This window comes from Flavobacterium bizetiae, assembly GCF_024271895.1.
In the GTDB taxonomy this organism is placed as follows: Bacteria; Bacteroidota; Bacteroidia; order Flavobacteriales; family Flavobacteriaceae; genus Flavobacterium; species Flavobacterium bizetiae.
Map to the genome: position 1 here is coordinate 1,964,284 of NZ_CP091861.1, position 57,671 is coordinate 2,021,954.

Annotated in this window: 56 protein-coding genes (2 of these 56 only partly in view); 31 read left to right on the forward strand and 25 right to left on the reverse strand. The window is 33.6% G+C overall.

All coding sequences use genetic code 11. The features are described from left to right. From L0669_RS08625 to L0669_RS08635, 3 genes are all read left to right on the forward strand, one after another. Positions 1 to 656, forward strand: the 3' portion of a protein-coding gene (locus tag L0669_RS08625; RefSeq protein ID WP_263762786.1) for an SCO family protein. It extends 34 nt beyond the left edge of the window; 656 of the gene's 690 nt are visible here — the last part of the coding sequence; its start codon lies off the left edge, out of view; it ends in the stop codon at positions 654 to 656. A gap of 2 nt (positions 657 to 658) precedes the next feature. After that, positions 659 to 1,201 (forward strand): DUF420 domain-containing protein, encoded by a 543-nt coding sequence (locus L0669_RS08630; RefSeq protein WP_263762788.1) that lies wholly within the window; start codon positions 659 to 661, stop codon positions 1,199 to 1,201. A 76-nt stretch (positions 1,202 to 1,277) separates the two neighbouring features. Further along, a complete protein-coding gene (locus tag L0669_RS08635; protein ID WP_341849981.1) occupies positions 1,278 to 1,454 on the forward strand; it encodes a hypothetical protein in 177 nt (58 codons plus the stop codon). 24 nt (positions 1,455 to 1,478) lie between these two features. Here L0669_RS08635 and L0669_RS08640 read toward each other — a convergent pair whose 3' ends face one another. Continuing rightward, complete coding sequence (locus L0669_RS08640) at positions 1,479 to 2,885, reverse strand: DUF4403 family protein (RefSeq protein ID WP_263762792.1); 1,407 nt, start codon at positions 2,883 to 2,885, stop codon at positions 1,479 to 1,481. A gap of 176 nt (positions 2,886 to 3,061) precedes the next feature. On the opposite strand from L0669_RS08640, the gene L0669_RS08645 reads away from it, so the two are divergent. The 7 genes from L0669_RS08645 to tsaB all read left to right on the forward strand — a co-directional run bounded on the left by L0669_RS08645 (position 3,062) and on the right by tsaB (position 11,005). Then, a complete protein-coding gene (locus tag L0669_RS08645; protein ID WP_078008681.1) occupies positions 3,062 to 3,763 on the forward strand; it encodes an ABC transporter ATP-binding protein in 702 nt (233 codons plus the stop codon). Continuing rightward, positions 3,756 to 5,000, forward strand: a complete 1,245-nt coding sequence (locus L0669_RS08650; RefSeq protein WP_173971029.1) for an ABC transporter permease — start codon at positions 3,756 to 3,758, stop codon at positions 4,998 to 5,000. Before L0669_RS08645 ends, L0669_RS08650 begins: the two co-directional genes overlap by 8 nt. Positions 5,001 to 5,002: 2 nt before the next feature. Further along, positions 5,003 to 6,271: an ABC transporter permease gene (locus tag L0669_RS08655; protein ID WP_173971028.1), complete on the forward strand. Its 1,269-nt coding sequence runs from the start codon at positions 5,003 to 5,005 to the stop codon at positions 6,269 to 6,271. Between the two features lie 40 nt (positions 6,272 to 6,311). Further along, a complete protein-coding gene (locus tag L0669_RS08660) occupies positions 6,312 to 7,427 on the forward strand; it encodes an efflux RND transporter periplasmic adaptor subunit (RefSeq protein ID WP_173971027.1) in 1,116 nt (371 codons plus the stop codon). Between the two features lie 82 nt (positions 7,428 to 7,509). Beyond that, entirely contained in the window at positions 7,510 to 8,895 is a 1,386-nt protein-coding gene (locus L0669_RS08665) for a TolC family protein (RefSeq protein WP_263762794.1), read from the forward strand. A gap of 6 nt (positions 8,896 to 8,901) precedes the next feature. Further along, entirely contained in the window at positions 8,902 to 10,194 is a 1,293-nt protein-coding gene (locus L0669_RS08670; RefSeq protein ID WP_263762796.1) for an efflux RND transporter periplasmic adaptor subunit, read from the forward strand. A gap of 136 nt (positions 10,195 to 10,330) precedes the next feature. Next, positions 10,331 to 11,005, forward strand: coding sequence for a tRNA (adenosine(37)-N6)-threonylcarbamoyltransferase complex dimerization subunit type 1 TsaB (tsaB, locus tag L0669_RS08675; protein ID WP_263762798.1), 675 nt, complete (start codon positions 10,331 to 10,333; stop codon positions 11,003 to 11,005). A gap of 2 nt (positions 11,006 to 11,007) precedes the next feature. Here the strand turns inward: tsaB and L0669_RS08680 are convergent, their stop codons facing one another. The 3 genes from L0669_RS08680 to L0669_RS08690 all read right to left on the reverse strand — a co-directional run bounded on the left by L0669_RS08680 (position 11,008) and on the right by L0669_RS08690 (position 13,362). Further along, the gene (locus L0669_RS08680; RefSeq protein WP_173971023.1) at positions 11,008 to 11,820 is read right to left on the reverse strand and encodes a mechanosensitive ion channel family protein; all 813 of its coding nucleotides are present in this window, start codon (positions 11,818 to 11,820) and stop codon (positions 11,008 to 11,010) included. 90 nt (positions 11,821 to 11,910) lie between these two features. Next, positions 11,911 to 12,318, reverse strand: coding sequence for a YtxH domain-containing protein (locus tag L0669_RS08685; RefSeq protein WP_263762800.1), 408 nt, complete (start codon positions 12,316 to 12,318; stop codon positions 11,911 to 11,913). Between the two features lie 144 nt (positions 12,319 to 12,462). Further along, on the reverse strand, positions 12,463 to 13,362 hold the full coding sequence (locus tag L0669_RS08690; protein ID WP_173971021.1) for a NifU family protein: 900 nt from the start codon (positions 13,360 to 13,362) through the stop codon (positions 12,463 to 12,465). 143 nt (positions 13,363 to 13,505) lie between these two features. Here L0669_RS08690 and L0669_RS08695 point away from each other — a divergent pair, with 143 nt between their 5' ends. Together L0669_RS08695 and L0669_RS08700 are read left to right on the forward strand one after the other, a co-directional pair. Further along, positions 13,506 to 14,498 carry a PorP/SprF family type IX secretion system membrane protein gene (locus L0669_RS08695; protein WP_263762802.1) on the forward strand — a complete coding sequence of 331 codons (993 nt, stop codon included), beginning with the start codon at positions 13,506 to 13,508 and terminating at the stop codon, positions 14,496 to 14,498. A 9-nt stretch (positions 14,499 to 14,507) separates the two neighbouring features. Next, on the forward strand, positions 14,508 to 15,026 hold the full coding sequence (locus L0669_RS08700; protein WP_263762804.1) for a gamma carbonic anhydrase family protein: 519 nt from the start codon (positions 14,508 to 14,510) through the stop codon (positions 15,024 to 15,026). 92 nt (positions 15,027 to 15,118) lie between these two features. Here the strand turns inward: L0669_RS08700 and L0669_RS08705 are convergent, their stop codons facing one another. The 6 genes from L0669_RS08705 to L0669_RS08730 all read right to left on the reverse strand — a co-directional run bounded on the left by L0669_RS08705 (position 15,119) and on the right by L0669_RS08730 (position 19,922). Next, a complete protein-coding gene (locus L0669_RS08705) occupies positions 15,119 to 15,835 on the reverse strand; it encodes a LytR/AlgR family response regulator transcription factor (protein WP_263762807.1) in 717 nt (238 codons plus the stop codon). A gap of 101 nt (positions 15,836 to 15,936) precedes the next feature. Next, entirely contained in the window at positions 15,937 to 16,647 is a 711-nt protein-coding gene (locus L0669_RS08710) for a dioxygenase family protein (protein ID WP_263762809.1), read from the reverse strand. 12 nt (positions 16,648 to 16,659) lie between these two features. Then, positions 16,660 to 17,784 (reverse strand): sensor histidine kinase, encoded by a 1,125-nt coding sequence (locus L0669_RS08715; protein ID WP_263762811.1) that lies wholly within the window; start codon positions 17,782 to 17,784, stop codon positions 16,660 to 16,662. Then, on the reverse strand, positions 17,785 to 18,123 hold the full coding sequence (locus tag L0669_RS08720; protein ID WP_263762813.1) for a DUF4907 domain-containing protein: 339 nt from the start codon (positions 18,121 to 18,123) through the stop codon (positions 17,785 to 17,787). Next, positions 18,107 to 19,114, reverse strand: a complete 1,008-nt coding sequence (locus L0669_RS08725) for a Kelch repeat-containing protein (protein WP_263762814.1) — start codon at positions 19,112 to 19,114, stop codon at positions 18,107 to 18,109. Before L0669_RS08725 ends, L0669_RS08720 begins: the two co-directional genes overlap by 17 nt. A 16-nt stretch (positions 19,115 to 19,130) precedes the next feature. Continuing rightward, positions 19,131 to 19,922, reverse strand: coding sequence for a DUF6268 family outer membrane beta-barrel protein (locus tag L0669_RS08730; protein ID WP_263762817.1), 792 nt, complete (start codon positions 19,920 to 19,922; stop codon positions 19,131 to 19,133). 281 nt (positions 19,923 to 20,203) lie between these two features. On the opposite strand from L0669_RS08730, the gene L0669_RS08735 reads away from it, so the two are divergent. Beyond that, a complete protein-coding gene (locus tag L0669_RS08735) occupies positions 20,204 to 21,532 on the forward strand; it encodes a DUF4270 domain-containing protein (protein WP_263762819.1) in 1,329 nt (442 codons plus the stop codon). Continuing rightward, the gene (bamG, locus tag L0669_RS08740; protein WP_263762822.1) at positions 21,533 to 22,768 is read left to right on the forward strand and encodes a BamG family beta-barrel-assembly machinery protein; all 1,236 of its coding nucleotides are present in this window, start codon (positions 21,533 to 21,535) and stop codon (positions 22,766 to 22,768) included. It abuts the gene before it with no gap. Positions 22,769 to 22,770: 2 nt separating this feature from the next. Here the strand turns inward: bamG and murI are convergent, their stop codons facing one another. From murI to L0669_RS08780, 8 genes are all read right to left on the reverse strand, one after another. Beyond that, positions 22,771 to 23,547 carry a glutamate racemase gene (gene murI / locus L0669_RS08745; protein WP_263762824.1) on the reverse strand — a complete coding sequence of 259 codons (777 nt, stop codon included), beginning with the start codon at positions 23,545 to 23,547 and terminating at the stop codon, positions 22,771 to 22,773. A 155-nt stretch (positions 23,548 to 23,702) separates the two neighbouring features. Further along, positions 23,703 to 24,206, reverse strand: coding sequence for an OmpH/Skp family outer membrane protein (locus L0669_RS08750; protein WP_173972208.1), 504 nt, complete (start codon positions 24,204 to 24,206; stop codon positions 23,703 to 23,705). 15 nt (positions 24,207 to 24,221) lie between these two features. Continuing rightward, positions 24,222 to 25,235, reverse strand: a complete 1,014-nt coding sequence (locus L0669_RS08755; protein WP_263762827.1) for an OmpH/Skp family outer membrane protein — start codon at positions 25,233 to 25,235, stop codon at positions 24,222 to 24,224. 47 nt (positions 25,236 to 25,282) lie between these two features. Then, entirely contained in the window at positions 25,283 to 28,030 is a 2,748-nt protein-coding gene (locus L0669_RS08760; RefSeq protein ID WP_263762829.1) for a BamA/OMP85 family outer membrane protein, read from the reverse strand. Then, the gene (locus tag L0669_RS08765) at positions 27,963 to 28,703 is read right to left on the reverse strand and encodes an isoprenyl transferase (RefSeq protein ID WP_173972226.1); all 741 of its coding nucleotides are present in this window, start codon (positions 28,701 to 28,703) and stop codon (positions 27,963 to 27,965) included. Before L0669_RS08765 ends, L0669_RS08760 begins: the two co-directional genes overlap by 68 nt. A gap of 4 nt (positions 28,704 to 28,707) precedes the next feature. Then, complete coding sequence (gene porG, locus L0669_RS08770; protein ID WP_263762831.1) at positions 28,708 to 29,397, reverse strand: type IX secretion system protein PorG; 690 nt, start codon at positions 29,395 to 29,397, stop codon at positions 28,708 to 28,710. Positions 29,398 to 29,570: 173 nt separating this feature from the next. Continuing rightward, on the reverse strand, positions 29,571 to 30,458 hold the full coding sequence (locus L0669_RS08775) for an NAD kinase (RefSeq protein ID WP_173972212.1): 888 nt from the start codon (positions 30,456 to 30,458) through the stop codon (positions 29,571 to 29,573). Between the two features lie 91 nt (positions 30,459 to 30,549). Continuing rightward, positions 30,550 to 31,209 (reverse strand): CBS domain-containing protein, encoded by a 660-nt coding sequence (locus L0669_RS08780; RefSeq protein WP_263762833.1) that lies wholly within the window; start codon positions 31,207 to 31,209, stop codon positions 30,550 to 30,552. 116 nt (positions 31,210 to 31,325) lie between these two features. On the opposite strand from L0669_RS08780, the gene L0669_RS08785 reads away from it, so the two are divergent. The 3 genes from L0669_RS08785 to L0669_RS08795 all read left to right on the forward strand — a co-directional run bounded on the left by L0669_RS08785 (position 31,326) and on the right by L0669_RS08795 (position 35,404). Further along, entirely contained in the window at positions 31,326 to 32,039 is a 714-nt protein-coding gene (locus L0669_RS08785) for a pyridoxine 5'-phosphate synthase (protein WP_263762835.1), read from the forward strand. A gap of 231 nt (positions 32,040 to 32,270) precedes the next feature. Further along, positions 32,271 to 34,547 (forward strand): TonB-dependent receptor, encoded by a 2,277-nt coding sequence (locus L0669_RS08790; protein ID WP_263762837.1) that lies wholly within the window; start codon positions 32,271 to 32,273, stop codon positions 34,545 to 34,547. A 5-nt stretch (positions 34,548 to 34,552) separates the two neighbouring features. Continuing rightward, positions 34,553 to 35,404, forward strand: coding sequence for a DUF4249 domain-containing protein (locus tag L0669_RS08795; RefSeq protein ID WP_173972216.1), 852 nt, complete (start codon positions 34,553 to 34,555; stop codon positions 35,402 to 35,404). A gap of 51 nt (positions 35,405 to 35,455) precedes the next feature. Here L0669_RS08795 and L0669_RS08800 read toward each other — a convergent pair whose 3' ends face one another. Further along, a complete protein-coding gene (locus L0669_RS08800) occupies positions 35,456 to 36,850 on the reverse strand; it encodes a hypothetical protein (RefSeq protein WP_263762839.1) in 1,395 nt (464 codons plus the stop codon). A gap of 219 nt (positions 36,851 to 37,069) precedes the next feature. Here L0669_RS08800 and L0669_RS08805 point away from each other — a divergent pair, with 219 nt between their 5' ends. The 6 genes from L0669_RS08805 (at position 37,070) to L0669_RS08830 (ending at position 43,109) form a co-directional block, all read left to right on the forward strand. Then, complete coding sequence (locus tag L0669_RS08805) at positions 37,070 to 37,834, forward strand: alpha/beta fold hydrolase (RefSeq protein ID WP_173972218.1); 765 nt, start codon at positions 37,070 to 37,072, stop codon at positions 37,832 to 37,834. A 223-nt stretch (positions 37,835 to 38,057) separates the two neighbouring features. Next, complete coding sequence (locus L0669_RS08810) at positions 38,058 to 38,402, forward strand: phage holin family protein (protein WP_173972219.1); 345 nt, start codon at positions 38,058 to 38,060, stop codon at positions 38,400 to 38,402. 118 nt (positions 38,403 to 38,520) lie between these two features. Further along, complete coding sequence (locus L0669_RS08815; RefSeq protein ID WP_173972220.1) at positions 38,521 to 39,843, forward strand: trigger factor; 1,323 nt, start codon at positions 38,521 to 38,523, stop codon at positions 39,841 to 39,843. Positions 39,844 to 40,217: 374 nt separating this feature from the next. Continuing rightward, positions 40,218 to 40,892, forward strand: coding sequence for an ATP-dependent Clp endopeptidase proteolytic subunit ClpP (gene clpP / locus L0669_RS08820; RefSeq protein ID WP_055095106.1), 675 nt, complete (start codon positions 40,218 to 40,220; stop codon positions 40,890 to 40,892). Between the two features lie 185 nt (positions 40,893 to 41,077). Next, positions 41,078 to 42,310, forward strand: a complete 1,233-nt coding sequence (gene clpX / locus L0669_RS08825; RefSeq protein WP_056245443.1) for an ATP-dependent Clp protease ATP-binding subunit ClpX — start codon at positions 41,078 to 41,080, stop codon at positions 42,308 to 42,310. 130 nt (positions 42,311 to 42,440) lie between these two features. Beyond that, entirely contained in the window at positions 42,441 to 43,109 is a 669-nt protein-coding gene (locus L0669_RS08830; RefSeq protein ID WP_263762841.1) for a murein L,D-transpeptidase catalytic domain family protein, read from the forward strand. 165 nt (positions 43,110 to 43,274) lie between these two features. Here the strand turns inward: L0669_RS08830 and L0669_RS08835 are convergent, their stop codons facing one another. Next, positions 43,275 to 44,240 carry a GlxA family transcriptional regulator gene (locus tag L0669_RS08835; protein ID WP_263762843.1) on the reverse strand — a complete coding sequence of 322 codons (966 nt, stop codon included), beginning with the start codon at positions 44,238 to 44,240 and terminating at the stop codon, positions 43,275 to 43,277. A 169-nt stretch (positions 44,241 to 44,409) separates the two neighbouring features. Between L0669_RS08835 and L0669_RS08840 the strand changes: the two genes are divergently transcribed. The 6 genes from L0669_RS08840 to serB all read left to right on the forward strand — a co-directional run bounded on the left by L0669_RS08840 (position 44,410) and on the right by serB (position 48,202). Further along, complete coding sequence (locus tag L0669_RS08840; protein ID WP_263762845.1) at positions 44,410 to 44,814, forward strand: SRPBCC domain-containing protein; 405 nt, start codon at positions 44,410 to 44,412, stop codon at positions 44,812 to 44,814. 23 nt (positions 44,815 to 44,837) lie between these two features. Continuing rightward, complete coding sequence (locus tag L0669_RS08845; protein WP_263762847.1) at positions 44,838 to 45,242, forward strand: SRPBCC family protein; 405 nt, start codon at positions 44,838 to 44,840, stop codon at positions 45,240 to 45,242. 152 nt (positions 45,243 to 45,394) lie between these two features. Next, entirely contained in the window at positions 45,395 to 45,802 is a 408-nt protein-coding gene (locus L0669_RS08850) for a VOC family protein (protein ID WP_263763923.1), read from the forward strand. Between the two features lie 2 nt (positions 45,803 to 45,804). Further along, a complete protein-coding gene (locus tag L0669_RS08855; protein WP_263762849.1) occupies positions 45,805 to 46,248 on the forward strand; it encodes an SRPBCC family protein in 444 nt (147 codons plus the stop codon). Positions 46,249 to 46,311: 63 nt separating this feature from the next. Next, a complete protein-coding gene (locus L0669_RS08860; RefSeq protein ID WP_263762851.1) occupies positions 46,312 to 46,752 on the forward strand; it encodes a VOC family protein in 441 nt (146 codons plus the stop codon). A 220-nt stretch (positions 46,753 to 46,972) separates the two neighbouring features. Continuing rightward, positions 46,973 to 48,202, forward strand: a complete 1,230-nt coding sequence (gene serB, locus L0669_RS08865; protein ID WP_173970756.1) for a phosphoserine phosphatase SerB — start codon at positions 46,973 to 46,975, stop codon at positions 48,200 to 48,202. A gap of 164 nt (positions 48,203 to 48,366) precedes the next feature. Here serB and L0669_RS08870 read toward each other — a convergent pair whose 3' ends face one another. Together L0669_RS08870 and L0669_RS08875 are read right to left on the reverse strand one after the other, a co-directional pair. Then, the gene (locus tag L0669_RS08870; RefSeq protein WP_263762853.1) at positions 48,367 to 48,756 is read right to left on the reverse strand and encodes a hypothetical protein; all 390 of its coding nucleotides are present in this window, start codon (positions 48,754 to 48,756) and stop codon (positions 48,367 to 48,369) included. A 45-nt stretch (positions 48,757 to 48,801) separates the two neighbouring features. After that, positions 48,802 to 50,310 carry a GH3 auxin-responsive promoter family protein gene (locus L0669_RS08875; protein ID WP_173970754.1) on the reverse strand — a complete coding sequence of 503 codons (1,509 nt, stop codon included), beginning with the start codon at positions 50,308 to 50,310 and terminating at the stop codon, positions 48,802 to 48,804. Between the two features lie 248 nt (positions 50,311 to 50,558). Between L0669_RS08875 and L0669_RS08880 the strand changes: the two genes are divergently transcribed. Further along, the gene (locus tag L0669_RS08880; RefSeq protein ID WP_173970753.1) at positions 50,559 to 51,353 is read left to right on the forward strand and encodes a DUF2797 domain-containing protein; all 795 of its coding nucleotides are present in this window, start codon (positions 50,559 to 50,561) and stop codon (positions 51,351 to 51,353) included. Between the two features lie 300 nt (positions 51,354 to 51,653). Then, on the forward strand, positions 51,654 to 52,691 hold the full coding sequence (locus tag L0669_RS08885) for a glycosyltransferase family 9 protein (protein ID WP_263762855.1): 1,038 nt from the start codon (positions 51,654 to 51,656) through the stop codon (positions 52,689 to 52,691). A gap of 67 nt (positions 52,692 to 52,758) precedes the next feature. On the opposite strand, the gene L0669_RS08890 is transcribed toward L0669_RS08885, so the two are convergent. The 3 genes from L0669_RS08890 to sppA all read right to left on the reverse strand — a co-directional run. Further along, positions 52,759 to 55,383, reverse strand: coding sequence for an AsmA family protein (locus L0669_RS08890; RefSeq protein WP_263762857.1), 2,625 nt, complete (start codon positions 55,381 to 55,383; stop codon positions 52,759 to 52,761). 176 nt (positions 55,384 to 55,559) lie between these two features. Then, positions 55,560 to 56,507: an alpha/beta hydrolase gene (locus tag L0669_RS08895; protein WP_263762860.1), complete on the reverse strand. Its 948-nt coding sequence runs from the start codon at positions 56,505 to 56,507 to the stop codon at positions 55,560 to 55,562. Between the two features lie 12 nt (positions 56,508 to 56,519). Further along, positions 56,520 to 57,671: the 3' portion of a signal peptide peptidase SppA gene (sppA, locus tag L0669_RS08900; RefSeq protein WP_173970749.1), read on the reverse strand. The gene runs 606 nt beyond the window's last position; 1,152 of the gene's 1,758 nt are visible here — the last part of the coding sequence; its start codon lies beyond the right edge, outside the window — the gene reads right to left on this strand; the stop codon is at positions 56,520 to 56,522.

Genomic DNA, 57,671 nt, shown 5'->3' on the forward strand with positions numbered 1-57,671 from the left:
TTATTATTTTAATTTTCGGGATTTATGCTGTGCCTAAAATTGTTGACAGAGTAACAAATGGCGAAGTTGTAAAAGGCAATCGTTTGGATAATGTAGGATCGAAAGATTCTAAATCTGATGCAAAATTGATAAAAATTGGACCAGCACCTAAATTTGAATTAACAAATCAGGATAATGTTAAAGTGTCTAACGAAACCTATAAAGGCAAAGTATACGTTTTGGAGTTTTTCTTTACCACTTGTCCGTCAATTTGTCCAAAGATGAATTTAAGCATGTTAGAGATCGAGAAAACTTTTTTTGGAAATCCTAACTTCGGAATCGTTTCGATTACGATAGATCCTAATCATGATACGCCACAAGTTCTAAAAGAGCACGCAAAATTATTAGGTGTAAAATCTTCTAACTGGAATTTTCTAACGGGTGATAAAGCTACTATCATGGATTTATCGAATAAAGGTTTTAATCTTTATGCCGGAGAAAATGAAAAAGTAAGCGGTGGTTTCGAACATTCAGGTTTATTTGCATTGATTGATAAAGATGGAAATATTCGTTGCAGAAAAGATGAATTTGGTAATCCGAACATTTATTACGACGGACTGGATAAAAAAGGAGTTAGAGACATTCAGGAAGATATTAAAATATTATTAGCAGAATAAAAATGGAAGATCATTCATTAGAAAAAAAGTATAGCAAACTTATTGTTGCAGTTTCAATTATTATCCCGGTAGTAGTAGCCATTTTATTTGGAGTTAAATTGAAAGATTTTGGTGTTAATGTAGAGCCGCTTTCGTTTTTGCCTCCAATTTATGCAACAACAAATGGTATTACGGCTATTGTTTTAGTTTGGGCTGTAATTGCTATTAAAAACGGAAAACAAAAACTTCACGAACGTTTAATGACTTTTGCCATTGCATTATCAGTAGCGTTCCTGGTAATGTATGTAGCGTATCATATGACTGCTGATTCTACTAAATTTGGAGGAGAAGGTGCAATACGATATATCTATTTCTTTATTTTAGTAACACATATATTGCTGTCTATTGCTATTATACCATTGGTATTAATAACATATGTAAGAGCTCTTGCAAAGCGTTTTGACAGGCACAGAAAAATAGCTAAAATAACATTTCCACTTTGGCTGTACGTTGCAGTTACAGGCGTAGTGGTTTACTTAATGATTTCTCCTTATTATGCAAGTTAAAAATAAAATCCAAAGTTCAAATTCCAAAATCCAAAAGGTAATTTTTGGAATTTTATTTTTCTTTATTGGAATTTCAATGAATGCCCAATGTGCGATGTGTCGCGCGGCACTTGCAGGAGATTCGAATACTAAGAAAGCTGAAGCTGTAAATAACGGAATTGTTTATTTGATGGTGATTCCTTATTTGTTAGTGGTGGTAATTGGGATTCTTGTTTATAGAATGTACAAATCGAAATCAAAAAAAGCAGAATAATTATATTCTGCTTTTTTTTTGTTCTTATTTTAATCCGTCTACCGAAACATTTACAGTTCCGTTAATCTTTATAAAAGCGATAATCGCCTGATTGGTCAGCTGGATTTTATCAAACTGAATGTCTTCCATTTTTCCGTTTACGAAAACACCCGGCATTGGCGAATAGTTTTTAAGATAGTTGGCCATTGTTTTTTTGCCTTCTTCTAAATTGGTCTGAATAGAGTAGCGACAGCTTTCTTCCATCTTTCTTAAGATATAACCTTGACCCAGCCAGCTTGCAGTTCTCATTAGCTTGCTTTTTGTATCTAAAACATAATCAAGTTTTTCAAAATAAATTTCTTTTGTCTGAGGATTATATTGTGGTATTCCGTTTAAGTAAAGCGTTCCGTTTATTGATCCTAAAACATCCAGGGCAATAACCATTTTGCCGTTTTTGTGCCAGATCGAAACATTTTTTACTGTTATCTTTTTGCCGCCGGAACCAAATTCCTGTCCTGCAAAATTTTTGGTCATAATCTTTGAAGCATCAATATAAGTTGAAATTGCCGCAATATTCGCCGAGATCTGATTAGGGATTTTTGTTACCGGTTTCAATACAATTTTACTGGCGCTAAATTTAGATTCAGGTTGTTTTCCCACAATAGTTTCCATATTGCATTTCATTCCCATGTCTAATAAAAACAAATCATTTTTAAGTTTAGCATTCGTAGAATAAATTTCAACAGGAACAATTCTTAACCAGCTTTCATAAGTATCACTCATCTGAAATGGCGTACATATTTTTTCTAATGCTGTTAAAACATTCGGTTTAAAATCCATTGATTTTTCAATCGCTTCGTCGATTTTCTTTTCAATTTTAGATTTGAAAATAGAAATTGCAGGATTTACTAAATACGTAATCGGCATACTTTTTCCAAATACCATCATTGTTGGGCTTTCATTCCAGTCTAAAGATTTGAATTCGGTTTTTGTATTTAATTTCCAATTCGTCAAAGCCACTTCGCTCGATAGAGTGATTACTCCGTTTAGGTTAAACTCTCTAACGTCGTATAGCTCTACCCCAAGTTTTTTTGTTCCTATTCGGTACTTAATAGTTGCTTTTAGAGGCAGGATTGTTTTTATTTTTTTGTCCGGATTGGCTGGATCATTCTGAATTTTTATCGGAGCCTGTTTCCAGATCTTCATTTCGATGTCATCATCATCAATATTATTATCTTCATAAATTAAGCCATTCAACAAAGAATTGGTTTGATTTTGAATGTCGCTAAGTTTTACCGTGATGGGTAAGTTGATAAACGACGGATTTGCATCGTAAACTAAAGGGCTGGCGTCATCCGGTTCTGGTTTTAGAGTTTCAAGTTTTTGAGTTGTAGAACAACTGGTTATAGCGGTAAGTACCGTAAACATTGAGATAATTGAAAAAAACTTCATCGTTAAGATTCTTTTAAGTGATGCAAAATTAAGAAAACAATTATATTATCTTAAAAAAGTGTAACAATAGATAGATAATTGAGTCTTATTGTAATAACTAAACGGAATTATTAACGTTTTCTTACCATAAATTACTTATAAAAAATGTTATTATTGTTTTAAAATTTAACAATACCATGATCGAAATCAAAGATTTACACAAGTCCTATAAAATGGGAAGTTCAGAATTGCATGTGTTAAAAGGGATTAATTTTAATATCGAAGAAGGCGAGTTAGTTGCGATTATGGGATCGTCCGGATCGGGAAAATCGACACTATTAAATATATTAGGAATTCTTGATGAAGCAGATTCAGGTAGTTATATTTTAGATAAAACGCCAATTAAAAATCTAAACGAAACGATTGCTTCAAGATATCGAAATAAATTTCTGGGGTTTGTGTTTCAATCTTTCAATTTAATAAATTATAAAACAGCACTTGATAATGTTGCCATGCCTTTATATTATCAGGGTATAAAGAGAAAAGAACGTTACGAGATTGCAATGAAATATTTAGAGAAAGTAGGCTTAGGCTCGCATTCGCATCATTTACCAAATGAACTTTCAGGAGGTCAGAAACAACGTGTTGCCATAGCAAGAGCATTAGCTTCAAATCCGAAGGTTTTACTGGCAGATGAGCCAACAGGAGCTTTGGATACAAAAACTTCTTATGAAGTGATGGAACTTATTCAGGGAATTAACGATGAAGGCAAAACCATTCTGATCGTAACACACGAACCTGATATTGCTGCAATGTGCAAAAGAAATGTGGTCCTGAAAGATGGATTAATTATCGACGATAAAAAAGTAGAACAAGTTAGAGCGTCATCTTATGTTTAATATTGAACGTTGGCAGGAAATATTTGAGGCAATCTCTAAAAACCGGTTAAGAACATTTCTTACCGGCGTTTCTGTAGCTTCAGGAATTTTTATTTTAGTGATTTTGCTTGGTGCCGGTAAGGGGCTTCAAAACGGAATTCAGAAACAATTCGAACAAGATGCCGTTGGTATTATCGTAGTTTGGTCAGGTACAACTACAAAACCACACAAAGGATTGAATCCGGGAAGACAAATTCAGTTTAGAAACGGTGATTATAATGCATCTGTACAGAAATTTGAAGATAAATTAGATTTAAGAGCTGCAAGTTATAACTTCTGGGGAGGTGCTTTTTCATACGGTAAAGAATCAGGAAGTTATCAGTTTAGAGGAGTTGATCCTGATTTTTCTGGTGTTGAAAATGTTACTGTAGTCCAGGGGCGTTTTATAAATAGTAGTGACCTTGCTAATAATGAAAAAGTAGCTGCTATTGGGATGAAGGTAAAAACAGATTTATTTAAAGACAGTGATCCTTTAGGTAAAGAAATTTTAATTAATAATGTCAATTTTAAAGTAGTAGGGGTTTTTACAGATCCGGGAGGAGAAAGAGAAGAAGCCAGAGCGTATTTGCCTAAAACAACCGTACAACGTGCTTTTGGAGGTGGAGATAAAATAAGTAATTTGTTTTTTACCTTAAAAAAGACAGACGATTATGATCAGGCCCTGGCGCAATCTCAAAAATTTACTCAGGATTTAAAGGATTTGCTTAAAAGCAGAAATACAGTAGCACCTAATGATGATAGCGGTGTTGGGGTGTATAATTCTGTAGAAGAAGGAAAGAAGTTTTATGATTTAAATCTTTATATCCGATTGTTTTTCTGGTGGGTAGGTATTTGTACTATAATTGCCGGAGTTGTAGGTGTAAGTAATATCATGCTTATTATAGTCAAAGAACGAACGAAAGAAATTGGAATTAGAAAGGCTTTAGGGGCTTCTCCATTTTCGATTATTTCGATGATACTTCACGAATCTATTTTTATTACCACTATCGCAGGTTTTGTTGGATTGCTGGCAAGTTTATTATTGTTAGAATTGGTTGGTCCGATGGTTCAAAGTGAATATTTCAGAAATCCTGAAGTAGATTTTAGTGTCGCGTTAACGACATTGGCACTGCTTGTTTTTGCAGGTGCAATGGCCGGATTTTTCCCTGCATACAGAGCGGCCAAAATTAAACCTATTGTAGCACTTAGAGACGAATAATTATGTTTAAGAAAGATAATTGGGATGAGATTTTACAAGCCTTAACGGCTAACGTTTTTAGAACGGTCCTAACTGCATTTGGAGTATTTTGGGGAATATTTATTTTGGTAATATTACTTGCAGCAGGAAAAGGTCTTGAAAACGGAGTTAAAAAAGGTTTCGACGGAATAGCGACAAATACTATGTTTATGTGGAGTCAAACCACATCAAAAGCATACAAAGGTTTGCCTAAAACACGTCGTTATGATTTTAGAAATAGTGATGTAGCATCATTAAGAGCCGCTTTTCCGGATTTGTTGTACGTTTCGCCAAGAAATCAATTAGGAAATTCTAACGACGGAACTAATAATGTGGTACGCGGTACAAAAACATCTGCTTTTTCTGTTTATGGAGATTATCCTGAACTGATTAAGCAACAGCCTATGGATATTATAAAAGGTCGTTTTGTAAATCAACAGGATATTGAGCAGAGAAGAAAGGTAGCGGTGATTGGAAAAGGTGTTATTAGCGAACTTTACGGAAAAGAAGAAGAAGCTGTTGGAACTTATGTAAAAATAAACGGAATCAACTTTATGGTAGTGGGAGTTTATAACTCTAAACAAACCGGCGGAAATGCAGAGGAAGAACAAAAGAATATATTTGTTCCCTTTACTACTTTTCAGCAGGCTTTTAATTATGGTGATAAAGTAGGGTGGATGGCTCTTACAGCAAGAGATGAAGTTTCTATCACGGAATTAAAACCAAAAATTTTAGAAGTCATAAAAGCCCTTCATTCTGTGCATCCAAAGGATGATCGCGCAGTTGGAAATTTTGATTTATACGAACAATTTGGTAAAGTGCAAAGTTTGTTTGATATCTTGAAAATCATTGCTTATTTTGTAGGATCTTTAGTGCTTATTTCAGGAGTAATCGGAATCTCGAATATTATGCTGATTGTAGTTAAAGAACGTACTAAAGAAATCGGAATTCGAAGAGCCCTAGGAGCAACGCCCGGAGCAATTAGAAGTCAGATTTTATCAGAATCTATATTTTTGACTATTATCTCAGGTATGTTCGGCGTTGCCGTAGCAACTGGGGTAATTGCGCTTCTTAATATGGCATTGGCATCGATGCCGCCAGGAAGTAATACTATGTTTGCGAACCCAAGCGTAGATTTAAGAGTTGTATTTGTTGCTTTATTAATATTAGTAGGATCAGGTTTGCTGGCAGGATTTATCCCGGCGCAGACTGCAATTAATGTAAAGCCTGTAGATGCTTTACGAACAGAATAAATTATCAATCAAAATATAATCGATTAAACCCAAAAACAAAATGAAAAAAGGAGTAACCGTAACCATTTTAATCTTTATTGCTATAGTTTTCTTTGGCGCACTATATTATTTATATGCTAAAAACCAAGAATCTCCAATTGTATTTCAAACTGAAAAAGCAGAGGTTAAAACAATCGTAAAAACGGCAATTGCAACCGGTAACATTCAACCTGATGAAGAAGTTCTAATCAAACCAAACATATCAGGGATTATAGAAGAAGTATATATTAAGGCAGGAGAAAAAATCAAAGCCGGAGATATGATCGCTAAAATTAGAGTTGTGGCTAACGTGTCTAATGTTAGTAACACTCAAAATCAGGTACAAACAGCTAAAATTGCTTTAGATAATCAGGAAAAAATCTATAAAAGACAAAAAACTTTGTTTGATAAAGATGTAATTTCTGCAAATGATTTTGATGCAGCTCAATTGGCTTACACACAAGCAAAACAAAATTATCTGGCAGCAAAACAAAGCTTGGATATCGTAAAAACAGGAACAACAACATCATTAGGAAATTATGCCAATACCTTAATTCGTTCAACGGTAAACGGAATGGTTTTAGCAGTTCCGGTGAAAGTTGGAAATCAGGTTATTGAAAGTAATAATTTTAATGAAGGAACTACAATTGCAAGTGTTGCAGATGTGGGAAGAATGATTTTTATTGGAAAAATTGATGAATCTGAAGTAGGTAAAATCAAAGAGAAAATGCCAATTGAAATTACAGTTGGAGCTATCGAAAACAAAAAATTCGAAGCATCTTTAACCGATATCGCGCCAAAAGGAGTGGTAGAAAATGGTGCAATTCAGTTTGAAATAAAAGCGAAATTAGAAAACAGAGATGATACTTTTATCAGAGCTGGTTTAAGTGCAAATGCTTCTATTATTTTAGAGAAAGCTGAAAAAGTAATGGCGATAAAAGAATCATTAGTTCAGTTTGATAAAAAAACACAAAAACCATACGTTGAAGTAGAAACAGCTGCTAAGAAATTTCAAAGAAGAGATTTGGTTTTAGGAGTGAGCGACGGAATTTACGTTCAGGTGAAAAGCGGGCTTAAAAGCACTGATAAAATCAAAATCTGGAATCAGGGTCTGATCAATGAAGGAGAGAAAAAGTAATTTGAAAGTATAAAGGAGTTTTTGGTTTTAAAAAATGTTAAATTTGCGTAGCATAGTTTTACTGCGCTTTCATTCAAAATATATGAAAATAAATAAATATAATAGTCTTGTTTTAGCCATGCTATTTGGGTTTGGATTATCATCTCAGGCACAATCGAAAAAATGGACATTAGAAGAATGTGTGCGCTATGCATTAGATAATAATATCACTATAAAATTATCAGAATTAGATGTTAAGAATGCAGCAATTGATAAAAAGGGTGCATTTGGTAATTATCTTCCGTCAGTAAGCGGAGACGCTTCTCACTCCTGGAATATTGGTCTTAACGTTAACCCTGTTACCAATATTGCGACAACTCAAACCACTCAATATTCTTCATTAGCAGTGAATGCCGGGGTCGATATTTATAAAGGTTTACAAAATCAAAATACATATCGAAGAGCTAAACTTTCTATTATAGCATCAAAATATCAATTATTGAAAATGCAGGAAGATATTTCTTTGAATGTGGCTAATGCATTTCTTGAAATTCTTTTTAATAAAGAAAATTTAAAAGTAAAAAAAGAGCAGTTATCTATCGATCAAAAACGTTTGGCGCGTTCTCAGGAAATGGTGAATGCAGGAACAATTCCGCGTGGCGATTTGTACGATTTAAAAGCTACTGAGGCAACTGATCAGCAGGCTATTATTGTTGCTGAAAACAGTTTGTTGATTTCTAAATTAAGTTTAGCACAACTTTTACAATTAAAAGAATTTGCAGATTTTGATGTTATAGACGACACAAACGCAAAAGATGAGAATAATATATTGGCGCAAACTCCGGTTGATATTTATAATAAAGCCAAAGAAATAAGAACAGAATTAAAACTGGCACAAACGAATCTTGAAGTTGCAGAGAAAAATGTAGCTATTGCAAGAGGAGCCTATCAGCCAACACTTAGAGGTTTTTATCAATTTAGTACAAGAGCCAGTTATAGTGACAGAATTATAGGAGTTGATGCTAATAACAATCCTATTTTAGCTGGTCCGCTTCCAATTTTGGATCAGTTTAGTGATAACAAAGGACATAATTTTGGTTTTCAGTTGAGTGTTCCTATTTTTAATGGTTTCTCAGTTAAAAATAATGTTGAGCGAAATAAAGTAAGTTTAGAGAAATCTAAAATAGATTTAGAGCAAAAAAGTTTAGATTTGCAACGTAACGTTTACACTGCTTTTACAGATGCAAAAGGCGCATTAAATGCCTACGAATCATCGACAGTAACTTTAGAAGCAAGACAACAGGCTTACAACTATGCAAAAGAAAAGTATGATGTAGGTTTGATGAACTCATTCGATTTTACACAGGCTCAAACATTGCTTACCAATGCACAGTCAGACGTTATTAGAACAAAATACGATTACATGTTTAAAATAAAAATACTTGAATTCTACTTTGGAATTCCGATTGTTCCAATTATCACAAAATAATTTATTATGTCAAAAAAAACAATTTATTTCTTACTAGGTGGTGCGGTAATCATTATTGCAGTTTTAATTGGTCTTTCGAAAGCAGGAGTAGTAGGGAATAAAGACGAAGGAAAAGAAGTAGAGGTTTCAAAAGTTGCCGCTTCAACTATTGTTGAAACAGTATCTGCAACAGGTAAAATTCAGCCCGAAATAGAGGTGAAACTTTCCTCTATGGTTTCCGGTGAAATTATTGCGCTAAATGTAAAAGAAGGACAAGTTGTAAAAAAAGGAGATTTACTGGTAAAGATAAATCCTGATTTATATACTTCCGGATTAGATCGTTCTGTGGCCAATTTATCAGGAACTAAAGCCGGATTGACACAATCTGAGGCAAGTTATAAAGAAGCAAAGGCAAATTACGAGCGTAATAAAACTTTGTATGATAAAGGTGTAATTTCAAAATCTGATTGGGACAAAGCCATTTCGACTTATGAAGTTGCAAAAGCAACAAGACAAAATGCTTATTATAATGTTCAGAGTGCTTCGGCATCAGTTACAGAAGCAAGAGATAATTTAGGCCGTACTTTAATTTATGCTCCTGCAGATGGAACCATTTCAGTTTTAAATGTTGAATTAGGTGAGCGTGTTTTGGGAACTCAGCAAATGGCGGGAACAGAACTTTTGAGAGTTGCAAACTTAAACAATATGGAAGTTGAAGTTGACGTAAATGAAAATGACATTGTAAAAGTAAAAATTGGAGACGAAGCAAATGTTGAAGTTGATGCTTATTTAAAAAAGAAATTCAGAGGTACTGTAACGAGTATTTCGAACTCTGCAAGCACAACCCTAACATCAGATCAGGTTACTAATTTTAAAGTAAAAGTTCGTATTTTAAAAGAATCATATCAGGATTTGTTAGAAGGTCAACCAAGTACTTACTCTCCGTTTAGACCAGGGATGACGGCAACTGTAGACATTATGACAAGAACTAAAAATAATGTTCTGGCCGTGCCAATTAGTGCTGTTGTTGTAAAATCAGATACTTCAGCTGTAAAAGAGGTTAAAATTGAGGAACCAAGTGATGATAAAAAACCAGCTCCAAAAAGCGATAAAAAATTCGAATGTGTTTTTGTCAAAGAAGGAGATAAAGCTAAAATCAGAGTTATTAAAACAGGTATTCAGGACGATACGAATATTGAAGTAATGACAGGATTAAAAGCGGGTGATGTAGTAATTACGGGACCTTATACAACGGTTTCTAAAGAACTGAATTCCGGTGATAAAGTCAAGCTTAAAAAAGCCGATTTACCTAAAAAATAAATAAAATATTCTAAAATAGTAATGTCATACTAAGCGAAATCAATAGAATAAAAAAGCCTTGATTTCGCTTACATTGATATAGAATTTGATACTCAGTATCAGATTTGAAATATAATAACATTAAAAAATTATCACATTGTCTTTTATCCTAAATATAGAAACAGCTACTAAAAATTGCTCAGTATCCATTGCTAAAAATGGAGCAACAATTATTTGTAAAGAAATTGCTGAAGAAGGCTATTCTCATGCCGAAAAACTGCATGTTTTTATAGAAGAAGTAATTGCCGAGGCAGGAATTTCGGTTCAGGATTTGGCTGCTATTGCCGTAAGTCAGGGGCCAGGTTCGTATACAGGTTTGCGAATTGGAGTTTCGGCAGCAAAAGGATTGTGTTTTGCTTTAAACCTTCCTTTAATTGCGGTTGATACTTTGCAGACTTTAGCTTCACAGGCCAAAGTTACTGACGGAAAAATTATTCCAATGCTGGACGCGAGAAGAATGGAAGTGTACAGTGAAGTTTTTAATGCCAATTTAGAGATAGAAAGAAAAATTGAAGCAGAAGTCATTACCGAAGATTCTTTTGCATCCTATACAGAAACGGTTTATTTTGTAGGTGATTGTGCTGAGAAATGCAAACCGGTTCTAACGAAAGCAAATTTCGTATTTTTAGAAAATATCAAATTTCCCTCAGCGGATGCAATGAGTAAAATCAGTTATGATAAGTATCAAAAAAGCGACACTGTAGATGTCGCTTATTTTGAACCGTATTATTTAAAAGATTTTATGATGGCACCTCCATCAAAAAAGCAATAATTTTATTTCTGAATTGTATAAGGCTGAATTGAAATTCCGGCTTCATCTAAAGCTACTTTGCAATTCTCTAAAGTATCTGAAACAACCGATCCGTAATTGGCATTGGTTGCCCACGGACGTACTGCAAAATCGATAGAAGCAGCCGTTAAATTCTTTACGAAAACTTCTGGAGCAGGCTTTTTAAGTACTTTAGGATTTTTGGTTAAAACTTCCAAAAGAACTTCTTTTGCCTTTTTGATATCTGAATCATAAGAAATTGAAAAAGTCAAATCAGCTTTTCGTTCTCCCTGCATAGAATAATTGATGATAGTTCCGTTAGACAAAGAACCATTGGGTACAAAAACAGTCTGGTTGTTGCCTGTAATCATTTTGGTAACAAAAATCTGAATTTCCGAAACCGTTGCAATAACTCCCTGCGCCTCGATCGTATCGCCTACTTTAAAAGGTTTGAAAACGATAATTAACATTCCACCCGCAAAATTAGAAAGAGATCCCTGCAATGATAAACCTACAGCAAGTCCCATTGCTCCTAAAATGGCAACAAATGAGGATGTCTCGATACCCAGTTTTGAAATAAAAGTAACAAATAATAAAATTCTAAGTGCCCATATCAAAATGTCTGAAAGAAATTTTGTTAAAGTAGGATCTAAATTTCTTTGTACCATTACCTTCGTAATGATCCTGTTTATTAATCTGATGGCATAGATACCAACAAATAAAATAATAAAGGCCGAAACTAATTTAAGAGAATAATCAACTAATACGTCAGCATATTTAGTAACATAATTGCTAACCTGATCTGGATTGAGGTTCATATTTTTTGAATAAAAAAACCTTCTCAAATGAGAAGGTATATTAATGCTGCAAATATAGATATATTTATTTTTATTAGAAAAAACGATCGCTTATTCCTTCGGAGGAATCGTATCGATAATTTCGTCTGTTGCAGTTTCCGTTTTTTCCGTTACATCTGCTGCAGTTTCTGTTACTATAGTTTTGGTTGTATCAGAAGCTTCTGTGGTTTTTTCTTTTACAGAATCGATTACTTCACTTAAAGAATCTGACGCTTTCTCTACATATTCGCTTACAATGTCTTTTGCCTTGTGCGCATATTCAGCAGCAGTGTCAAGGATGGGTTCGGAGGCTTCTTTTGCTTTTGCAATCGTTTCCTCAGCAAATGTTTCTGCTTTCTCAATATAAGGAGCAGCAGCTTCTTTAGCTTGTTCAAACTTAACTTCGGCCTCATTGGCCAAATCGGTAGTCGTTTCTTTGGCTGAGCCAAAGAAATTCTTGAAAAATGAAGATAATCCCATAGTTTTATATTGATTGGTTTAGAATACAATATTAAACTTTTTTATCACATAAAAACGGAATAATTTGTTGAAAATTAAGTAGATATGAATTCAATAAAAAAGCGCCTCATTTGAGACGCTTTTTATATTTATTCGAATACATTATTATGCATTTACAGCTTCTACTTTAATCGCTTCATCATTCAACATACTTTTTAGCATGTTTTCGATTCCGCTTTTTAAGGTAAAAGTAGAAGAAGGACAACCGCTGCAGGCACCTTGCAAAATTACTTTTACAGTTTTGTCATCTTCATTATAAGAGTCAAAAGCAATGTTTCCTCCGTCAGCCGCAACTGCCGGTTTCACATATTCTTCTAATATATTGATGATTTGTTGCGATGTTACATCTAATTTGTCAAATGCTTCATCTTTTGTAATGTCATTTTTAGTAGCCACTTCAATTAAACTTTCATCTAAAACAGTTCCTCCGTTCTCAATATATTGTTTGATAAAAGTTCTTACTTCTAAAGTAATTTCATCCCAATCGTTGATGTCATATTTAGTTACCGAAATATAGTTTTCATCAATAAAAACCTCTTTTACATAAGGAAATTTAAACAACTCTTTTGCCAATGGTGAAGAAGCAGTCTGGTCGATATTTTTATATTCGATAGCGTTTTTAGTCAACATTCTGCTTACCACAAATTTTAAAGCAGCAGGATTAGGAGTTGTTTCTCCGTAAACCGTAATAGGTTGTTTTTTTGGTGCGTTTTCATCTACTTTTATAATGATACCGCCTTTGTCTACGAAAGATGCAATTTGTTCAGCAACAGCATCTTTTACATCGTCCCATTCTACGATACTGTATCTTTCGATCGCAATAAAATTTCCTGAAATATAAACTGTTTTTACAAACGGAAGATAGAATAATTGTTGGGCTAAAGGTGATGCTTGCGCTTCATCGATATTTTTAAATTCAAAATTTTGATTTTTTGTAATGAAATCTTCAAATTCAAACTTTAGGATAGTTGGATTTTGGGTTTCCTTTATAGTGATTTTTGTCATGATTTGTAATTTTCTACAAATTTAGTAAAGTTATTTTCTACTAATACCTATATTTGATTTTTTAATAAAATAATTAAGACTCTTTTCAAATAAATCGTATTAAATTATGAGAGTCTAAAATTTACACCAACAAATTTGCCTTTATGAAATTTAGAATCAGGGTTTTATTTATTTTTTTAATCGTAACATCTTATTCCTATTCGCAAGAAGGAATACCTGTTTACTCCGATTATTTATCAGATAATTATTACTTGATTCACCCTTCAATGGCAGGTGCTGCTAACTGTGCTAAAATAAGATTAACGGCCAGAAAGCAATGGTTTGGTCAAGAAGATGCACCACAACTTCAAACCTTAACTTTTAATGGTAGAGTAGGCGAACGATCAGGGGCCGGAATTATTATTTTTAATGATGAAAATGGTTACCATTCACAAAAAGGCGTAAAGCTTACTTATGCGCACCATATTATGTTCTCCAGAGATGAAATTGACCTCAATCAGCTTTCATTTGGTATTAGCGGAGGAATAATTCAGAGTCAGCTGGATGAAACTAAATTTGGAGGAACTTTTGATCCCATTGTTTTTGGTCAGATTCAAAAGGATTCTTATTTTAATGTTGATGTTGGAGCCTCCTATAATTATCTTGATTTTTATGCCCATGCAACGGTTCAGGGATTGCTTGAAACCAGAAGAGAATTGTATACAGATTACGAAAGCGATAATGTTAGAAAGTTTTTGCTGAGTGCCGGATATGTTTTTGGTAAAAGCAATACTATTACCTGGGAGCCATCGTTTTTATTTCAGTTATTTGATAAAACAAAGGAAAAATCTATTGACCTGAACATGAAAGCTTATAAAAATATGGATTTTGGTAGCTTATGGGCTGCGTTATCGTATAGAAGAAGTTTTGATGGCGTACAATATAGTAAGTCAAATAACGGAATAGGGTCTCAAAAACTGCAATACATTACGCCTATAGTGGGTATAAATTATAAAAACTTTATGTTTGCTTATACCTATTCTCAGGTTACCGGCGATGTAAAATTTGACACTGGGGGATACCATCAAATTACTTTGGGAATCAATTTATTTTGTAAAAAGGAACGTTACGATTGTAATTGTCCGGCCATTAATTAAACTTTTATCATGCTTATTAAATCTGTAAACGGAAAAACACCTTCTATCCCGGAAGATTGTTATGTTGCTGAAAATGCGACAATTGTTGGTGATGTTGTTTTTGGTGATTCTTGCAGCGTCTGGTTCAATGCTGTAATTCGTGGTGATGTAAATTTTATTTCGATTGGAAATAAGGTAAACATTCAGGACGGAGCCATTATACATTGTACCTACCAAAAACACCCTACTATTATAGGAAATAATGTTTCGATTGGCCACAACGCGATCGTGCACGGATGTACGATTCATGACAATGTTTTGATTGGTATGGGCGCCATCGTAATGGATAATTGTGTTGTAGAAAGCAACTCAATTATTGCTGCGGGAGCGGTTATTACACAAAATACGATTGTACCTTCAGGAACTATCTATGCTGGTGTTCCGGCAAAAAAAGTGAAAGATATTGACCAGTCAGACTTTGCAGGCGAGATCGAACGTATTTCGAACAATTATGTAATGTATTCAGGTTGGTTTAAAAACGAACAGTAAGAATAAAATTCCAAAATAAAAATTCCAAATTCCAATAACGCTTCAGGCATTTTGGAATTTGGATTTTTTTTTGTTTTTGGAATTTAAAAAACTTACAAGTTGATTCTTTCGAAAAAAGCATTTTTATAGCTTTCGCTAATAGGGATTCGTTTATCGCTAATTAAAACTTTATTTTTCTGAATCGATTTTACATGTTTTATATTAATGATATAAGATCTGTGAATTCGCGAAAAACCTTTACTTGAAAGCAGGTTTTCCAGCTTTATTAAACTGATTAAAGTCAGCGTGAATTTATTATCTGTAGTGTAAATTTTGACATAATCTTTTAAACCTTCGATAAATAAAATATCCGAAAAATTCATTTTTACGTTTTCGTATTCTGCTCTTACAAACATAAAATCCTGTTCTAATTCAGGAGCAGTGGTGTTTTCAGAAATTGCCTGAATAGCTGTTGAAGGATTTAAAATCTGTTGTGCACGTACAACCGATTTTAAAAAACGATGAAACGGAATAGGTTTTACCAAATAATCTACAGCGCCCAGATTAAAACCTTCTACGGCGTAATCAGAAAAAGCAGTGGTAAAAATAACCAGAGGCTTTTTTTCGATTGTATTTAAAAAATCAATTCCGGAAAAATGCGGCATCTGAATGTCAAGAAAAATCAAATCAACATTATTTTGATTGATAAATGAAACGGCATCGATAGCATTATTAAAAGTACTAATGAGTTCAAGCGAATCTACCTTTCGAACAAAATCTTCTAATAGTTCTACCGCTAAAGGTTCGTCGTCTATAATTACACATTTCATTTGATGAAGTTTAAATTTAAAAAATCTTTTGGCAGTCAAAAGTAGTTTTAAACCAGTAAAATAAGTTCTAAAATTATCATAAAATACTGATTGAGCTTAAATTATCCGTTTACGGTAATCGTTTTGCTTAGCGTGTAACCGTCTGTAAGATTGCCTGTTAGTGTCGCTAATTCATTAGCTAAACTATCAGAAAATACGTTGTCTTTTGTGTTCGAAGTGTCGGCCTGACCATGAGCGGCATAGTTGGTACTCGAATACACGGTACTCGAAACGTTTTCTGGAAAAGCAATTTGAGTTACCAGTAATGATGAACCGCTACTGCTTAAAACTTCGACATGTACATGCGGTGCTCTGCCTTGATACCAACCCGGAAAAATTGAAAGAAACGATACTTCTCCTTTTGAATTTGAGGTTTGTCTGCCTCTTAGAAAATGAACCGAGGTATAATCAGTTTGTTGCATTGAGGTTCCGCCGTATTCTGAATAATTGCCATCTTTGTCGCAATGCCAGACATCGACCAAAACACCTGCCAATGGCGAGCAATTATTGTTTTTATTTTCGATGACTAAATTAATTAGCAAAGCAATTCCAATACGGTCAGATTTTATGTTTTCTAAAACTAACTGGCTTGGTGTTTTAATAGGAAACGGGCCTTTGGTTTCTGATGGCGAAACAGAGCAGCTTCCATCTCCGGATGCGTTCGTGTCAGCATCATCATGATCACTTTTAGAACATGATTCTAATAATTTTGAAGCCGTGGCCAGAGAAGCAATTCCTAAAATACTGTTTCGGATAAATTTTTTTCTGTCCATACTTCCTTATGTTTAATTTATGGCCGTTTGAATTTTATCTAATTTTAAATTCAAATGCACACGATAATAGTGATTGTCTTGTGTGATGTTCAATTCGTGTGCGTTTGGATAAAGCAAATCCAGTCGGTTTTGAATGTTTAGCAATCCAATTCCTGAGTTTTCAGGATCTTTAACATAGTTTTCAATTGTGTTTTCTATCCAGAAATCAAGGCTGTTTTCAAGAATAAAAATCTTGATTTTTACATGCGCGGCACCTTTGTAATCAGTCCCATATTTAAACGCATTTTCAACAAACGAAATGAGTAATAAAGGTTCGATAAACTTATTTCTGGTATCACCATGAACATTGATAACAATGTCTTCGATATTGTTGAGCCTTAGTTTTTGTAACTCTATGTAATTCTGGATATAGTTCACCTCTTTTTCTAAAGCCACCGTTTTATTATCTGTTTCGTAGAGCATATAGCGCATTAATTCTGATAACGTTACGATGGCATCAGGGACCAAATCAGATTTCTTGTGTGCCAGAGAATAAATACTATTTAAGGAATTGAATAAGAAGTGCGGATTGGTTTGTTTACGCAAATAAATCAATTCAGTATTCGTTCTGTGCGTTTCGGCAATTAATTTGTTTTGCTGGTTATTATAAAATTCTGTAAGTGTTCTGATAATAGCACTTATGGTAATAATTAAGATATAAAAAAACGAAGGCCCAATTTTGAAAAATAAAGGCTGTCTTGTTGCTAAAACTGCAGCCCTTACTCTTCGGCCTTTATACATTAATTTAAAATCTTCAGGCGGTATAGTGTGCATGATATTGCTTGGCTTTAATTGTCTTACCTGCGAAAAGTCAGGAATAAAATAATTAATCCTTATAATCATAAACAATAAAATAAGAGCAAATACGAATACAAAATACAGCCAGTATTTTTTTTCTAAAAGTAATACGGGAACCAAATAAAAGTAATTGAGATAGAACAGGATAATTCCTGTAGCCCATTGTACATAAAAATCATTGTTGATCCTGAACGGACTTTCGTAAAACTGAATTAATGAAGTCAGAATGAAGAAAATCCATATGATGCAATGAAATAAAATTTTATTTGAACTCGTATTTCTGATAGTATCTATTGTCATTTATAATTTAATTTTTAATAAAATTAAATCATTTTTGGTTACGGTTGGTGATATGTTCTGATTGAGTTTGTCTACTACTAAATGCGCGACCTTCAAGGCGTCACTTTCAGTAGTAAAACTTTTAGTGTCGCTTATTACCGGAATCACAGACTGCCTGATTATAATTTTATTTTTAAAAGCAATGGAATAACCCCAACCTGACGTAGTTCTAAAGGATTCCGTTTTAAATTTTTCATTTTTTACACAAGCAGTAAATAGTAAAACCGGTAAAAGCAACATTACATTCTTCCGGATTTTACTCCAGAAGAATTGTTTTTTATGATTAATTGTCGTCGTCACTTTGTTCGTCTAAAGGTTTAAACTCCCAGGCATCATCAAAATAGGTAGAACCTACTCTTCCAAGCATATAGAAACCACGATTATTAATGGCAAAACCAACTGCGTCTGTTCTGCTGGCACCTTCCATAGGGGTTCTTTCTACCCATAAATCTGTTGCCGGATTGTATTCCCAGGTTGTTTTTACGTTTTCTCCACCCACGATATATCCTAATCCGTTCATAGAGAAACTAGACGCGTTCGAACGAACAATGGCATATTCATCATTATACGTATAATCATCGTCTGTATCTTTATCGATGTCACGTTTTCTGGTCCATACCTCTGTAGCAGGGTCAAATTCCCAGAAATCTTCCTGATAAACCCCATTGTTAATTCCGGTTCCAAAATACACTTTATTAGCAATTACAAAAGCAGTAGCATTACGACGTTTGTTTCCGCTAAATCCGTTTACAAGCGTCCATGTATTGGTCTGGTCATTGTACTGATAAAAATCTTTAAGGTAATTTCCGTCATAACCGGTTCCAAAATAAGCTTTTCCTCCAGCCTGAAAACCTACCGCTGCATAACGTCCCGTTCCTCCAAAATCAGCTTTTTGGCTCCAGCTATTACTTGTAGGATCGTATTGATAAAAGTCTTTTAGTTTATTGGTTCCGTCGTAACCCAGACCAACATATCCTTTATCATTAAGTGTAAAACTAGACGCAGAACTTCTTCCAATTCCTGTAAAATCTGCTTTTTGTTCCCAATAATCTCCGGTAGAATTGTACGCCCATAAATCTTTTAGATAAACGTCGCCGGTATAACCTGTTGCTACATAAGCAAAATCTCCAATAACAAAACTCGTCGCACTAGATCTTGCAGGACCATCAAATGCCGATTTTTTAATCCAGTTTCCTATTAAATCATCGTCATCATCGTCTTTGCTGCAGCCTATAAAAAAGAGGCTCGAAAACAATGCCGCGAATAATATTCCTTTTTTCAAATTATTCATAGTGTATTAAATTTATTTATTGTTTGTATTTGATGCCAACTCCTAAAACGTAACCATTACCGGTATTAAAATCATAAACATTATGATTGTCGTTATCCTGCAGGTTGTATTTTTTATTAAAATCATATCCGGCTTTAAAATTTAAAAACCAGTTTTTGTCTACATTTCTTTCATATTCTAATGACGTCGTCATTTGCGATAAGCTTACTTTCGAGGCATTATTGTTTAGCGTGTTTTGCGGATCTAAATGATAAAAATTACCATTGAAATTGTTGTTTAGGCTAAACTTATTTCGAATATTATTAGAGTATGAAATTTTTGAATCCGGAAACCCAATTAATAAAGAACTTTGATGGTTTATTTGATAATTGAATCCTAATGTGGGCATGAATTTCGGTGTGCCAAAAACGGTTGTTCGGGCAACTCCAATACTAATAAATGTTTTTGAACTCAATTGCTGCTTAACTTTAAAGCTTCCTAAAAGCGAGAAATCATCAGTATTTAAATTACTTTGAAAATTTACCATTGGAGTAATCGAAAAATTCAGATGTGTTGTATTCGAGATTTCATGAGAAAACCCAAACCTGTTTTTGATCTGATTGAATTGATCCAATTGCTCGTACGCAGTATTGCTGCCTAATTCATGATTCACTTTCAAATTCGAATATTCTAATGTGTTTGTTATTTTATTCTTTGCACCTATGTTTTTGTTAAACGATATCCCAATATTGGTTTCGTTAAATTTAATTTTATCAGTAGGTTCTGTTTTTGCATTCGCACTTACTGAAAAGTTCTCCTGAGCTTTCATGCTGAAAATTGAAATCAAAAAAAACGAACAAATTAAAAACCTTGTTTTCATTACTTATTTATTGGTTCAAAAGTAGGTGGCTAGTGGTTTTAAAAAAAAGAAGATATATGTACGGTACTTTTTGATAGACTAAATGGCCCTTTTTAAGGCTGAATGAAGTATTTGACGGTATTGATGCATTGTAGATGTTTTTTTCCTTTTTATAGTCTAAAAACACGTGGCTGTATATGTTATAGTGTGGTGCAGGAGAGTGCAATTTATATTTGTTCAAAAAATTGAATATGCACAAGTTTATATTGATGTTGTTTTTGGCGGTTACCGTACTATCATGCGGAACTGATTCTGATGCCGGTGACTTTGTTGTAGGATCAGATTATCTTGCAGTGGGTAATAAAGTGATTTTAATTGATACTGTTACGGTCGAGATGTCTACAATAAATTTCGACTCGCTTATTACCTCCAGTCAAAAACGTATTTTGATTGGTAATTATGAAGATCCAATTTTTGGGAAAGTAAAATCGAACAGTTATTTTCAATTGGCAGGAACTTCCTATGTATTAAATAGTAGCGGTTCTGATACTGAAACGACCAATTATGTTTTTGATTCTATTTCGATGGTTCTAAAATATGATAACTATTATTATGGGGATACCACAAAAGTGCAAACTTTTAATATTCATCGACTCACTCAAAAAGTAAAACCGAATACTGAGGATAAAAGTTTCTATAACAATTCGGCTTTAACTTACAGCGATGAAAGTTTAGGAACGATATCGTATAAACCCAGGCCAATTGAAAAAGACTCGATCAATATTAAGATGAGTGATGCTTTTGGAGCTGCTCTTTTTCAGAAATTAAAGAAAAGGGAAATTACAGATTTTGATAGTTTTAATGAATATCTAAAAGGTTTTGTTCTTGTGCCGGAAACTTCAAATTCTGCGAGCGTTATAGGTTTTCACGTAGAAACAAGTAAAGTCAGACTGTATTACTCAAAATATCAGGCAGATACTGAAGAAGTCCCGTTTATATTAGATTTTACTATTACAGACCTCTCTAAACAATTTAACGCCATTTCATCTGATAAAACGGGAACTTTACTTGAAAATTTACCTGTCTCAAGCAGTAAGCTCTCAAGTGCATTAACAAACAGGCAGGGATTTATTCAGTCCGGTTCAGGTGTAGCTTGCAGGATCGATTTTCCAAATATTAAGCAGCTTAAAAAAATCGCAGCCAATGGAGCAATCGTAGACGCTAAAATTCTCCTGAAACCAGTAAGTAATACCTATTCTCAAAAATATCCGCTAGCCGATTCTTTAAAGATTTATATAGGTGATAATCTAAATAGATTAAGCGGTTTGTTATTGAATTCTGCGGGTAAAACAGTTTATGGTATTCTTAATAAAAAGAGTGATGAGTTTAATGAAAACATTGGATACACCATTCCTATTGGTACCTTTTTGCAGAAAGAAATGCTAAAAAATACAGACTCGAGATCTTCTCTGGTGCTCACATTGCCATCAATTTCTAAAGCCGTAGATCGAATTGTTTTAGGAGATCAGAAAAATTTAAATAATAAAATCCAGCTTAAAATTTATTACATCTCTTATTAAATGAAAAGTAAAATAATATATCTAAGTTGCTTCATGGTATTGTCGCTAACTTCGTTTTCGCAAAGTATTTCAAGTTCACCATATTCGTTATACGGATTAGGTAGTGTGTATGATGCTGATTTTGGTGTAATTCCGGCTATTGGTTCATCAGGAATTGCTTTGCCATCAGATACTTTTATAAATAACCTGAACCCCGCATCATTAGGCTATTTGCCTCAAAATCACTTTATGTTTGATATTGGCGGAAAAGCGATTTCTACAACTTATCAAAACAGTTCTAAAAGCGAAAGCCGTAATAATTTTCAGTTTTCGCATATTGCATTTGCTTTTCCGGTTACTAAAAATTCAGGATTTAGTGTGGCTTTAAAACCGTATTCAAGTGCTGCATTTAAAATTTCAAACTTAAAAATACCTATAGAAAATAGTCAGGATTATTACTATCTGACCGCTGCAGGTTCTGGCGGATTAAATAATTTTGATTTCTCATACGGATATCGATTGGGGAAAAAATTATCTGTGGGAGCATCGGCAGCTGTATTGTTTGGAAATACAAGTGATAACAGAAGTTTTTTGATCGAAAGTTCAGTTACGAGTATCCAGAAAAAGACCACTTATAACGGTTGGCGCGGTACATTGGGGGCGCAATATAAAATTGATTCTACTTTAACTGTTGCAACGACTTTTAAGCTCCCAACTCAAATTAAAGCTTCAAAGGTGCAAACGGTTGAGACGATTGCAGATGATGTTATTACTACAGTAGAGTCTAATGTGGCATCAGATACAGATGATTATTATATGCCTTTAGAAATGGGTATTGGGATTAGTAAACGATTTAAAAATAATCTGAACATGACATTAGATTATGAAAAAAGTTTATGGAGTAATAGTAACCAGTCTGAGTTATATGGCAATTTTGTGAATCAGGATCGATTTGCACTTGGGTTTACTTACAGATCTAAAAAAAATGTTCGAAAATATTGGGATAGAATTCAATACGCGACGGGTGTAAACTTCGATACTGGTTATCTTGAAGTCGACGGTAAACGAGTAAACAATGCGGCCATTTCGATCGGACTTTCTTTACCGCTTGAAAACACATATTCGGCTTTGAATATTTCGTATTCGTACGGACAAAAAGGAAGTATTTCAAATGATTTAATTAAAGAAAACTATCATAAGATATCTCTTAATTTATCATTAGACGGTATATGGTTTATTAAACGAAAAATAGATTAGGCTTAAAAGTCTTTTTCGATTACAGGATATTTATATTCTAAAATTGATTTTAAAACTTCAGGATTTGAATTGACATAAAATACAGGATCGCTTTTTTGATTGTCAGTAAAACCAACTTTATCGCGCAAAATATTTTGAGTTTGTCTCGCGACAGCTTCTCCGGAATCAATAATCTGAATGTGCTCCGGCAGTATTTTTTTTATCTGAGGAATTAGGTAAGGGTAGTGGCTACAACCCAAAACTAGGTAATCAATATTAGCATCGATCATAGGCTGTAAATACGATTCTAATAATTGAGTCATTTCAGGAGAATTCAAATTACCATCTTCAATAAGCTGAACAAGTCCGTAGCCCACTTGTTCGATTATTTTAGTGTTCTGGAACATTTCTGCTGTTTTATTGAAGAGTTCACTGTTCAGTGTTCCTTTTGTCGCTAAAATCCCAATTACCTGCGTTTTTGAGTTGTTAGCGGCTGGCTTTATAGCTGGTTCAATTCCTATAAACGGGATATCATAATCTGCACGAAGTTCTAATATCGCATTTGTTGTTGCGGTATTACAGGCAACGACAATAAGCTTGCAATTCATGTCAAGTAAAAAATCAACATTTTTTTTGCTCAGCGCTACAATCTCTTCTTTTGTTCTCTGACCATAAGGAGCATTTTTACTATCAGCTAAATAAATAGTTTGTTCGTTTGGAAGTAAGTCGTGAATGGCGTTCCAGATGGAAGTTCCTCCAATACCAGAATCAAAAACGCCTATAGGATTGTTATTCGTCATGCTGCAAATTTAGTGTTTTTTGAAATAAATAAGTATTCCAATTTACGTGAAATGTGCGAATATTTCGGTTTTTTAGTTTTAATTAAATGTAAAAAAAAACTGCTTAAATCTTTTACAGGTTTAAGCAGTTTTTTTTATTTTAAGAAATCTGTTTTTTAGAATCCTAAATCTTTTTTTACATCAGCAGTCAAGTTTGGACCGTCAGCTAATAAAAGAGTAGAACCATCTAATACATATTGGAAACCTTTAGCTTTTCCAACTTTTTGGATAGAAGTTCTAACTTTTTCCATTAATGGTTTAACGATGTCAGTTTCTTTTTGTTGTAATTCTTTTTGAGCGTTGTCTCTGTAATCAACAATTCTTTTTTGCATGTCCTGAACTTCTTTAGAACGCTCAGTGTTTACAGCATCAGTTACAGTTGTAGATTCAGTTTCATACTTTTTGATTTTTACTTGATATTCGTCAACCATTTTTTTGTATTCTGCATCGTATGTACCACTTAATTTTTGTAATTGGTTTTGTGCATCCAGCATTGCAGGCATTTTCGACATAATCTCGCTAACATCAACATGAGCTACCTTAGCTTGTGCGTTCATTGTGTTACTTGCTCCTAAAACTAAAATGGCAGCAATTAGTAAAGTTTTGATTTGTTTCATCATTTTTAAAAATATTAATTAATTATTGGTCGTATTTGATTTTTGTGCTTCGGCTTCTTTTGCTTTTTTAGCCGCTTCTCTTTCTTCTAAAATTTTCTTTCTTCTCTCTTCTAATTCTTTTTTACGTTCCTCGTAAAGCTTTTGTCTTTCTGCCGCTTTGTCTACTGCAGGTGTGGCTGTCGCTTCAGGTTTTGCTGTCGCATCAGTTTTAGCTGCTTCTGTTTTGGTAGCGTCAGTTTTGGCTGCTTCTGTTTTAGCAGGTTCAGAAACCGTGCCATTTTTTTTAGCTTCTCTTTCTGCAGCAATTGCTTTTCGTCTATCGTCGTATTCTTTTTTCTTAGCTTCTTGTTCTAAGCGTCTGTCTTCAATTAGTTTTTCTCTGGCAGCTCTCTTTTCATCTAATGCTTTTTGTCTGTCTGCCATTGCCGGATTTTCATCGATAGCATTTTCTATGCTTTCTTTGGCTTCCTGGTCTTTTAATTGTTTTTTAGTCAGTTGCTCACGCTTATCAGTTCGGTTTAAAACACGAATTACCTGATCGCTGATGTCAAATTTTTTATTGCTAAAAAGCATTGTCAAATCAGATGATTTATCAAACACGAAATCATAATTCTTAGCTTCGGCTATATCCTGAACCGCGGTAAAAACCTGGTCTTGTATAGGTTTTGCCAATGCAGCTTTTTGATGAATCAAGTTTCCGTTAGCTCCAAATTGTTTTTCCTGATAAGTCAGCATTTCATCTTCCTGAAACTTAATTTCTGTTTCTCTTTCATCAATAAGTTCTTTGGTAAGTAAAACTCTTTCGGCTTTAAGACCATCTTTAAGCTTACTGATGTCAAGTTTTTTGGCTTCTATATCTTGTTTCCACTTTTGAGCTTTTAACTCTAATTGAGCTTTAGCTTCTTTATAATCTGAAACATTTTCTAGAATATATTCCATGTCGATGTAGCCAATTCTGGTCGTTCTCGTTTGAGCCTGACTTGTATAGGCTACGATCAAAGCTGAAAATATAAATAAAAATTGTTTTCTCATAATATTAGTCTATTTGAAAATTTCAAACAAATGTACTAAAATTTCTACTAAAACTGTTGTCCAATAATAAAGTGAATTTCTTTACCATGTGCTTTAGTTTCTCCTGGTTGAGGATCGAAACCGTAACCCCAGTCAATACCTAATAATCCAAATGCTGGCATGAAAACACGTAATCCAACACCGGCAGAACGATAAAGATCAAATGGGTTATAATCTTTAAAAGTTGGGTATGATGAACCAGCTTCTAAAAAGGCCAACGCATAGATCGATGCAGATGATTTTAATGTAATTGGATAACGTAACTCCATAGAGAATTTGTTATAGATAGTTGCTCCAATTTGTTCATTTCTTGAATTTACAGGAGTTAATGAGTTATTTTCATAACCTCTTAATCCGATAGTTTCTCTACCATCCATTGAATAACTCTGCATTCCGTCTCCTCCTAAGTAGAAACGCTCAAATGGTACAACACCTCTTGTTTGATCATAAGCACCAAGGAATCCAAACTCTGTTAATGTTCTAAGAACTAATTTACCATACAGTTTAGTATACCAGTCTGCTTTAAATTTAATTTTATAGTACTCTAACCAGTTGTATTTCTTTTGATCGACTTTTCCCTGATCTGTATCTGCACTTGCGTAATCAGATCCAACACTTACAATTCCAGACTGACCATTTACTGTTTCTGTTTTTACGTAATCACCAGTGTTAAGAGGTTGCCCGTCTACACCTGAAGTAGGTGATCCTGTATATTGTGATTTGTATTCTTTTTCATTTTGTAAGTTTCCGTAATCAATTCCGTTAAATAAGGAATAAGGAGGAGTTACTTTTGCAGAAATACTAAAGTCTGAACCGTAAGTTGGGAATATCGGGTTAACCCCTTTATTACTTCTTGAAAGTCCAATTGTATATGCTAAGTTTCTTGATGCTCCGTTACCAAAAGTAAATAATCCTGTATTGTAATTATTTAAGTCATAATGTTGGTAACTCACAGATTGTGATAATACAAAATAATCATCCGGCACAGTAAGACGTTTTGCTAAACCTACTTGTAATGTTAAGATGTTAAAACTTTTGCTTTTATCTACACTTCTCGTAGCATAGTTGTTTAAGAATTGCTTACTGTAAGAGATAGATGAACTAAATTGTACAGGTTTTTTACCTCCAAACCATGGCTCTGAGAAAGAGATACTATACGTTTGGAAATAAGTACTTCCTTGTAAACGAAGAGATACTTTTTGTCCGTCACCCATTGGTAATGGTTTGTACGATTCTTTGTTGAATATATTTCTCGCAGAGAAGTTATTAAACGATAATCCTAAAGTTCCAATGAAACCTCCACCACCGTAACCTCCCTGAAGTTCGACCTGGCTAGATCCTTTTTCTACAACATGGTATTCGATATCAACCGTTCCTGCACTTGCATCAACATTTTTGAATTTTGGATCAATTGCTTCAGGATCAAAGAATCCTAATTGTCCAATCTCACGAATAGTTCTAACCAATTGTTCTTTACTGTACTTTTCTCCCGGCTTAGTTCTAAGCTCACGATAGATAACGTGGTCATTGGTTTTATCGTTTCCTACTACAGATATTTTATTAAAATAAGCAATAGGACCTTCTGTAACTCTAATTTCGAAATCAATAGTATCGTTTACTGTTTTTACCTCTACAGCATTGATATTAGAGAACAAATAACCATTGTTTTGGTATAAGTTTGTAATGTCTTCTGCATCAGGTTTTGTTTTGTCAGCGATACGTTTTTCAAGTAAAACTCCGTTATAGGTTTCTCCTTTTTTAATTCCTAAATAACGACTTAACAATTGATCCGGATAAACGGTGTTTCCAAGAAATTTAATATTACCAAAGTAATATTTGTTTCCTTCTTCCATCTTTATTTTGATGGCAAGCATATTTTTCTTCTTGTTATAAGTAACAGAATCATAAATAATACGGGCATCACGATATCCTTTTTCTTTATAAGTTGCAACAACTTTTTCTAAATCGGTTTTGTATTTTTCAGGAATAAACTTTGAAGATTTTAAAATACGCAACACATTTTTTTGCTTGGTATCTTTCATAGCTCCTCTTAATTGAGAGCTTGTAAGTTGCTTGTTACCAATGAAATCGATACTGCTAATTTTTACTTTATCACCTTTATCTACCCGAACGAGCATGTTTACGTGATGTCCGTTAACGGTATCAAGAGTATTTGTAATAGTAACTTTAGTATTATAGAAACCGTCTTTTTTGTACTTGTTTTCTATATAGTTTTTGGTTGTCGTAATTAAGTTTTCGTTGACAATTTTATTTTTGGTCAAATTGTTGTCTTTAATTAATCCTTCAACTTTACTTCTCTTAATACCAACGAATTTTACTTCGTTTAGCTTAGGAAGCTCAACAATATTAAGGTCTAAATAAATACTGTCATTGTCTATTTTATTGACGTAAAAGGCAATTTCATCAAAAAGCCCAAGTTTACCTAATTTTTTAATAGCGCCACTAATTTCTTCACCGGGTACGGCTATTTCTTGTCCTTTTTGAAGGCCAGAAAAGGTAACAACGGTTTGTTCATTGAAGCTTATTTTACCAACGACAGAAACTTTAGCAAGAATGTACTTTTTTCCTTGATCAAAAGGAACTCTTTCTTGTGCTTTTATTTGTGAAAAACTACCCAAAACAAGTAGGGTAAAGACTATTTGTATTCTTTTTTGTAACACTAAAAAATTATTTAATTTGTTCACTGGTTTTTCCAAATCTACGTTCTCTTTTTTGATAACTAATAATAGCCTCATATAAATCTTGGTCTTTAAAGTCAGGCCACAAGACATTAGTAAAATATAATTCTGCATAGGCGATTTGCCACAGCAAAAAATTACTTATTCTATGTTCTCCACTTGTTCTTATTAATAAATCTACGTCAGGTAAATTTTGCGTGTAAAGATGCTCATTTATAATTGAATCGTCAATAGCGTCTATTGAAATTATATTATTTTTAACTTTATTACTGATGATTCTTACGGCATTTACCAATTCTTCTCTTGATCCGTAACTTAAAGCCAGGGTTAGAGTAAGACGGGTATTATTTTTTGTCTTGTCCATTACATCTAAGAGCTCTTTTTGAGCTGATTTTGGTAATTTATCAAGGTTTCCAATTGCATTAAGTTTGATGTTGTTTTCCTGCAAAGTAACAAGCTCTTTTTTTAATGAATTGATTAATATTTTCATTAATGCTTCGACCTCTAATTTAGGACGATTCCAGTTTTCTGTAGAAAAAGCATATAACGTTAAATACTCAATACCAAGTTTGGCACAATTTGTAATTGTTTTTTTTACAGATTTTGTTCCGTTTTCATGACCAAATGCTCTTAAAAAACCTTGTTGTTTTGCCCAACGACCATTTCCGTCCATAATTATGGCCAAATGCTTGGGTAAGTTTGTTTGATCTATAGAGTCTAGTAAATTCATTTTATTAATATGCGCAATAGCAAGGTTTTTGTCCAAAGGTATAAGTTAAAGTGATACCTGAAAAGACATACCAGTCATTATTATTTAAATTTCCAAATTTTAATACGTTTGGACTATTAGTATTCGGGTTACTTCCGTCAATATTATCTGTAAAGGTGTAACGTGCTCCAACTTCGGCGCCTAAAACCCAGTGTGGTGCTATATTCGATTTTATACCTAATATAATAGGTATAGCAAGCGAACTTCCGTTTTGCTTTTGCATCACGTTTGGATTTGTTATGTTACGGTATAATTGATCATAAAGAAAAAAACTTAATCCCGAATATACATAAGGAGTAACTTTTGTATGATAATCATGCAGGTTAAAATCGAAAAAATTAAATTCTAAACCGGCAGACAGTTCTTTTATATCGTTTTTGAAACTAAAGCCTCTCAGATTTCTTCCTGTTTCTTTTGAATCCACATCATTTCCGGCTACAGTTGATTGTGTATACGAAAAGCGATACGCATGACGCGGACTTTTATTCCATTTATACAAAACTCCAAAAGCCAGTTTTTCAGGAGCAATATAAGTCGTACTTCCTACGTCACCAACAAAGTTACTTCCACCAAGAAAAACACCAATCTCATTGATTTGAGCATTTAGTGTGATAAAGGGGAAAAAACATAACAATAAATTAAAAATTTTCTTCATTTAATTCAAAATTGCGTGCAAATATAATAATTATCGATACGAATCAACGTTCCTTTAGTTAAATGTGCTTTTTTTTAAATTTACAATATGATTTTGAGACATTTAATGATGATTCGATACATGCAGAACGGCAAAATGTGGTATTATCGTATAGTAGTGAATCACAAAAGAACTTAATTTCTCTTATCTTCTCCCCAAAGTAACTTATTTCTAAGTGTTTTTAGGAAAGTTTCGCCTGGAATTTCGACCATTTTTATTTTAAAGTCTGTTTTGGTAATCGTTAAAACCGAATCGTTTTTTACCGAAGCAATTCTTGAATCTAACGAAACCAGATATTGGTCTTCTCTTCCGGAAACACGAAGTTTAATCTCTGTGTTATTTGGGATTACAAGGGGTCTGGCGTTTAAATTATGTGGTGCAATTGGTGTAATTACTAAGCTTTCTACATTTGGCGTTAAAATTGGGCCGCCACAACTTAAAGAATATCCGGTAGAACCGGTAGGTGTAGAAATAATCAATCCATCTGCCCAGTATGAATTTAAGTATTCATCATTTAAATACGTATCAACTGTAATCATCGATGTAGTATCTTTTCGGCTCACGGTTACTTCATTCATGGCAAAATTCAGATTCTCTTCAATTGCATCGTTTTTGGGGTCGCAAGCCAAGCTGAGTAAAGTTCTTTCAGAAATAGTATAGTTTTTATCAATTACAAACTGTAAAAAATTATCGATACTCTCTTTAGGAACCGTGGCCAGAAAACCTAATCTTCCTGCATTAATACCTAATATAGGAACGCCGGAATTACGAACTAAAGTAGCAGCTCTTAAAATAGTTCCGTCACCTCCAATACTAATCAGCATGTCAAAACTATCATCCAGCGATGTGCTCGACGAAAATGTTTGGTACTCCTTTTTTACGAGTTGCTTTTCATGAAGCATTTTTAGAAAGTTTTCTTCAATAACCATTTCGACATTATTGTTTTTGAAAAACAAAAAAATGTCTTTGATAATGGGTTCCGTACTGTTTTGATAATACTGTCCGTATATGGCTACTTTCATTCTTTATAATTAGATAATGAGGAAATGTGTTAATTTGATAATTTATTAGTTGAGATCATTTTCTAATTTTCTCATTGACCAATTTTCTAATTTATATATTAAGGTATTTGTCTAAATAATCTGAGCGTTCTTTCAGGCTATTGATATAAGCGTCTTCCTGATGTTCTGAAATAATTTCATAACCATATCTTCGATACGTCTGAATAATTTCATTCATTGGTCCTACGCCAATTTTTATCGTAATCTGAACATTTTCAAGATCAGCTTCAGATACAAAACAACCCAGGATTTTACCATTATTGCTTTCTACAATTTGCGTAACCTGACCCATCGAATAGTCTAGAAGTCCTTTTTGAACGATAATTATGCCGCCTTGTTCTTTTAAAAATGGAGTTTCCTGAAAAAATTTCATGATATCTTCCATTTCATAATACCCAATGTAAGCATTATTTTCGTCCAGAACCGATACCACATTGGTATGATTCTTTGCAAAAACTTCTAAAACATCAAGCCACAACATTGATTTTCGTGCAAAAAAACGTTCCAGAGTATATTTGTAATCAATAACTTTTTTATCTGTGTCAAAAGTTTCAACATCATCAGCAGCGATACTTCCAATGAAAATTCCGTTTTCCAAAACCGGAAAATGCGAAAAATTCAAATCAGCAAAAAAGTCCTGAACCGAGGCTATCGTTTCCTGACTATCTATCGCTCTGAAATCATTGGTGATATAGTTTATAATTTCTGTCATAAATCTGTTAAGGATATTTCATGCAAAATAATCAAAAAATAGCAAAAACTGCTACGTTTTACTTTGTATTTTTGTCGTAACAAATATAGTGTTACTAGAATTAATTATCTATTCATATGACAAAGTTAAGTGTAAATATCAATAAAATTGCAACCCTTCGAAATGCCAGAGGAGGAAATGTTCCTGATTTATTAAAAGTTGCGGCCGATATTCAGAAATTCGGAGCGCAGGGAATTACCATTCATCCACGTCCAGATGAGCGTCATATTCGTTATCAGGATGCACGAGATTTAAAAGCAATCGTTCACACCGAATATAATATCGAAGGAAATCCACAACATAATTTTATCGATTTGGTTTTAGAATGCAAACCAACTCAGGTAACATTAGTTCCGGATGCAATTGGAGCGATCACATCTTCGGCAGGTTGGGACACGATAAAAAATCAGGAATATTTAACTGAAGTAATTCAGGAATTTCAACGTAACGGAATCAGAACTTCGATTTTTGTTGATCCGGTTCTGGAAATCATCGAAGGAGCAAAAAAAACAGGAACAGATCGTATCGAATTATATACAGAAGCTTTTGCGCATCAATACGATTTAGGAAATAAAAACGGAATTGATCCTTATGTTAAAGCTGCAGCATTAGCAAACGAATTAGGTTTAGGAATCAATGCCGGACACGATTTAAGTTTAGATAATATTCAGTTTTTCAAACAAAATATTCCAGGTTTATTAGAAGTTTCTATCGGCCATGCTTTAATTGCTGAGGCACTTTATCTAGGTTTAGATAATGTGGTGAATATGTACTTGAATAAATTGAAATAATATAAAAAGGAGTAGGGCATGACCCGCAGAAAAAGCGGGTCGGGCTATTCGTTTCAATCTTTCGTTTTTTAAAGAAAAAAACGAAAGGATTTCCACTACTATCCCTCATGCGACATTCCGGTCGTGACAAACTTTTTACGGGTACAAGTTTACACCAAAGAATAAAATATTTACATCAGCTAAGAATTGATTTATAATTGATTACTTTCGCACTTTTCTTATTAAAATGAAGTGTTGAAAGCTATAATTCTCCTTTTCTTATTCTCCTTTTCTACTGTATTTGCGCAATCTAAAGCCACTATAATAGGAAACATAAAATCTTCTGAAAACGAAAACCTTCCGGGTGCCAGTATTTCTTTAGAAATAAAAAAACAGCACTATTACGCAGTATCTGATACTCTGGGTAATTTTAAGCAAAACATTTCTTTAGGGCAATTAAAAATAACAGTGACTCAATTGGGTTATCTGCAGAAAACGCTACATTTTGATTTTCTAAAAGACACTATAATTTCAATAGTGTTAGAAAGGGATATTTCTCTTTTAAAAGAAGTGGTAGTAGCCAATGATAAAAAAAAGAGTATTACGAATTTGTCTGGAGGTAAATTATCTTTCAATCTAAAAGAATTATCCTCTGTACCAACAGTCTTGGGTACTACCGATATTGTAAAACTTTTGCAGCTAACGCCAGGCGTACAAAATTCAGGAGATGCAAACGGATATTTATATGTAAGAGGAGGAGATCCGGGGCATAATGCAATACTATACGACGGAACTCCTATTTATGGAATGTCGCATTTATTGGGTGTTTTTCCTTTCTATAACACAGATCATATTAAAGAAGTCGAATTTGATAAATCGAGTTCGAATTCAAAATATGGTGGACGTTTAAGTTCTACAACGCTTTTAGTCCCAAATAAAAAAATACCATCTGAGTTGGGTATTCAGGGAAATGTTGGAATCCTGGCGTCGCAACTTACCTTAACGGTTCCTGTAAATGATAAAGTGGGTTTTTATATCTCAGGACGAAAAACTTATATAGATGAAACCGTTGGGCCATTATTACGTTCAGATTCAGAAAGCAATGATGCTCAGGATATGAAATATGGTTTCTCTGATGGGAATGTTACTTTGGTTTCGCAAATTTCTAAAAAGAATTTCCTTTCTGTAGATGCTTTTATTAGTGCAGACGAATTGAAAATAAAAGATGGTGAGCTTGCATTAAAAACGAATTTAAAATGGAGTAATTTTACAGTTGCTCCCACTTTGGTAACTACTTTTTCGCCAGTATTAAGCATGTCAAATGCGGTTTATTTTAGTAAATATTCTAATGAACTAAATATGGAGCAAGCTACAATACAGTTTGGAGTTTCTTCGTACGTAAAAGATTTTGGCTTTAATAATGCCTTTCGTTATTCGATAAAAAATATTCCTATCGAATCTGGAGTACAATATGCACATCATAATTTACAACCTCAAAAAGTAAATGTCGAAAATCTTACCAATAATGATACTTCTCAAAATAATATAATTAATGCTGATGAAGTTGCTGTTTTTACGACCATTAAACCCAAATTAACAGATCGGTTAAATGCTGAACTGGGACTTAGAATTAATTACTATATAGCAGGTTCAAATGACTCATACTTGCATTTTCAGCCTCGTGTTTTATTAAATTATGTTGCAAACGAAAAATATTCTTTTTACGGATCTTACAACAGGCAATATCAATATTTGAGTTTAGTAACTACTTCAAGCGTAGGGATTCCTACTGATTTTTGGATCGCAAGTTCAAACGGAATAAAACCACAATCTTCTGACGAATTTTCGATAGGTGCAAATCAAAATATTTCAAAAAGTATTTCTTCTTCTTTCGGAGGATTCTATCGATTGATGAGTAATTTACTCGAATATCCTTATGGAATAACTCAGTTTAACGAAATCACAACATTAAAAAATGATTTACTAGTTGGAAAAGGAAAAGCATACGGATTAGAGATGATGTTGCGCAAAAACAGCGGCAAATTTACAGGTTGGTTAAGTTATACGCTAAGTTGGTCTGATCGAAATTTTGATGAACTGAATAACGGAAACACTTATTTTGCCAAATACGACAGAAGACATAATCTTTCGGTAGTTGGGATGTATGATTTGAATTCAAAGTGGAACTTTGGTATTACTCAGGTATTTAGTTCGGGAAATCGTTTTACGATGCCAACTTCATGGTATTTTATCAATAATAATCCTGTCAAAGAATATTCAGAATATAATAATGCAAAAATGCCAAATTATCTCCGGACAGATCTCTCCGTTAATTACTTTTTCCTGAAAACAAATAAAAAAGAAAGCGCTTTGAATTTTTCGATTTATAATACTTTTAATATCGAAAATCCAATTTATGTTTTTTTGAATATTCAGGTTAATGAAGATAAAAATAACGTGATTGTAAAACAGGAGAAAAAAGTTTTATACAGAATATTGCCTTCGATAAGCTGGAGATTTAAATTTTAAAAGTCATGAAAAAATACATACTATTTCTCTTTGTTTTAATTGCTGTAAGTTGTTCTAAAGATGATTTTAGCGAACAAAGTAATGAGTCTAAAATTGTAGTCGAAGGATGGATAGAAGAAGGCGATTATGCTCACGTTTTGTTGTCGAGCAGTATTCCCGTTGCCGATGCAATTGATTCTACAAATGTTTTAAATCACGTGATAAGATCTGCAAAAATCACCATTTCTGATGGTCAGACTTCAGAGGTTTTGAGAGTGACAAATGATAAAAATCGCATACCGCCATTTGTTTATTTTGGTTCAACTCTAAAAGGCGAAACAGGAAAACAATATTCATTAAAAATAGAATATTTAGACAGAGTTATTGAGGCAGTAACATCAATTCCGCCATCTGTTGAGTTAAAAAGTGCCGAATATATAAAAAAGGCTGCTACAGATACTATAGGTTATATTTTTGTGAAATTTGATGATCCCGTAAATCAGAAAAATTATTATCAGATTGCTACAAAAATCGATAAAGAAGAACCCATTTTTACACCTGCATTTTATGGGAATTTAGATGATACAAACTTTGCAACTCCGTCAATTTCAATGCAAATAAACAGAGGACTTTTGCTTTTTTCTAAAACTAAATTCACGCCATATTTTACAGATGGCAATTTGATTCATGTAAAATTAAGAACCCAAAACAAAGACGCCTTAGATTTCTGGAACGGCTGGCAAAACGAAATTGTAAATAATAAGAATCCAATTTATCCTTCGAATACAAGTCTTAAGTCGAATATAAAAGGAGGAATAGGCATTTGGGCGGGATATGGGCAAAGTACTATAATTGTTAGAACACCACCTAAAAAATAATGCCGATTTGAAACCATTCAAATCGGCATTAAATGAATTATTAAAAACTATTTATTTTTTAAAAGATGCTGCAAAATCTTTATACTTAGTTAGCAAATCATTAAATCCAGTTGAGAAATAAACGCTTGCTGCTACTTCGGTATTATCATTGAATTTTAAGTACAATACTTCGTCAAGATAAGGTCGTGAAAATAATTCTCCAGTACCATCCCATGTCCAGTAACCACCTTTTGCATACCAAACAGGTAAATCGAAAGTATATTCACCTGATTTATCTGAATGTTGAACAAGTTCAGCAATTTTAGTTCCGTCTTTTTTAGAAACTAAAATTAACTTAAAGTTTTTATTAAAGCCGGCTGCAATACCTTCAGATTGTTTTTTCTCGTTTGCATTTATAGTGGTGTAATATGCTTTGTAATTACTGTTAGCTTTATCGTAATCCGGATAAGCAGGGCGAACTAAACTTTTGTATAAAGCTTCTCTGTCAGTTGCTTCAGTAGCTAAATCCATATCTGCGATAATTACAAAATTATCCAATAATGTAAATAGACCATTTGCTTTTCCTTTGTATTGAGCAAGTTGCTCGTTATTTAGTAAAGCATCAATGTTTGCTGAGCTTCCTCCGTTAAAGTCAACTAATATTTTTCCGTTATAAGTAAGTACCGCTTTCGAAGTAGTTGCTGTACCTTTTTTACCACTCATTTCCCAAACGTAACCATCATTTAGGCTCATTTTGTAAGCAAACTCATCTGGTGCTGGTTTGCTGTTAGAATACTTAGCAGTTTGAGTAAGAGAAGCAGACTGAACGTTATCAATTGTTAATGTTGCATCAGTTGAAGTAGGTAAAAAGAAGTAGTCATATACAGTTGGAGTATGTATCATTTCTTGTTTCTCACTGTCATAGTTCCATTCGCCGTAAGTGTCAGTATTTTTTACTTTAATATCTGATGAAACACTATTAGCTGATAAAACAGCGTTGTTTGTAGTTTGGCTTTTTTTAGCAGGGAAAATAAATTTTAATTCAGTTTTCGAAGCAGTTTTAACCCAGATTTTTTTAGTATTATCCCAGGTATAAATACCATAAACACCAGAAATATTTAAAATTTCTTCAATACCGTTACTACTTTTTCCGTCAAAAATATCAACTTGATCGATGCTAAATAAATGTCCAAGATTTTGAATTGCTTCAATTGCACTTGAGCTTTTTGTTTTGTTAAGCTGAACCAACATTTCGTTTGCTTCTACCTCAAGCTTTTGTTTTTGTTGTGCCGGGGTTAAAGACGAATAAGGTTTTTTAACAAGTTCTGCAATTTGTTCAGCAAGGGTTTTGTCTTTTGTAGGCTCCTCTGTTTTTGGGTCTGTTGTAGGATCTGTATTGTCATCGCTAGAACAAGAGATAGCAAATTGCGAAAGAACTACCGCGCATAAAAGAAATTTTTTAATCATGGTCATGGTTTAAATTAAATGATTAAATCAAAATTTAGTTTTGATTTTTTAATGCCGCAAGATAATGTTTATATTAGTTTTTACTTTACGGGAAACCGTAAGGCTGTAAATATTTTTTTAATAAAATTGAACTAAAAAACATTTGATAAAATTTATTAGGTTACACTTTGCGGGATAAGTTTTACCTTTGTTTTTATGTTTTTAAAAACCAAAATATAAATGTTATACTCAAAAATAGAAGGCGAAGGAAAACCATTTATTATCATGCACGGATTTTTGGGCATGTCTGATAATTGGAAAACTTTGGCAGGACAATATGTAGAAGCCGGATTTCAGGTTCATATTTTAGATTTGCGAAATCACGGGCGTAGTTTTCATTCAGACGAATGGAGTTACGAAGCCATGGTACAAGATGTTTTCGAATATTGTCAGGCAAATCAATTGACAAGAATTGATATTCTGGGACATTCGATGGGAGGAAAAGTAGCCATGCTTTTTGCAACTACACATCCTGAAATTGTAGATAAACTAATTGTGGCCGATATTGGTCCCCGATTTTACAAGCAACATCATCAGGATATTTTGGCAGGACTAAATGCAATTGATTTTTCTGTAAAACCAAGCCGAAACGATGTCGAAGCAACTTTATCAGAATATGTTCCGGATTTTGGAACGCGTCAGTTTTTATTAAAGAATTTATATTGGCAGGAACCGGGACAATTGGCGTTTAGATTTAATCTGGAAGCTTTTAATAATAATCTCGATGCTATTGGAAAAGCTTTAGATAGTGATTTGGTATTTGATAAACCAACCTTATTTATTCGCGGCGGAAATTCAGGATATATTCAGGATGCCGATTTTGATGCCATTCGTCAGCAATTTCCAAACGTTAAGTTCGAAACAATTCCAAATGCGGGACATTGGCTTCATGCCGAAAACCCTAAATTGTTTTTTGAATTAACGACGGAGTTTTTAAAAGAATAGTTTAAAAAATCTAAAATTAAACACATAGAGACATAAGCATTAGATGTGTAAAAAGAATAAAAAAAAGAAACTAGTTTATTTACACATAGCTATGTTTGTTGATGTTGGTGAAACGTCTTTTATGAGTTTGTAATATCTATGATTCTATGTGTTTTAAAAAAAAATACACCTAACCAGTTGTAAATTTTATTACATTTAATATAACTTTAAAAAATCAAAAAACATGAAAATATTACTTAGACTCCTTGTTACCGCGGCCTTAGTGTTGCTAATTGCTAATTTTTTAACCGGTGTTCATGTGGCCAGTTTTGGTACAGCCGTAATCGTTGCAATTGTTTTAGGATTACTAAATCTTTTTATAAAACCAATATTAGTTATCCTGACATTACCCGTCACCTTTATTACTTTAGGTTTGTTTTTATTGGTAATTAACGCCATCATTATTTTATTGTGTACCAATATTGTTGGAGGTTTTGCAGTAGATTCTTTCTGGACCGCTTTATTGTTTAGTATTATACTGTCTATTCTTCAGTCTATTACTTATAAGATACTTGGAGACGATAAATAAAATAAATATTGAAAGCGTGTTTAAAACGTCTTCAAATACAATGGATTAAAAACTTGGTTGGGTTGCAAAAATTTTATAATTTTGCAACCCAATTTTATTATGTAAATTAAAGAAGAAGATGGATATTAAAAGAGTAGCAATAGACGCTGTGAATGAAACGATCGTAATGACAGTTGTTCACATGGATTATAAAGGTCAGGTAGCAAAAAGAATAAACGAAAAAATGCCATTGGCTACCGTAAAAGGTTTTAGAAAAGGGCAAGTTCCTAAAGACCTTGTTGAAAAACAATACGGAAAAGCAATCAAGCAAGAAGAAGTTAAAAAAGTAGTTGATTTGGCTTTAGAGCGTTTTGTTCAATCTGAAAGATTAAATCTTTTAGGAACTCCTCTTGCTAAAGAAAACGAAAACTTTGATTGGGATGCAGAAGAATTAACTTTCGAATACGAAATTGGTTTAGTACCAAACTTCGAAATTGACTTAGAAGCTAAAAACAATATCGTAAAATATATCGTTACTGCTGATGATAAATTAATCGACGGACAAGTAGAACGTATCCAAAAACAATTCGGAAAAGCAATTCCTCAGGATAAAGTTGAAGCTGATTCAGACTTAACCGGAACTTTCTCAAACGAAGAAAAAGGAATCAACAATACCACTACAATTGCTGTATCTACTTTCAACAAAGCTGCTGCTGATAAATTCATCGGTAAAAAAGTTGGAGACGTTGTTACAGTAAGCACAAAAGGTTTATTTGCTGATGATCACCAATTAATGGATTACTTAAAAGTATCTCATGATGATGTTCACGGTTTAGATATCGAAGTAAACTTTACTATCGAAGCAATCAACGGAGCAGAATTGGCAGAATTAAACCAAGAGCTTTTTGATAAACTTTTTGGTGAAGGAAAAGTAGCTTCTCTAGAAGATTTAAAATCTAAAATCAAAGAAGATGCTGAAGCTCAATTCGCGCAACAAGCAGATCAAAAATTATTATTAGACGTTCAGGATTTCCTGATCGAAAGTACAAAATTTGATTTACCAGCTGAATTCCTTAAAAAATGGTTACAAACTGTAGGAGAGAAAAAACTTTCTGCAGAAGAAGCTGAAGTTGAATACGCAAGATCTGAAAAAGGATTACGTTTTCAATTAATCGAAGGAAAAGCTATGGCTCAAAGCAATATCCAAATTACATTCGAAGACTTGAAAGCTTTTACAACAAACGCTATCAGACAACAAATGGCTCAATTTGGACAAACAAACCCAACTGACGAAGAAGTACAAGGAATCGTGGCTAGAGTTTTATCTAACCAGGACGAAGTAAAAAGACTTTCTGAGCAAGTTGTGGCAGAAAAATTGTTAGAAGTGTTCAAAGAAAAAGCAAATCCAACAACTAAAGAAGTAACTTACGAAGAATTTATTGCTGCGTCTTACGGAGAATAATTTCTAAAACAATAAGTATTTTGAGCGTCAGGAAGTTTTTTCCTGACGCTCTTTTGTTTTAATTTATTTTTGATTACTTTTCAGAAGCTAATCCAGCTATCCGTTACAAGTTTTTTTACGGCTGCCTTTTTTTGTAAGGTAAAAAAAGAGCTTCCGCTGGTCGCTTTTTTTTACCAACAAAAAATAGTTGCCATTTCAAAAAGCTTTTCACTACTATCTGGGCTATCTACGAAACAAGCGTGAGAACTTGAAACAAATAAAGCTGAAACTTGAACAATTTTAAAAATAAGACAAATTGACATCCTTTAGAAAGAGGTACAACCTTTGATGAAGAATAAACACAGATATTACGTAAAACTTAGAACACTTAAAATATGAACTACGGTAAAGAATTCAAAAAATTTGCTACAAAGCACCAAGGAGTAAACGCAATGTACTACGACAAAATCGTAGCAGCAATGAACCCAACAAACATGACTCCATATATTATTGAAGAACGCCAGTTGAATATTTCTCAATTAGACGTTTTTTCAAGATTAATGATGGACAGAATTATCTTTCTGGGAACAGGTATCGACGATCAAATCGCTAATATCGTTCAGGCTCAGTTATTATTTTTAGAAAGTGCTGATGCATCAAAAGACATTCAAATTTATCTTAATTCTCCGGGAGGAAGCGTTTACGCAGGATTAGGAATTTACGATACAATGCAATACATCAAACCAGATGTAGCGACAATTTGTACAGGTATGGCAGCTTCTATGGGAGCAGTTTTATTATGTGCAGGAGCAGCAGGAAAACGTTCAGCTTTACCACATTCAAGAGTAATGATTCACCAACCATCAGGAGGAGCACAAGGAGTTGCAACTGACATGGAAATCAACCTACGTGAAATGTTGAAACTAAAAGATGAATTATACCATATCATCTCTCAACATTCAGGACAAACTTTTGATAAAGTACACAAAGACAGTGAGCGCGATTACTGGATGAAAGCTGACGAAGCTAAAGAGTACGGAATGATCGACGAAGTATTGAGAAGAAGCTAATTTTTTTTTAAAAGGTTCAAAGGTTCAAAGTTGCAAAGGGACTAAGGTTCTAAGATGAACTTGAAACTTAAAAAAAAAATTAAACTTGAAACAAAAATAAAAGTTAATAGGTTGCTAAGTTTCTGAGGTTTTAGTGATAAATCTCAGAAACTTAGTAACTTTGCAGCTTATGTAACTAAAAAAGAATGGCTAAAGTAGTATTAGAATGTTCGTTTTGTGGAAGAAAGAAGCCAGAAACCAATTTATTAATTGCAGGTATTAATGCACATATCTGCGATAAGTGTATTGAACAAGCACACGGAATTGTAATAGAAGAATTAAAATCGAGCGGAAGCGCGAAACTTGTTGGGGATTTAATTTTAAAGAAACCAAAAGAAATCAGAGCTTTCCTGGATCAATATGTTATTGGTCAGGATCAGACTAAAAAAGTAATGTCAGTTGCCGTTTACAATCACTACAAACGTTTAATGCAACAGCAACTAGACGACGAAGTAGAGATTGAAAAAAGTAACATCATCATGGTGGGACAAACCGGAACAGGAAAAACATTGGTAGCTAAAACTATCGCAAAAATGTTAGACGTTCCTTTGGCGATCGTAGATGCAACAGTACTTACAGAAGCTGGTTATGTAGGAGAAGATGTCGAAAGTATTTTGACACGTTTACTACAAGCCGCTGATTATGACGTAACAAAAGCCGAAAGAGGAATCGTATTTATAGATGAAATTGATAAAATTGCCCGTAAGAGCGATAATCCATCTATAACACGTGACGTTTCTGGTGAAGGAGTGCAACAAGCTTTATTGAAATTATTAGAAGGAACAGTTGTAAACGTGCCGCCAAAAGGAGGACGTAAACATCCGGACCAGAAATTTGTTGAGGTAAATACTCAAAATATCCTGTTTATTGCAGGAGGAGCTTTTGATGGAGTAGAACGTATTATTTCTAAACGTTTAAACCGTCAGGCAGTTGGATATTCTACTTCTAAAAATGTAGACAATATCGACAAAGACAATTTATTACAATATATTATTCCAAAAGACATCAAAGATTTCGGATTAATTCCTGAAATTATTGGTCGTTTGCCGGTTTTAACGCATATGGATCCTCTTGACAGAGAAACCTTGCGTGCGATTTTAACACAACCTAAAAATGCGTTAATCAAACAATATCAAAAATTATTCTTAATGGATGATGTTGAATTTAATATTTCAGATGAAGCATTAGATTTTATTGTTGACAAAGCATTAGAATACAAATTAGGAGCTCGTGGATTACGTTCTTTATGCGAAGCCATCTTGACAGATGCGATGTACGAATTACCAAGTTCAGACGATAAAGTGTTGACAATCGATAAAGATTACGCAAAACACACTTTGAATAAAAACTTATTGAAGCGAATGGAAATTGCTTCGTAAATCTTGATATTATTTTGTCGAAGTTTTAGACTTTGACAAAGTTTACCTAAAACCTGCTCATTTTTTTGAGCAGGTTTTTTTATACTTTTTTTGCACTCTTTCCGTTTCTGTTTTTATGTAAATTGGCATTATGAAAAAAGTATTCTTTATTATAAGTTTTGTGCTGGTATTGTCTTGTAAGAACAATAAAAAAGAACTCAGGGAAGCAAGTGTTTTTGTGGCCGAAAAAACAATAGAAAATGTTTCTGATGAAAAGTCTCGTAACGAAATAAAAGACATAAATTATAGTGCATTTTACAAAGAAGCGAAGCAATATTGCAAACGTAATAATCTCAATCAGGATACATTTTTCTTAATAGATTTAGGTGTACATTCTGGTCTTAAGCGATTTTTTGTTTATGACTTTAAGAAAAATAAAATAGTACAATCCTATATGGTAAGTCATGGTTGCGGCGATAATAGCTGGGGTGCAACGATGTCTAAAGATAACGCACCAATAAGCAACGAGTTCGATTCGCACTGTTCTTCGATAGGTAAATTTATTATTCTGGATCGCGGCGTAAGCCAGTGGGGAATAAAGGTAAATTATGTCTTGCAGGGAAAAGATAAAACAAATTCGCATGCCAGAAGTCGCGCCATAGTTTTGCATTCCTGGGAAGCCATTTCAAGTCACGAAGTTTATCCTCAGGGAACTCCTGAAGGCTGGGGCTGTCCCGCAGTATCTAATGAAAGCATGAGAGAAATTGATAAACTTCTCAAAGAAAATAAAAATGTCCTAATGTGGATTATTAAGTCGTAAGTTTGGTTTAAGCTCACCAACCTGATCTTCTTATAAAAATAAAATGTCTCGCATAGCCCTGATCGAAACGGCATCCTTTTGTGCTCGCCCCTGCGGGCACAAAAGATATAGTGTAGAGCAGGACAAAAGGTCTTTTGAGAATTAAACTTCTGCTCCTTAAAAAAATTATTGCACCCTAAATTTCTCGCGATATTCAATAGGTTTCATGCCTACCATTTTAAAAAATACTTTTCTAAAAGCTTTAGGATCATTGTAACCCGTTTTTTCGATAATCTCAGAAATCGAAAGCTGGGTTTGTTCCAGATATTTTTTAGAACTCTCAACTCTAATATTCTGTAAATATTCAATTGGCGGAATTCCTGTAACTTGTTTGAATCGTCGTGTCATGTTTCGGGCACTCGTTGGGATGTCTTTTGTAATCTCTTCCAGTTTTTCGATCGTACTATACTGACTTTCTATTTTTTGCTGCAACATCGCAACCAAAGTGTCATTATGCAAATGGTTGGGTCTAAAAGTGCTAAAATAGCTTTGTTTGTACCGGTTTAAGTCGATCGAGAAAATTTTGGCAATTTGTACGGCAATTTCATTTCCGCAATATTTCTGAACCAGTAAAATCAATAAATGAAATGTTGAGGTCGAACCACCGCTGGTATATAAACTGCCATCGGCCGTTAAGGTTTCTTCGGCTTTAAGTTTCACTAACGGAAAAGCTTTTGTAAAAGCACTGCAGGCATCGACATGAGTTGTGGCTAGTTTTTCGTTTAATAATCCTGAAGCGGCAAACAAAAATGCTCCGGTACAAAAACTGGCTAATTCAGCTCCGGACTGATGCTGTTTTTTAAGCCAAGGAATAAAATTCTTGTTTTTTGCAATCATTTCACTCATATTATCTGTGGTAAAAGCCGGAATTAAAATGAGATCTAAAAATTCATTAGATGTTTCGATAGCATTAATTTCATACCCAAATAATCGTTCCTGATTGATTTGCTCCGTCAACTGAAAAACCATAATTTCAAAAGGTTTTTTGTTTTCTTCCGAAAGTTTATTGGCCGTTTCAAACACTTCTAAAATGGCAGCAATACTTAATAATTTATAGTCGTGTGGTACAAGTAAACCTACTTTCTTGCTCATGATTTTGTGGTTTTTGCAAAGTTAACTTCTGTACAAAAGTAATTATTTTGTCTTAAATGCCCCTAAAGTTGACTTTTAATGTATCGTAAAGGTTTTGCTAAAATTTTAAATTTGCTTTAAATAATTTGTAATTTTATAAAAAAGGAACTTCAATTTTAATAAATAAACAATGATAACAGTACAGAATACGATTCATGCATCGATAGATAAAGTTTGGGATTTCTGGACCTTACCGGAGCATATTAAAAAATGGAATATTGCAATAGACGACTGGCTTACTGAAGAAGTAGAAAATGATTTGAAAGAAAAAGGGAAATTCAAATATAAAATGAGTAAAAAAGACGGAAGCCTGAGTTTTGATTTTGAGGGAATATATACTAAAGTCGAAAATTTGTCATTAATAGAATATAGGCTTGATGATAACAGAACCGGAAAAGTAAGTTTTGAACACAACGGAAATACAGTAAAAATCACAGAAACTTTCGAACCTACAAAACAAGATTCTGAAAGTATGCAGGAAAAATGGTGTCAGACCGTTATAGATAATTTTAAAAAATACGTCGAAAATAATTAATTTAAATAATAAATAAAAAAACAATGATAACAGTAGAAAGCACAATTAATGCATCGATAGATAAGGTTTGGGAATTTTGGACACAACCGGAACATATTAAAAACTGGAGCTTCGCTTCGGCAGAATGGCACACGCCTTATGCAGAAAATGATCTAAGAGCAGGCGGAAAATTCAAATCGACTATGGCCGCAAAAGATGGTAGTATGAGTTTTGATTTTGGCGGCGAATATACACTGGTCGAAAATCATAAAGCGATTGAATATGTATTAGATGATGGAAGAAAGGTTGAAATTACTTTTACCGAAACCCCGGACGGAGTAGAAATCATACAAAGTTTTGACCCTGAAACTCAAAACTCTGAAGAAATGCAACAAGGAGGCTGGAATGCAATCCTGGATAACTTTAAAAGTTACGTAGAGCAAAATTAGTTTTTTTTTAGAGGTTCAAAGGCACAAAGTAGCAAAGGTTCAAAGTTTTAAAAGCTTTGTGTCTTAGAGTCTTCGCGGCAAAAAAGAACTCCTTAAATTATCTTATATCACTTATATGGTTTAAAACAAAAACAAAAAAAAACAAAAAAATGATGACAAAACAAATATGGTTGAATTTGCCGGTTAAGGATGTGGCAAAAGCTAAAAAATTTTTCTGGAAAATAGGTTTTTCTTTTAATGAACAGCATGATACCCCCAGTTCAACTTGTATGGTGGTAGGTGAATCACATTTTGTTATAATGCTTTTTGAAGAATCACGATTTGCCAGTTTCTCTCAAAATCAATTGACAGATACAGAAACAAGCTCAGAAGTTTTGATTTCTATTAATGCCGAAAGCGTAGCCGAAGTAGATGAATTAGCGCAGAAAGTAGAAGAAGCAGGAGGGAAAATTTTTAGTCCTCCTACAGAAACTCAGGGTTGGATGTACGGTTTTGGCTTCGCAGATTTAGACGGTCATCGTTGGAATGTTTTATTTATGGATTTTAGTAAAATGGAATAATCATGGAAACTTTAGAATTTAAAATAAGAATAAAAGCACCTGCTGAAAAAGTTTGGTCGGTTTTGTGGGATGACGAAACCTATAGAAAATGGACGGGAGTTTTTTGTGAAGGATCATACACAATAACCGATTGGAATCAAGGAGATAAAGTGCATTTCATGTCTCCTAGCGGAGAAGGAATGTATAGTATTATCGAAACTAAAATTCCAAATGAATATATGGCTTTTAAACATTTAGGTGAGATAAAAGACTTTAAGGAAATGCCTATTACCGAAGAAACAAAAAAGTGGAGCGGCGCAATGGAAACCTATCGATTAACTCCGGACGATGAATTTATAGATTTAGTCGCTCAGATTGATACAGTCGAACAGTATATCGAGTATTATAAAGGAGTTTTTCCAAAGGGATTAGAAGTTGTAAAGGAATTATCAGAAGCTGGAGAATAGAATAAAGAGAATAGAGGAAAAAAACAAGACAATAGATTGCAACAAACAAAAAACAAAAATATCATGGCAACAACAGTAAACCCTTATTTAATTTTTAACGGAAATTGCGAAGAAGCATTTCTGTTTTACAAATCAGTTTTTGGAGGCGAATTTCCATATATCGGAAAATTCAAAGACATGCCGGCAGACGAAAATGGCGGTTGTGCTCAGGTATCAGATAAAGATGCCAATAGAGTAATGCACGTTTCATTGCCAATTGGTAATACCATTTTAATGGGAAGTGACAGCAACGAACAATCTGGCGATGTAGCTTTTGGAGGAAACTTTTCAATCTCCATCAATGTCGAAAGCGCAGCCGAAGCGGATAGAATCTTCAACGGACTTTCGGCAAACGGAACGATTTTTATGCCAATGAACAAAACTTTCTGGGGCGCTTATTTCGGAATGTTCAAAGATAAATTCGGTGTGAGCTGGATGGTCAATTTCGATGAAATTCAAAAATAATTTTATATCGCCACGAATTTAGGAATTAGCAATTAAAATCATGAATTCGCAGCTGAAAAATACTCAACTTGTTACGTTATTTCAATAGTAGCGTATTATTGTTAAATTACTCAATAAAGCACATTCATATGTGCTTTTTCTTTTCAAAAAAACAAACAATATTCTTTTTTATCTACAATAGATTGCCGATTTTTGTCGCTTCTTAAAATCAATAGATACAATGGCAATAGAAGGTAAAGAGATTATTTTATTAAAAGTCTCAGGACATGATAAAATAGGAGTAACAGCAGGTTTAACAGCCGTTTTGGCTACTTACGATGCTAATATTTTAGATATTGGTCAGGCTGATATTCATGACACACTTTCTTTGGGAATTTTGTTCGAAATCGAAGCTGGTTCAAGTTCAGGTCCAGTCTTAAAAGATCTATTGTTCAAAGCCTATGAACTAGGCGTTAAGGTGAAATTTATTCCAATTTCTGTAGAAGATTACGAAACCTGGGTAAAATCACAATCAAAACAACGTTACATCATTAATATTTTAGGAGAGAAACTTGCCGCTTCACAATTGGCAGCGGTGACTAAAATAATGTCAGATCAAAACCTGAATATCGATTCTATTATTCGATTAACAGGCAGGACTTCTATCGTCGAGAAAGAAGAATATCCGCGTTCTTGCATACAATTATCCGTTACAGGCGAAATTGTAAACAAGATCATTATGACAGCAAGTTTCATGGAAATTTCAAGAACCCTGAATGTCGATATTTCGTTTCAGGAAGATAATATTTACCGCCGAAACCGCCGTTTGGTTTGCTTCGATATGGACTCTACTTTAATCCAGACCGAAGTGATCGACGAACTGGCAGAACTAAACGGAGTAGGAGATCAGGTTCGTGCCATTACAGAATCTGCCATGAATGGTGAAATTGATTTCAACGAAAGTTTCAAACAACGTATGGCGTTGCTTGAAGGTTTAAGCGAAGATGTTTTACAAAATGTTGCCATCAATTTGCCTATCACAAAAGGAGCGCATCGTTTGATGAAAGCCTTGAAATATTACGGATATAAAACCGCTATTTTATCTGGAGGATTCACCTATTTTGGAGAATACCTGCAAAAAGAATTGGGTATCGATTACGTTCACGCCAATCAATTAGAAATTAAAGACGGTAAATTAACCGGTAAATATTTAGGCGACATCGTAGACGGTCAAAAGAAAGCCGAATACCTAAAAGCCATTGCCGAAAAAGAAGGAATTCACATCAATCAAACTATTGCAGTTGGAGATGGAGCCAACGATTTGCCAATGCTAAACTTAGCTGGTCTGGGAATCGCTTTTCACGCAAAACCAAAAGTGAAAGAAAGCGCTTCAACCTCTATATCAAGTTTAGGTCTTGATGGTGTTTTATACCTTTTAGGATATCACGACAGGTATATCGATATGATGTAATACTAGTTTATCATCCTGAGAGATTTCAAGGCTTCGGTAGAAAGGCTTTTATGTTGGAAAGGGCTTCGACTTCGCTCAGCCTGACAATCGAAATAAAAATAAAAAACCTTAGTTTTCAATAAAGACTAAGGTTTTTTTATGAGCATATCTTTCAGGTTAATCCATTATATATCAAAAGTAAAATCTACTTTTGTTCTAACATGATATCCTTCGTGTTCTCCACAAAGCCATTTAGGAGATTTTTCTAGTATTTTCTTAAGTGACTTTTCTATTTTGATTCCAGTGTCTTTTATAATCTTAACATCTATTATCGACCCATCCATCTCAACAATAAAACTTGTTTGAATTTGCCCTTTGCTTTTATCAATATCGGACTTTTTTAAATTTTCTTTTATGTATTCAATAAACTTTTCCTTTCCACCAGGAAATTCAGGTTTTACTTGAACTGTTTCAAAATCATAAAGTTCTTTTTGAATTGGACTTAATGGTTCAATATTTTGTGATATTAGATTTTGAGTAAATATGATGAAAAGAAATAAAATGTATTTTTTCATTTTTGTTTTTAAAATAGGTCAATTATTTAAGGTTATTGTTTGAAATTACATCTCCTTCAACTGCTCCAAATAATCCCTCTGATTCGAAAGTCTCGGAATTTTATGTTGTCCCCCAAGTTTATCACGTTCCTTTAACCAATCATAAAATAAGTTTTCACGTGCTACATTAATTACTAAAGGGTTTAATGTCATATTGTTGTGGCGTTTCGCTTCGTAATCAGAATTTAAAGTTTGTAAAGTTTCATCGAGAACTTTCTGGAAAAGTCCAACATCAGCAGGTTTTTTCTTGAATTCGATCATCCATTCGTGAGCGCCTTTTTCTTTATCCTGCATAAAAATAGGAGCAACGGTATAATCGATAACTTCAGTTTGTGTAACCTGACACGCTTTGGCAATTGCCTGATCGGTATTCTCGACCATCAACTCTTCCCCAAAAACATTAATATGATGTTTAGTTCTTCCTGTAACACGAATTCTGTACGGATTTAAAGAGGTAAAACGAACCGTATCGCCAATTAAATAACGCCATAAACCAGAATTAGTCGTAATAACAATGGCATAATTTTTATTCAGTTCAACATCAGCCAAACGAATTACTTTTTGTTCCGGAGTGCCAAAAGTATCCATCGAAATAAATTCGTAGAAAATGCCATAATCCAGCATCAACAACAAATCGCTTGAATTGTTTAAATCCTGAATGGCAAAGAAGCCTTCAGAAGCATTGTATATCTCGTAATATTTAAAATCTTTGCTAGGTAAAATTTTCTTGTATTGCTCTTTATAAGGAGAAAAACTCACGCCTCCGTGAAAGTAAACTTCCAGATTTGGCCAAAGCTCTAATAAACTTTGTTTTCCGGTATTTTCTAAAACCTTATTCATTAAAACCAACATCCACGAAGGAACGCCTGCAAAACTCGTTACATTTTCGTTTTTGGTTTCGTTGATGATGGCAGCAATTTTAGCCTCCCATTCACTCATCAATGAAGTTTTACTGCTTGGCGTACTGCTAAATTCAGCCCAAATAGGCATATTCTCGATCAAAATAGCCGATAAATCTCCAAAGAAAGTATTGTTGTTCTCATAGATCTGAGAACTTCCGCCCAAGCGAAGACTTTTTCCTAAAAATAATTCCGAGTCTTCGTTGTTGTTCAGATACAAACAAAGCAAATCTTTGCTTCCTTTATAATGGCAATCTTCAAGCGCTTCGTTACTTACCGGAATAAATTTGCTTTTTGCATTCGTCGTTCCGCTCGATTTGGCAAACCATTTTATGGGAGTTTCCCAAAAAACACCCTGCTCGCCCTGACGTGTACGTTCTATTAAAGGTTGTAATTCTTCATAAGTTGCAATAGGAACCCTTTCGGCAAAAGTTGCATACGACGTTATCGATTCAAAATCATATTTCTTACCTATAATCGTGTTCTCAGATGCCGTCAATAAATTATGCAAAAGTTCCTCCTGAACCTCATTGGGATATTTTAGAAAAAGTTCTATTTGATGTATCCTTTGTTTCAGGACCCATGAGGCAAACGAATTGATTATTGATAAGGGCATGAGTGAAATTTAGATTTTAAATTGCTGATTTTAGATTTTGAATTTTCTCTTAACGCGAAAATCAAAAAATATAAAATTTGAATATCGATCGACAAATACTAACTTTGCCGTTGTATCAAAAATAGTGTTTTTTTGTAAAAAACAGTTCTATAAAAGTAAAGATTCCAACCGACAATTGGAATTTTAACAAATAAAAGTTCACAATACAGGGCAAATCTAATATCTGAAATCTACAATTTAAAATTCTTATGACATATCAAGGAGTACTTACTAAAATGCAAACTGAACTAGGGAACCCAATTCAATATTATTTGGTTTTCGAGGATAGTTTTCTAAACATGAACCAACTTTTAGATAAAGAGATTGAGATTAATTTTGCAGGTTACGAATGTTTGAATTGTCATAAAAAGAAAAAAATATTCCGTCAGGGTTTTTGCTACGATTGCTTTTACTCCAGTCCTGCAGTGGGCGACTGGATCATGAGACCGGAATTAAGCACAGCACATTTAGGAATCGCAGATCGTGATCTTGAGTACGAACAAAAAGTACAATTGCAACCTCATGTTGTTTATCTGGCTTTGGCAAGTGAAGTAAAAGTAGGTGTAACGCGTAAAACTCAGGTTCCAACCCGTTGGATCGATCAGGGCGCTACTCAGGCAATTGCCATTGTTGAGGTTCCTAATCGATATTTGGCCGGAATTACAGAGGTCGCTTTAAAAGATCATTATACGGATAAAACCAATTGGAGAAAAATGCTTCAAAATACAAGTGGAAGTTTTGACCTTCTTGCTGAAAAAGTAAAAGTCGAAAGCTTGATTCCTGATGAAGCAAAAGAGTATTTTTATTCTCAAAAAAATGATCTTTACGAACTGCATTATCCCGTTTTAAATTATCCGGCAAAAGTAGCCAGTTTAAACCTGGATAAAACACCATCTTTTCAGGGGAAATTAGTAGGAATAAAAGGCCAGTACTTAATTTTTGATAACGGAACTGTTTTTAATGTTCGCAGTTCAGAAGGTTATGTTGTTACTATTAACGTATAGGTTAATTGGCATCTCATCGTAATTTATAGGCTAACTGTCTATTATATAGTTATTTATAAAATAATTTTTGTATTTTTAAATTGCTTTCAAGTAACTGAGTATGTGAATGTTGATACATTTGCTTACAATTTTGTAATAATTGCTTATTGAAAGAATTTAATTTTAAAAAATAAAAGAGCTTAGTTTTAAACTAATGAAATCGATCTGTTTTTTTTAAAATTTAAATGAAGATTTAATAATTCTTAAATTATTTATGAGATGGGTATGTTCGGCAAAATAAATGTTTTTAGACGCAGCTTAATGCGCAATCTTACTAAGAATATTGGAAAAGCAAGATCACAGGAAGATATTATTTTAGTGGACAAAAATGATATAAAAAAAATCCTGATCTGCAGACCCAACGGAAGATTAGGAAACTTATTATTGATTACACCTCTCGTTCAGGAAGTAACTGAAATATTTCCAAATTGTAAAGTCGATTTGTTTGTTAAGGGAACGTTAGCTCCCATTATTTTCGAAAATTACGATAATATTGATAAGATCATCGACTTGCCCAAAAAGCCTTTCAAAAATTTATTCAAATACCTGAATGTCTGGATTTCAATAAAAAAACAAAATTATGATATTGCGATCAATGTAGATCAAAATTCTTCTTCTGGCCGTCTGGCCGTTCAGTTTTCAAATGCAAAGTATAAATTTTTTGGTGATGCAAATGAAGAAACCCAATTGGTAAAAAACGATTACGAACACATTGCCAAATATCCTGTTTATAATTTCCGAAATTATCTGACCAAACTTAGATTTCCTAAAAGAAACAAGATAATAGCACCTTTAGATCTGAAATTAACTTCGTCTGAAATTATCGAAGGAAAGAGAATCTTAAACGATTTGTTTCATAATGAAAAAAGAACCATCTGCATATTTACGTACGCAACAGGCGAAAAATGTTTATCAGAAGAATGGTGGGGAAGATTTTACACACAGCTTAAAGAAGAATATAAAAACTATAATATTATTGAAATCCTGCCTGTAGAAAATGTTTCACAAATTGCTTTTAAAGCGCCTACATTTTATAGTAAGGATATTCGCGAAATAGGTTCTGTGATTGCCAATGCCGATTTATTTATTGGTGCCGATAGCGGAATTATGCATTTGGCCAGTGCCGTACAAACGCCAACAATAGGATTGTTTTCTGTTTCGAAAATCAAGAAATACGAACCTTACGACAATTCAAGTATCGGAATAGATGTCAAATTATATACTAAAAAAGATTATATCAAAATCATCAATTCAATTTTGAACAACGGAAAAATAAAGACTTATTCAAAAGCGATATAAAAAAGTTTAAAGCAAAAAAAGAGGCATTCTATATAGAATGCCTCTTTTTTTTGTATAAGTTTTGGTTTTATTTTTTCTTGAATAAACCATTAATCAAATCGCTGGCTTTTTTAGTAACCTCTTGCGTTTTCTGTTCTTTTTCTGTTTTTGCAGCCTGTGTGGTATCTTTTGCTTTTGTGTTCTTATTGATTAAATCAGTAAGAGCCGAAGTACCTTTTTGAGTCAGTTTTTCTTTCTGTTGGTTTACCAATTGAGTAGTTAAACTTGTAACCGCTGTTTTCATATCTGTAGAAACTTTTGGGTTAGAAAAGTTACCTGTAATCAAAGCATTTATCGGGATGTTTTGCAGTTTTGCAGCATCAGCCGGAGACATTTTAGCAATAAAAGCGTTGGCCTCAGTTCCTAAATATTTTGCAGGAACGTCTAACTTTAAGTAGTAATTCATGGTTTGATCAAAACCGTGAGTTCCGCCAACAGTCACTTTAATATCCTGATATTTAATATCAAATGGTTTTACGTTTACTTTTCCGTTTTCGAAAGTTACAGCCGCTTTAATATCATTCAAATTCACCTTATTCATATCAATGAATTTAATGTTTGAAGTCAAAGCATTTAATACCGTCGAATTTTTAGCATTTACAGTTGTAGAAAGCAATTGCCCAATTAAATCTCCTGAAATCGATTTTAAGTCGGGAGTCAATTCATTAGCATCTAAATTTCCGTTTAACTTCACCGTCGAATTTAATTTTCCGTTGATGATTCCCGCAATTGGAGCAATTTTTTTCATCATATCTAATTGCGTAAAAGTCTGCGCAATATCAACCTGATTAAATCCTAAGTTCATATCAAAAGTAGGTACTTTTGCTTTTGTAGAAACAGTTCCTGTTAAACCAATTGTTCCTCCAAAAATCGATGTTTTAAAGTTTTCTAAAGTTGCTTTTTCATCCTTAACGATCAATTTTCCTGAAACGTCTTTTAGTTTTAAATTATCATATAAAACTGTCGTTGCTTTGGCATTTATAGTACAATTTAAAAAAGCAGGAATCTTCATCGCTTCAGCAGGTTTTGCTGCTGTTGGTTTCTTTTCTCCTTCTTTTTCGGTTGCAGTTCCGGTTTTAGCAGGTTCTCCTGCAGTCATAAAATCATCAACCGCTAATTGGTTAGAGCTCATATTAAAGTTTCCTCTTAGTTCTTGTTTTTTAAACATAAAACCATAGAAATTCTCTAAAACTCCATTGATGCTTAAATCACTTTTTCCGGTTGTAGCATCAAATTTCTTTAAGTTAATAGTGCTGGGATTAAATTCAACCAAAGCCGTACTAATGTTCATTGATTTGTTATTCTCATCAGTATATTTAAATCCTGACAAACTCATTGTTCCGGCATTTTTTATGTTTTGATATTGGCTTTTTTCTACAGATGCCATATCAAATTGTGTCGTTACATCGGCTTTTAAAATACCTGCAAGAGGTTTGTCCATCTTTATTGGATACGCTTTTGATAAATTAGCTAAATTGATAGTTCCTTTTAAAGCTGCATCTACAAACGGATTCACGGTTATGTTTTTGATATTTGCTTTGGCATTAAAAACATCCTGATCGATTCTAAAAGATAGCTTGTCTAAGTTTACGTAAGTATCGTTTAAGATTCCGGTTTCATTGATAATTTTAGTGTCAATTACAATATTCTGAACTGATTTTGGTAAGTTAGGATATTGAAAAGAAGCATTGTTAGAAGCGATTGCAATATTAAATTTAGGAACAGTAGTGTCTGTTAATTGTCCTTTTGCAAAACCAACAACCGTAAAATCTCCGGTAGTTTTTACACCATCAAGACTAGAAGCGTAAGCAGATGGAATTAATCCTAAGAAATTGGTAAACGATGAGGTTGGTGTTTTAAACTTTAAATCATAAACCTGACCAGCATCAACCATTTGAATAAATCCGTCAAATTCCAGAGGCAATTGGTTGATTAAAGCTTTGTTTTCTTTAAAAGTATATTTACTTTGTTCTAAATCAATTCCTAAAACAGCATCTAAAGTCAGTTTTACATTTTTCATGTAATTGATTTTATCCATATCCAAAGAAACTTTAGCCGTAGATTTTGTGGTTAAATCTAATTTCGAATTGGTAAAATCTCCGGTTCCTTCGTGGTTCAGACTATCAATCACCATTTTTATTTTAGAACCCTGATCGATATATCTAAAAGTAAAATTCTCGATTTTGTAATTCTGAATTTTTAACGAAAGCGGTTTGCCTGCTTCGTCTGTTTTGGTTTCCTTTTTATCTTTCAGTGCAATATCAAAGTTCCCAACACCATCTTTATTAAAAATAATGTTGATTAAACCATTTGTAGAGCTTATTCCCTGAATGCTCAAAGGTTCGTTTTCTCCTTTAAAAAGTTCCTTGATGCTCATCTTTAAATTCAATTGTCCAAGCGAAACCAAAGTATCACCTTCAAAGGGCGCTTTATTGATAATGACCAGTTTTTCTATCCCTACAGTTGCGTTCGGAAAGTTTTTAAACAAACTTAAATCAGCATCAGCAAAACTTACTTTAGCATCAACACTTTCGTTGATAGCATCAGCAATTTTAGCTTTTATTTGATCTTTAAAGAAATACGGAATGGCAAATAATGCGGCGACAATCACCACGAGAACAATGGCAGTAATTTTTAAAATTTTCTTTAACATATATAAATAGATTTGAGAGTTTAATTGATAATGGACTCCTTGCAAAAATAGTTTTTTTTGAATGAGTTCATAATAAAGTTTTTGTAAAATATAAGAATATACTTAAGTATTTGTTAAAAATAAAAATCCGTCTGAATATAGATTCAAACGGATTTTTTATGGTTTTATGATTTGGACTATTTTTTAATAAAAGAAATAATCTTATCGGTCATAATTGTCGAAATGGGCAAGGTTTCATTATTGTAACTTTCCATATTGGCCTTAGTGTCACCGTCGATGGTTTTCATGACATGATTCATTTTATCAACAATCAATAATTCGGCGGTTTTATTAGCTTCAGCTAAAAGTTCAGCATCTTTTACTGTAACTTGTAAATCCTTGTTTCCTTGCAGAATTAAGATAGGAATTTTTAAAGCTTTAATTTCTAACTGAGGATTATATTTAAACCAGGAAATTAAATAAGGCTGAATACTTGGTCTAAAAAGTGAATTAAGCATTGGATCTATTTTTTGTGCATAGTGCCCGGTTTTTAAACTATCAATAATAGGGAAAGTCATTTCCTCTAATTGTTTATTGGCTTTAGAAGCTATTTGTGCTTTTATCAATTTGTCAGCAGATTCTCCCGGTCCCGCAATAGAAATAAACTTGTTTGCTTTTGCTGCGGCAATCATACCTATTAAAGAACCTTCGCTATGACCTATAACAATTATTTCAGAAAAACGTCTGTCTTGTTTTAATAAGTTAATCCAGCTTTTGGCGTCCTGTGTGTAATTTTCAAATACCAAAGTTTGCTCTGTAACAGCAGAACCTTTGCTTTCGCCAATTCCTCTCTTATCATATCGTAAAGATGCAATTCCATTTTTTGCCAAAGCTTCAGCAAGCATCTTTAACGAATTGTTTTTCATCGTCGGATTATTTCCGTTTCTGTCTGTTGGTCCTGAACCCGAAATGATCAAAGCCACCGGATATTTTGTTGTTAAATCCGGAGTCGTCAGCGTACCGAAAATCTGATCGATATTAATTTTTAAAATTAAAGGAGATTCTTTAAACGTAATTTCTTTTTTATTCTGGGCATTCGCAACACTCAAAAATAAAAAGGCAGCAAGAGCAAATAATTTTTTCATTTTGAATTGTAATTATTTAATGTTTAATCCAAAAGGAAGCATTGCCTGAACTCCTTTTTGCTTCTGAAGTCTTTTTACCTGCTCGATAAGCATATAATTCTCTTCGCCAATTTCTTCTTTTATAAACGCTTCTTTTGATTGTGCAAAAGGTAAGTTAGAAAGTAAATCATTGAAAGTTTTCTCGTATTCAGGATAGTTTTGTGTGCTATATGATTTTACTTTAGCAATTCTTGCTGCTTCGGCAATTGCATCATTTAAACCTCCAATTTTATCCACCAAACCAATTTTTAAAGCCTCAGATCCAGACCAAACACGTCCTTGTGCAATTGCATCTACTTGTGCAAAAGTCATTTTTCGACCTTCGGCAACATGTGTTACAAAGGTGTTGTAAATGTGCTCAACTCCTTCAAGAGTAAAAGCTTTAAACTTTTCGTCAACCGGAACAAACGGACTGTAGTTGGCTGAGTTTTCGTGTGTTTTTACCTGCTCTGTATTAATTCCTAATTTATTGGCTAATGGACTAAAGTTAGGTAAGATGCCAAAAACACCAATAGAACCTGTAATGGTATTGCTTTCTGCAAAAATTGTATTAGCATTACAAGCAATATAATATCCTCCTGAAGCGGCATAATTTCCCATAGAAACTACAACAGGTTTTACTTTTTTGGTAATTTCAATTTCTCTCCAGATCAGGTCAGATGTTAATGCACTTCCTCCCGGGCTGTCAATTCTAAGCACGATAGCTTTTACATCTTCATTTTTGCGGGCTTCCTGAAGCGAACGACGCATAGAACCTTCACCAATCACGGTAACATCTCCTTCGCCACTTTGTATTTCGCCTTGAGCGTAAATAATAGCAATTTGATCTGTAGCTGTATTCGTTAAAGCTGTCGTAACATTATTTTGAGTATAATCTAAAATCGAAATTTTGTTATAATCGTCATCACCGGTTACTTTCAGCGCTTTTTTTATGGCATTATGGTACACATCTTCATACGCCACAATATCTACTAAATGTTGTGCTTTTGCCATTTCAGGAGTTCTGGCCAACAAACCATTCGCGATTTCGTTTAATTTATCAAGAGGAATGTTTCTGCTTTTTGCAATATCAGTAGAAACGGTTGTCCAGATCGAATTTAAAAGTGCTGTAACTTGTTCTCTGTT

Coding starts and splice junctions, on each gene's coding strand:
- L0669_RS08630 (WP_263762788.1), top strand. CDS start 659: ATGGAAGATCATTCATTAGAAAAAAAGTATAGCAAACTTATTGTTGCA.
- L0669_RS08635 (WP_341849981.1), top strand. CDS start 1,278: ATGAATGCCCAATGTGCGATGTGTCGCGCGGCACTTGCAGGAGATTCG.
- L0669_RS08640 (WP_263762792.1), bottom strand. CDS start 2,885: ATGAAGTTTTTTTCAATTATCTCAATGTTTACGGTACTTACCGCTATA.
- L0669_RS08645 (WP_078008681.1), top strand. CDS start 3,062: ATGATCGAAATCAAAGATTTACACAAGTCCTATAAAATGGGAAGTTCA.
- L0669_RS08650 (WP_173971029.1), top strand. CDS start 3,756: ATGTTTAATATTGAACGTTGGCAGGAAATATTTGAGGCAATCTCTAAA.
- L0669_RS08655 (WP_173971028.1), top strand. CDS start 5,003: ATGTTTAAGAAAGATAATTGGGATGAGATTTTACAAGCCTTAACGGCT.
- L0669_RS08660 (WP_173971027.1), top strand. CDS start 6,312: ATGAAAAAAGGAGTAACCGTAACCATTTTAATCTTTATTGCTATAGTT.
- L0669_RS08665 (WP_263762794.1), top strand. CDS start 7,510: ATGAAAATAAATAAATATAATAGTCTTGTTTTAGCCATGCTATTTGGG.
- L0669_RS08670 (WP_263762796.1), top strand. CDS start 8,902: ATGTCAAAAAAAACAATTTATTTCTTACTAGGTGGTGCGGTAATCATT.
- L0669_RS08680 (WP_173971023.1), bottom strand. CDS start 11,820: ATGAACCTCAATCCAGATCAGGTTAGCAATTATGTTACTAAATATGCT.
- L0669_RS08685 (WP_263762800.1), bottom strand. CDS start 12,318: ATGGGATTATCTTCATTTTTCAAGAATTTCTTTGGCTCAGCCAAAGAA.
- L0669_RS08690 (WP_173971021.1), bottom strand. CDS start 13,362: ATGACAAAAATCACTATAAAGGAAACCCAAAATCCAACTATCCTAAAG.
- L0669_RS08695 (WP_263762802.1), top strand. CDS start 13,506: ATGAAATTTAGAATCAGGGTTTTATTTATTTTTTTAATCGTAACATCT.
- L0669_RS08700 (WP_263762804.1), top strand. CDS start 14,508: ATGCTTATTAAATCTGTAAACGGAAAAACACCTTCTATCCCGGAAGAT.
- L0669_RS08705 (WP_263762807.1), bottom strand. CDS start 15,835: ATGAAATGTGTAATTATAGACGACGAACCTTTAGCGGTAGAACTATTA.
- L0669_RS08710 (WP_263762809.1), bottom strand. CDS start 16,647: ATGGACAGAAAAAAATTTATCCGAAACAGTATTTTAGGAATTGCTTCT.
- L0669_RS08715 (WP_263762811.1), bottom strand. CDS start 17,784: ATGACAATAGATACTATCAGAAATACGAGTTCAAATAAAATTTTATTT.
- L0669_RS08725 (WP_263762814.1), bottom strand. CDS start 19,114: ATGAATAATTTGAAAAAAGGAATATTATTCGCGGCATTGTTTTCGAGC.
- L0669_RS08730 (WP_263762817.1), bottom strand. CDS start 19,922: ATGAAAGCTCAGGAGAACTTTTCAGTAAGTGCGAATGCAAAAACAGAA.
- L0669_RS08735 (WP_263762819.1), top strand. CDS start 20,204: ATGCACAAGTTTATATTGATGTTGTTTTTGGCGGTTACCGTACTATCA.
- bamG (WP_263762822.1), top strand. CDS start 21,533: ATGAAAAGTAAAATAATATATCTAAGTTGCTTCATGGTATTGTCGCTA.
- murI (WP_263762824.1), bottom strand. CDS start 23,547: ATGACGAATAACAATCCTATAGGCGTTTTTGATTCTGGTATTGGAGGA.
- L0669_RS08750 (WP_173972208.1), bottom strand. CDS start 24,206: ATGATGAAACAAATCAAAACTTTACTAATTGCTGCCATTTTAGTTTTA.
- L0669_RS08755 (WP_263762827.1), bottom strand. CDS start 25,235: ATGAGAAAACAATTTTTATTTATATTTTCAGCTTTGATCGTAGCCTAT.
- L0669_RS08760 (WP_263762829.1), bottom strand. CDS start 28,030: ATGAGGCTATTATTAGTTATCAAAAAAGAGAACGTAGATTTGGAAAAA.
- L0669_RS08765 (WP_173972226.1), bottom strand. CDS start 28,703: ATGAATTTACTAGACTCTATAGATCAAACAAACTTACCCAAGCATTTG.
- porG (WP_263762831.1), bottom strand. CDS start 29,397: ATGAAGAAAATTTTTAATTTATTGTTATGTTTTTTCCCCTTTATCACA.
- L0669_RS08775 (WP_173972212.1), bottom strand. CDS start 30,458: ATGAAAGTAGCCATATACGGACAGTATTATCAAAACAGTACGGAACCC.
- L0669_RS08780 (WP_263762833.1), bottom strand. CDS start 31,209: ATGACAGAAATTATAAACTATATCACCAATGATTTCAGAGCGATAGAT.
- L0669_RS08785 (WP_263762835.1), top strand. CDS start 31,326: ATGACAAAGTTAAGTGTAAATATCAATAAAATTGCAACCCTTCGAAAT.
- L0669_RS08795 (WP_173972216.1), top strand. CDS start 34,553: ATGAAAAAATACATACTATTTCTCTTTGTTTTAATTGCTGTAAGTTGT.
- L0669_RS08800 (WP_263762839.1), bottom strand. CDS start 36,850: ATGATTAAAAAATTTCTTTTATGCGCGGTAGTTCTTTCGCAATTTGCT.
- L0669_RS08805 (WP_173972218.1), top strand. CDS start 37,070: ATGTTATACTCAAAAATAGAAGGCGAAGGAAAACCATTTATTATCATG.
- L0669_RS08810 (WP_173972219.1), top strand. CDS start 38,058: ATGAAAATATTACTTAGACTCCTTGTTACCGCGGCCTTAGTGTTGCTA.
- L0669_RS08815 (WP_173972220.1), top strand. CDS start 38,521: ATGGATATTAAAAGAGTAGCAATAGACGCTGTGAATGAAACGATCGTA.
- clpP (WP_055095106.1), top strand. CDS start 40,218: ATGAACTACGGTAAAGAATTCAAAAAATTTGCTACAAAGCACCAAGGA.
- clpX (WP_056245443.1), top strand. CDS start 41,078: ATGGCTAAAGTAGTATTAGAATGTTCGTTTTGTGGAAGAAAGAAGCCA.
- L0669_RS08830 (WP_263762841.1), top strand. CDS start 42,441: ATGAAAAAAGTATTCTTTATTATAAGTTTTGTGCTGGTATTGTCTTGT.
- L0669_RS08835 (WP_263762843.1), bottom strand. CDS start 44,240: ATGAGCAAGAAAGTAGGTTTACTTGTACCACACGACTATAAATTATTA.
- L0669_RS08840 (WP_263762845.1), top strand. CDS start 44,410: ATGATAACAGTACAGAATACGATTCATGCATCGATAGATAAAGTTTGG.
- L0669_RS08845 (WP_263762847.1), top strand. CDS start 44,838: ATGATAACAGTAGAAAGCACAATTAATGCATCGATAGATAAGGTTTGG.
- L0669_RS08850 (WP_263763923.1), top strand. CDS start 45,395: ATGACAAAACAAATATGGTTGAATTTGCCGGTTAAGGATGTGGCAAAA.
- L0669_RS08855 (WP_263762849.1), top strand. CDS start 45,805: ATGGAAACTTTAGAATTTAAAATAAGAATAAAAGCACCTGCTGAAAAA.
- L0669_RS08860 (WP_263762851.1), top strand. CDS start 46,312: ATGGCAACAACAGTAAACCCTTATTTAATTTTTAACGGAAATTGCGAA.
- serB (WP_173970756.1), top strand. CDS start 46,973: ATGGCAATAGAAGGTAAAGAGATTATTTTATTAAAAGTCTCAGGACAT.
- L0669_RS08870 (WP_263762853.1), bottom strand. CDS start 48,756: ATGAAAAAATACATTTTATTTCTTTTCATCATATTTACTCAAAATCTA.
- L0669_RS08875 (WP_173970754.1), bottom strand. CDS start 50,310: ATGCCCTTATCAATAATCAATTCGTTTGCCTCATGGGTCCTGAAACAA.
- L0669_RS08880 (WP_173970753.1), top strand. CDS start 50,559: ATGACATATCAAGGAGTACTTACTAAAATGCAAACTGAACTAGGGAAC.
- L0669_RS08885 (WP_263762855.1), top strand. CDS start 51,654: ATGCGCAATCTTACTAAGAATATTGGAAAAGCAAGATCACAGGAAGAT.
- L0669_RS08890 (WP_263762857.1), bottom strand. CDS start 55,383: ATGTTAAAGAAAATTTTAAAAATTACTGCCATTGTTCTCGTGGTGATT.
- L0669_RS08895 (WP_263762860.1), bottom strand. CDS start 56,507: ATGAAAAAATTATTTGCTCTTGCTGCCTTTTTATTTTTGAGTGTTGCG.